Source organism: Pseudomonas izuensis (assembly GCF_009861505.1).
GTDB lineage: Bacteria > Pseudomonadota > Gammaproteobacteria > Pseudomonadales > Pseudomonadaceae > Aquipseudomonas > Aquipseudomonas izuensis.
Map to the genome: position 1 here is coordinate 113,899 of NZ_WTFT01000011.1, position 57,671 is coordinate 171,569.

Sequence of the window (57,671 nt, forward strand, 5' to 3'; positions counted from 1 at the left end):
GAGCAGGCTCGCTCCCACAGGGCAGACATGGGATCCTTGCCGCTTTTGAGTCAAAGGTCTTCTGTTCATGTCGATGTCCATCCCTGCACTTATCCACATCGCCGCCGCCCTGCTGGTCGGTCCTGACGGCCGAACCCTGCTGGTGCGCAAGCGCGGCACCGAGGCTTTCATGCAACCGGGTGGCAAGATCGAAGCTGATGAACAACCGGTCAACGCATTGGCCCGGGAGCTGGAGGAAGAGCTGGGGCTGGTCATCGATCCGGCACACGCCACCTTCCTCGGCCAATTCTCGGCGCCCGCCGCCAACGAGCCGGGGTTTGTCGTAAAGGCCGAGATTTTTCTGCTGACCATCAACTCAGACGTCACCCCCGCAGCCGAGATCGAAGAGGTGATCTGGATCGACCCGACCACGGACGGCGATCTGGTCCTGGCGCCATTGACACGGGACCTGATCCTGCCGTTTTATCGGGATTCGCTGACCGCAACCGCCTGATCATTTACGCAAAGGACTCGCCATGATCCCGCTTCAAGACTTGCTGATATTCGCCGCCGCCGCGTTGCTGATGGTCCTGACGCCGGGACCGAACATGATCTACCTGATCTCCCGTTCGATCTGCCAGGGCCGCAAGGCCGGCGTCACCTCGTTGCTGGGGGTGGTCGCCGGGTTTTTCGTTCACCTGTTCGCCGCCGCTGCCGGTTTGACCGCAGTGTTCCTGGCGGTGCCGATGGCCTATGAAGTGCTGAAGTGGGTTGGCGCGCTCTACCTGTTGTGGTTGGCCTGGCAGGCGGTCAAGCCGGGTGCGCGGTCGCCGTTCGAGGCCCAGCAATTGCCGCCGGACTCGTCGCGCAAGCTGATCACCATGGGGTTTCTCACCAGCGCCCTGAACCCCAAGATTGCGGTGTTCTACTTGTCGGTGTTTCCGCAGTTCATCACGCCCGAGCACGGTTCGGTGTTCACCCAAAGCATCGTGCTGGGCCTGACCCAGATCAGCGTCAGTTTCAGCGTCAATCTGCTGATCGCGCTATTTGCCGCGGGCATTGCCTCATGGTTCGTCAATAACCCGACCTGGCTGGCGCTGCAGCGCTATTTCATGGGCTTCGTGCTGTCGGCGCTGGCGCTGCGGCTGATGCTTGAACAACGCCGGATGGCCTGAACATGTGGATCGAGCGGCTGGATGCCAGCCATGCACTGGACTATCGGGCGCTGATGCTCGATGCCTATGACCGGCATCCGCAGGCGTTCACCTCCAGCGTACGCGAGCGCGCGTCCATGCCGCTCCACTGGTGGGAGTCGCGCCTGAGCGGCAAGCTCGATGTGGTGTTCGGCGCGTTCGAGGAAGGCCGTTTGGCGGGCATTGCCGGGCTGGCCTTCGAGCCCCGGGAAAAGGCCCGGCACAAGGCGACGCTTTTTGGCATGTACGTGTCCGCCCACGTGCGCCAGCGGGGCCTCGGTCATCAACTGGTGCAGGCAGTGCTGGCGGAGGCGCGGACGCATACGGAGTTGCGGCTGATCAAATTGACCGTCACTGCCGGCAACGATGCCGCGTTCAACCTGTACCGGCGTTGCGGCTTCATCCAGTTCGGCCTGGAGCCGATGGCAGTGCGGGTGGGCGAGGAGTATTTCGACAAAATCCACATGTGGCGCGAGATCTAAGAGACGTCCAAAGTCCCCTGTGGGAGCAAGGCTTGCCCGCGATGAACGATAACGCGACCTGTGTGAAAGACCGCGGTGCGCCCATCGCGAGCAAGCTTTGCTCCCACAGGAGAGGTGTGTGGCTAGCGAACCGCGCTAACTCCATCCAGCGTCGAAAACGATGTGTCCTTGGCTGTCAGCAGAAAGTCGCGCATGTACGGCGCATCCAGCATGTCGGCCCGGATCGCCGCATACAGCGTCGCGAACAATCCTTTCTCACCCAGGCGCTTGGCCTTCACATAGCCCCGTGAACTGTATTCATGCAGCGCCCAATGGGGCATGCCGCACACGCCGCGGCCGCTGGCCACCAGTTGCATCATCATCACCGTCAGTTCCGAGGTGCGCACCTGGGCCGGTTCGACGTCGGCGGGCTCAAGGAAGCGAGTGAAGATATCCAGCCGGTCACGTTCCACCGGGTAGGTAATCAGCGTCTCTGTGAGCAAGTCTTCCGGCACGATGTAGGCCTTGCCCGCCAACCGGTGCTGGTTGGCCACGGCGAGCATCGCTTCATAGGTAAATAGCGGTACATAGGTGATCCCCACTAGATCTACCGGATCGGAGGTCACCACCAGGTCCAGATCACCACGGGCCAGGGCCGGCAACGGCGCGAAAGAGAAACCCGAGGCCAGGTCCAGTTCGACTTCCGGCCAGGCATCGCGGAACTGGTCGATGGTCGGCATCAGCCACTGGAAGCAACTGTGGCATTCGATGGCCATGTGCAAACGCCCGGCGGTGCCACCGGCCAGGCGACCGATGTCGCGCTCGGCGGCGCGCAACAGCGGCAGGGTGGCGTCGGCCAGTTGCAGCAGGCGCAACCCGGCGCTGGTGAAGCGCACCGGTTTGGTCTTGCGTACGAACAGCGGCATCCCCATCCGTTCCTCAAGCTCCTTGAACTGATGGGACAGCGCCGATTGGGTCAGATGCAGGCGGTCGGCTGCATCCACCAGACTGTCGGCTTCGCGCAAGGCGTGCAGGGTCTTCAAGTGACGGATTTCAAGCACCGTAGGGGCTCCATGAGGAAAACTTGTGATCAACACGAAAAGGTTGAGTTTGTCTCATGTTGGGTTGGCTGTCGACAATAGCGCCATCTTTTACACAGGAGCACATTCGACATGGCCGTGGCCCACACCTTAGGTTTCCCGCGCATCGGCGCCGACCGCGAACTGAAAAAAGCCCTGGAATCCTACTGGAAGGGCGACCTCGACCAGAGCGCATTGGAAAGCGTCGGCCGCCAGTTGCGCGCCACCCACTGGCAATTGCAGAAAGATGCCGGCATCGACCTGCTGCCGGTCGGTGATTTCGCCTGGTACGACCAGGTGCTGACCCATTCCCTGACGTTCGGTGTGATCCCGGAGCGTTTCGACAATACCAAGGACGAACGCGGCCTGCCGACCCTCGACACCTTGTTCGCCATGGCCCGTGGCGCCACTGCAAGCTGCTGCGGCGGTGAACATGGCCAGGCGCAATACGCCCAGGAACTGACCAAGTGGTTCGACACCAACTACCACTACCTGGTCCCGGAATTCTCGGTTGATCAACAGTTCAAGCTGAGCTGGGAACAGCTGTTCGACGAGGTCGAAGAAGCCAAGGCCCTCGGTCACACCATCAAACCGGTGATCATCGGTCCGCTGACGTACCTGTGGCTGGGCAAGGCAAAAGGCAACGATTTCGACAAGCTCGACCTGCTGGAACGCCTGCTGCCGGTCTACGGCGAAATCCTCGGTCGCCTGGCCGCCCAAGGTGTGGAATGGGTGCAGATTGACGAACCGATCCTGACGCTCGACCTGCCTCAGGAATGGAAAAACGCCTTCGAGCGCGCTTACCACATCCTGCAGTACTCGCCACTGAAAAAACTGGTGGCCACTTACTTCAGCGGCCTGCAGGACAACCTCGGCCTGGCCGTCGGCTTGCCGGTACAAGGCCTGCACATCGACGCCGTGCGGGCGCCGGATCAACTGCTGCACGTGCTCGATCGTCTGCCGATCTACAAGATTCTCTCGGTGGGGCTGGTCAATGGTCGTAACGTCTGGCGCTGTGAGCTGGAGCCGGTGCTCGAACAGCTGCGATTTGCCCAGGAGCGGTTTGGCGACAACCTGTGGGTCAGCAGTTCCTGCTCGCTGCTGCACAGTCCGGTGGACCTGGAGCGCGAAGACAAACTCGATCCCGAGCTGAAAAGCTGGTTGGCGTTTGCCGTGCAAAAATGTGGCGAAATCGCCGTGCTGCGTGATGCACTCAACGATCCGCAAGCGCCGAAAGTGCAAGCCGCGCTGGCCGAAAGCCGCGCCATCGCCGCCAACCGCGCCGAGTCGCCGCGTATTCATAAGGCCGAGGTGCAGGCACGTATCAATGCCATCGACGCAACCGACAGCCAGCGCCGTTCGCCGTTTGCCAAACGCATCGAGCAACAACGTGCACGCTTGAAACTGCCGGCGTTCCCGACCACCACCATCGGCTCGTTCCCGCAAACCGGATCGATTCGTCTGGCGCGCCAGGCCTTCAAGCAAGGCAAGCTGTCGGCCAACGATTACACCGACGCCATGCACCACGAAATTCGCCACGCAGTGACGGTTCAGGAGCGTCTGGGGCTGGATGTACTGGTGCACGGTGAAGCCGAGCGCAACGACATGGTCGAGTACTTCGCCGAGCAGTTGGACGGTTATCTGTTTACCCGTTTCGGCTGGGTGCAGAGCTACGGCTCGCGCTGTGTGAAACCGGCGATCATTTACGGCGACCTGAGCCGTCCGAACGCCATGACCGTCGACTGGATCACCTATGCGCAGAGCCAGACCGACAAGGTCATGAAAGGCATGCTCACCGGTCCCGTGACCATGCTGATGTGGTCATTTCCCCGCGAAGACGTGTCGCGCAAAGTCCAGGCGCAACAACTGGCGTTGGCCCTGCGTGACGAAGTGGTGGACCTGGAAGCCGCCGGCATCAAGATCGTGCAGATCGACGAAGCCGCGTTCCGTGAAGGTCTACCGCTACGACGGGAGCAATGGCGGGAATACCTGGACTGGGCCGTGGAAGCGTTCCGCCTGAGCGCCAGCGGTGTGCGCGACGAAACCCAGATCCATACCCACATGTGCTACAGCGAATTCAACGACGTGATCGAAGCCATCGCGGCGATGGACGCCGACGTGATCACCATCGAAACCTCACGCTCGGACATGGAACTGCTGGAGGCTTTCAAGGCGTTCGATTACCCGAATGACATCGGTCCGGGTGTCTACGACATCCATTCGCCGCGGGTGCCGGACACCGCTGAGATGGTCAAGTTGATGAGCAAAGCCGTGCAGCGAATCCCCGCCGAACGGCTGTGGGTCAACCCCGATTGTGGTTTGAAAACCCGGGCGTGGCCGGAGACCGAGGCCGCATTGGTCAATATGGTGGCGGCGGCGCGGCAGTTGCGTAGTCAGTTGGCTTAAGGACGCCTTCGCGAGCAGGCTCGCTCCCACAGTGGATAGGTGTCGTACACAAAATCTGTGAACCACACAAAACTGTGGGAGCGAGCCTGCTCGCGATTAAACGATAACGCGGTGTGGAAAATGACCGCTCGGCACTCTTCATCAAACTGTCACACAAGTGTGGCAGCGCGCTTGAACAAACTTCATCAGACTCGCGCTCTACTGGGGTTCTGCGTTTTGGTGTTTTTTCATGCGTGCTTTGTTTTTATCGGCGGCCATTTTTCTGGCCTCATTGTTCAGCCTGCCGTCCCTGGCAGCGTCTCGTTGTGATGTCAATGTTCCGACCGAACACGTCGATCTGGCGCAGGTGAGCCTGGCGTACCAGAGCATCGGTCGTGCATCGGACCCGGCGTTGCTGTTGGTGATGGGGTTGGGCGGGCAGTTGATTCACTGGCCCGACGAGGTGGTGGTTGCGTTGTGTCAGCAAGGGTTCCGGGTGATTCGCTATGACAATCGCGATGTCGGTCTGTCGACCTGGCGGCAGGCGCCTGTCGAGGCCAACCTGACTTTCGAGGTGTTGCGCTACAAGCTGGGTTTGCCGGTGTCGGCCCCGTACTCGCTGACCGACATGGCGGACGACGGCCTGGGGCTGATGGATGCGTTGCACATCGAGCAGTTCCACGTGCTGGGCGCCAGCATGGGCGGGATGATCGCGCAGCATATGGCGGCCATGGCGCCGCAGCGGGTCGAGAGCCTGACGCTGATCATGACTACATCCGGGGCCGAAGGCTTACCGGCGCCGAGTGCGGCATTGGTGCAACTTCTCTCGCGCCGTGGCGCGCCCAATCGCGAAGTTGCCCTGGAGCAGCAGGCCGATCTGCTGGCCGCGCTGGGCAGCCCGACGGTCAGCGATGATCGCCAGGCGTTGCTGCACCAGGCGGCGTTGTCCTATGACCGGGCCTTCAACCCCGAAGGCGTGAAACGCCAGATCATGGCGATCCTGGCCGAGCCGAGCCGGGTGGCGCTGCTCAATCAATTGCGGGTGCCGGCGCTGGTGGTGCATGGCACCGCCGATCCGTTGTTGCCGGTGATGCATGGCGTGCACCTGGCGGCGCACTTGCGTGGCAGCCAGTTGAAGCTGATTCCAGGCCTGGCCCACCGATTCCAGGAAGCGTTCAAGGCGCCGTTGCTGGCGGCGGTGTTGCCGTACCTGCGGGCTCATCGTGAAGACACCTCGCATTGGGCGCAGATCGAACCGGTGGCCGAACCCAACCTCCTCTAACACCAAAATCCCCTGTAGGAGCTGGCTTGCCAGCGAAGACGGCCTGACAGAATTCGCCGGCAAGCCGGCTCCTACAAGATCGTGCCTGTCAGGTGTATCGTCTGGATTTTCCGGGCCCGCGAGGTGTGCAATGAGTTCCCCATTGAAAATCGATTTCGTCAGCGACGTGTCCTGCCCCTGGTGCGTCGTCGGTCTATACGGCCTGACCAAGGCCCTGGACATCCTGCGCGACGAGGTCCGTGCCGAGATCCGTTTCCAGCCGTTCGAATTGAACCCGAAGATGGGCCCCGAAGGGCAGAACATCACCGAGCACATCACCGAGAAGTACGGCTCGACGCCGGAACAGTCGCAAAAAAATCGCGAGATGATCCGCGCGCGTGGCGCCGAAGTCGGGTTTGCGTTTCGTACCGATGGCAACAGCCGCATCTACAACACCTTCGATGCCCATCGTTTGCTGCACTGGGCGGGTCTGGAAGGGCTGCAACTGCCACTGAAGGAAGCGTTGTTCAAGGCGTATTTCACTGACGGCGGCAACCCCTCCGACACCACTCAACTGGCGCGGATTGCCGAAAACGTCGGGCTGGATCGCCAGCGTGCCGAGGCGATTCTGGCGTCGGATGAATTCGCCACAGAGGTCCGCCAGGAAGAACAGTTGTGGCTGTCGCGCGGGGTCAGTTCGGTGCCGACCGTAGTGTTCAACGGTCAGTACGCCGTCACGGGTGGACAACCGGTGGAAAGCTTTGTCGGAGCGATTCGCCAGATCATGAGTGAGGCGAAGGGCGGAACCGTCAACGGCTAAGATCCGTGACCTGTAGGAGCTGGCTTGCCAGCGAAGGCGGTGGTGGCCGTGATGACGTCTTCGCTGGCAAGCCAGCTCCTACAGGGTTGTGGGTTTTCAGCGGATTATCTTGTCCACATGAATCCCCAGTTTTTTCAGCCGGTACCAGAAGCTGCGCTCGGAGATTCCGATCAACTGCGCGGCGGCTGCCTGCACGCCATTGCTCTGGGCCAGGGCGGCGAGGATGTAGGCCTTTTCGACTTCGGCCAGCGCGGCTTCCAGGTCCGGTGGCACGCGGGTGCCTTCGCCGAGAATGGCATGGCTGGCGGCCGGCGCTGAAGCAAACAGGTACGCCGGCAAATCATGGTCTTCAATCACCGCTTCTGAGGCGACGATGGTCGCGCGTTCCACGCAGTTCTGCAGTTCGCGGATGTTGCCCGGCCACGAATAACGGGCCATGGCCTGCAACGCCTCCGGGCTGAACCCCGTGATGCGTTTGCCTGCGGTGGCGCCCAGGGTGTGGGCGAAGTGGCGGGCCAATGGGGCGATATCCTCGACCCGCTCGCGCAGGGCGGGCAGGGGAATCGGGAACACATTGAGGCGGTAGTAGAGGTCTTCGCGAAACTCCTTGTTGGCCACGGCCTCCAGCAGGTTTTTGTTGGTGGCGGCGATGACCCGCACATCCACCTTGCGTTCGCGGGGATCGCCCACCGGTTCGATGATGCGTTCTTGCAGGGCGCGAAGGATCTTCGCCTGCAACGGCAGCGGCATTTCACCGATTTCATCGAGAAACAGCGTGCCCTTGTCGGCCTGCATGAAGCGCCCGACCCGGTCGGCCACGGCCCCGGTGAAAGCGCCTTTGCGGTGGCCGAACATTTCGCTTTCCAGCAATCCTTCAGGGATGGCCGCGCAGTTCACCGCGACGAAGGGTTTGTCCGCGCGATTGCCATGTTTGTGGATCGCCCGGGCGACCATTTCCTTGCCGGTGCCGCTCTCGCCGGTCAGCAGGATCGTCGCATTGCTTTCGCGTACCGAGTCGATGGCGTGCAGCACACGCCGGAAACTCGGGCTGTCACCGATCAGGCTGTCGATTTGCTGGTGTTCGTCGAGTTCGGCGCGCATGCGCTGGTTGTCTTTGAGGATGTCGCGAAATTGCAGGGCCTTGCTGACGGTGATGTCCAGCTCATCAATGTCGAACGGTTTGGCGATGTAGTCGAAGGCGCCGTTGCGCATCGACTGCACGGCGTTTTTCACCGTGCTGTAGGCGGTCATGACGATGACCGGCAACTGCGGAAAACGGTTTTTTATTTCCGCCAGCAATTGCGGGCCGTCCATGCCGGGCATGCGCCAGTCGCTGATCACCAGGTCGATGTCTTCGACCTCCAGCACCTTGAGGGCATGCAGGCCATTGCCGGCGGTGAACACGGTGATGCCGTTCTGGCTCAAGGCCGAGGCCAGCAGGTCGCAGAGTTTTGGCTCGTCATCGACCACCAGTACGTTATGTGTCATCGCTGCCCTCGTCGAAGTCTTCGCCATTGGCCGGAATGTACAGGCTGAACGTGGCCCCGGCATCTTTTTCACTGGCGCATTCGATGCGTCCGTCATGACTTTCCATGATCGAGAACACCTTCGCCAGACCCAGGCCGGTGCCGGAGGCCTTGGTGGTGACGAACGGCGTGAAGATGCGTTCGAGCATGTCCGGTTCGATGCCCTGGCCGGTGTCGGCGATGCTGATCACGGTGTACGGCCCATCGCTGCTGATGCCCAGGGTCAGGCGGCCCCCGCCGGGCATGGCGTCGATGGCGTTGACGATCAGGTTCAGCCCGGCCTGCTTGAGCTGCCGGGCGTCGGTGTAAAGCGTAGCGCCGGGAGCCTGATCGTCGATCTGCACATCGATGTTGTGGCTGGCCAGTTCCGGGGCGCAAAAGCCCGCCAGCTCATCCACCAATGGCCGCGCCGGTTGCGTCGAGCGCATCGGTGCGCTGGGCTTGGCGAAGTCGAGGAATTCGGTGATCAGGTCGTTGATGCGGCTGACTTCGCTGACCACGTATTCCAGATGTCGTTTGTCGCTCTCGGGCAGATCGGCGCGCCGATGCAACAGCTGCGTGGCGGTTTTGATGATCCCCAGCGGGTTGCGGATTTCATGGGCCAGGCCCATGGCGACTTCCCCCAGCGCATGCAAGCGGTCGCGGCGGCGCAGTTGCGACTCCAGATGCTGCAACTCGCCCAGGCGTTCGCTCATGTGGTTGAACGTGCTGCTCAATTCGGCCAGTTCGTCACCGCCGGTCACCGGCAAGCGCTGGCGATAGTCCCCGGCGATCACCGCTTGAACGCCCTGCGCGAGGCCGCGCAAGGGCTTGGTCAGGCGCTGGGAAACCAGCCAGCCGACGGTCAGGGAGGCCGCCGAGCTGAGCAGGAAAATCAGAATGAACAGGTTGCTCTGGTTGACCAGTCCCAACAGGCTACTGTGACGCAGCAGGCCGCTGAAAATCACGCCTTGCAGTTCACCGTTTTCATTGAGAATCGGTCGGTAGATGCCGCTGTAGCGGTTGGTGAATTGCTCGATCGGCTGCTTGGTGCTGCGCAGGAGTTGTTCGATGTCTTCCGGCACCGCTGCGGGGTGATCCTCAAAGCGTTGAGTGGAAAAAATCTCCGAGAAGTCATCGGCCTTCGCCAGGTACAGCCGCAGATCGAGGGAGTGCACATCGGCCACGCTGGTGAGGAAGCTGCTGTCCAGGTAAGTGGCGATCACCAGCTTGTAGCCGACACCCTCCTGTTCGGTTTCGAAGGTCGAGATCACCGTGCCGGTTGCCACGCCACCGACTTGCAGGGTTTGCAGCACGGCCTTGGGGGCGATGCTGATCTGCCGGACGATGTCGTCGGCGACCGTACTGAACATCACCTTGTTATCACTGTTGCGCACCAGCGCCACCACGTCGATGCCCATGGACTCGGCAATGTCGCTGGTCAGCCTGTCGTTTCGTGTTGACTGTCGATCGGTGGGTGGGCGCGTGTAACGCAGGAACAATTGCGCGACCCGGGCATTGTCCCGCAGGATTTCGGTGATCTCGTCTTCGACGATCTTGGTCGATTCCTGCAGCCAGATGCGGACGTTACTGTCGAAAATCTGTGACAGCGTGGTCGCCGCCAGTTCGGCGGCAATCATGGTCGGGATCACGCTGACCAGCCAGAACGCCAGCACCAGTTTGCGTTGCAGGCTCCAGCCGGAGAGGGCGAAAGGTCGGGGGGCAGGGCGTTGGTGTTTGATCATCATGCTTCGCTTATTGCAGCTCGCTTATCGCAGCCGCCATGGCAGGGTCGGATCGGTCCGGACGGATAAACATTTTCACCAGCCGCAACAGGCTGTCGAGCAGGCGGTTGCGATGGCGGAAAAACACGGTGTTGCCGGTAAACGAGCAACCCAGGCGCCGCTTGTTGGCATAACCGGCCTGGCCACACGCATAGATCGTAACGCCGTGCTCAATACAGTAGTCGACATTGGCCAGCCAGCTGCGCACGTACAGGTTGTGCTCACGGGTCTGGCTCAGATCGTGGGCAAAGAACTTGTCCACCAGGCGCTGTTCGTCCAGCAGCACCAGATTGAACGCCACCAGATCCTCGCCGAGCCAATAGAGCACACAAGCGGCACGTTTATCGAGGTGTTCCAGCACTTGACGGAAATAACCCGGTGGCAGGCGTTCGAAGGTCAGGTCGCTGCGCTCGAGCGTGGCTTCGTAAAGCTGCATCATTCGCGGGAGCAGGTCATCCACCGAGCGCCGCCATTCGATGCGCGGGCCCTGGCCACGCAGGGTGCGGCGCAAGTCCTTGCGGGTGGACTTGCCGAGCGTACCAAGGTAGGCGTCGACGGAACCGAAGGTAATCGGCAGTTCGGCACTGGGTAGACCGGGCATGCAGTGCAAGCCCGCATCATGGCAGGCCTGCAACCATTGTGGGTCGCGGTGCGAGGCGTCCTTGACCGCCAATAGACCGATGCCGGACTGATCGGCATCCTTGCGCGCCAGATGCAATAGTTGTTCGAGCAGGGCCGGGCGCCGGCTCACGGTTATATGCCGGGCCGTGCCGACATGGCACTGCTCGGCCACCGGTGAGCCGAGGGCGTAGAGGCGCACCTCGAACAGCCCCGGCCAGCATCGCTGCAGCCATTGGCTGATGCGTTTGCCCCGACCCTGAAGCGTAGTGTCCAGCGAGTAAGCGGTGGTGAACGCCACCGCAGCCGCAATCAATACATCGTCTTCGAACAATGCCAGATAGCGCCACTGAAAATCGGCAATGTCCGAGCGTTCAACGGCCCGGTAGTAATCCCAATCCTCCAGTTCGTCGGGGAAGCAGTCATTCCAGGCACCGCGTTCAATGGCTTCGATCGTTGAAAAGGCGAGGGCAGTAATCACTTGGTTTCCTTAACATTTACCCACGTTGGGCCTCACCCGATCCCTTGTAGGAGCGAGCCTGCTCGCGATGGACTCCAGAGCGCCGCGTTTATCCTGTTACCCCGCGTTATCGTTAACGACTTTCGCGAGCAGGCTCGCTCCTACAGGGGGGCGTGCATAGGTTCGTCGATGTGTTCAGGCCAGCTGCCGATAGTCCTGGCGCGGGGGGTGAGCAGTGGTTCCTTGTTGCGTGAAACGGTGCTGGATAAAGTCCGCGCTCAGCTCCACCACGCGACGGTATTGCAGATCGACAGTGATCATGTGGTAGCAGTCGTCCAGCAGGATTTTCACCACGGGCCCACCGAGCTTGCGTTCTACATAGTCGGCGTTCCAGCGGCTGGTGATGTCGTCCTCTCGTGAATGCAGCACCAACGCCTGGGTGGTGATCTGTGGCATGCGTTTTTTTGCCGCCGCCACCAACCGGTGCAACTCCCGAACGCTGACCCCGGACATGGTCAGCAGCCCGGCATTGCCGCTTTCGCCGGCCTTCATCTGTCGCTCGACGATCGCTCGCAGGCGTTCGTCCTTGATGCCATACGGCGGTTTTTCGTTGAACCGGCACAGGTGCACGCCAAACGGAATGGACATCGCCAGACTGCTCAACTTGGCGATCCAGGGCATGTTCCAGCCGTCGTAGCGCAGTGTCGTCGAGTACAGCAACAGCCCTTCGATCTGCCCCGGATGCTCGGCCGCCAGATACATCGACAGCACCGCCCCCATGGACAAACCACCGACGAACACATGCTCGTGTTTGCGCCGTACACCGACGAAGGTGTTCCGCGCGCTCTCGTACCAGTCGCGCCAACCCGTGGCTTGCAGGTCGGCGTTGTCACCGCAGTGGCCGGCCAGGGTCGGCACGTAGACCGTATACCCGGCCTTGGCCAGCCCCATGGCGACCCGGCGCAGTTCCGTCGGGGTGCCGGTGAGGCCGTGGATCAACAACACCGCGACCTCTCCGCTGCCGAGAACGAAACCGGCGCTGCCTTCGCCCATGTCTATCGCGTCGGGTGAGAGCGCGGCGTTCATCGTTGCATCGCCCGGTGCAGCAGACGATCGAGCAGGGCGATGCCGAGGTCGATTTCCGGGTAGCTGATCTCCAGCGATGGCGCCAGGGTGATCACGTTCTTGTAGTAACCGCCGACATCAAGGATCAGGCCCAGGCGCTTGCCGTCGATTTCGATGTCGCCCTTCATGCCTTCTTCGACCATGAAATCCAGGGTCGCCTTGTCCGGTGTGAACCCGTCCGGGCCGCAGATTTCGCAACGCAGGGCCAGGCCCAGACCGTCGACATCGCCGATGATCGGGTAGCGCTTCTGCAAGTCTTTCAGGCCATCAAGGAAGTATTTGCCCTTGTTCATGACCATTGCGCCGTAATCGACTTCGCTGGTCATCTTGAACATTTCAAGGCCCACCGCCGTGCCCAGCGGGTTGGAGGCGAAGGTCGAGTGGGTCGAACCCGGCGGGAAGACGGTGGGGTTGATCAGCTCTTCCCGGGCCCAGATGCCGCCCAGTGGATTGAGGCCGTTGGTCAAGGCCTTGCCGAAGACGATCACGTCCGGCTTGACGTCGAAGTGCTCGATCGACCACAGCTTGCCGGTGCGATAGAAGCCCATCTGGATTTCGTCGACCACCATCAGGATGCCGTGCTGGTCCAGCACATGCTTGAGTTCGCTGTAGAAGTTCATCGGCGGAATCACATAGCCGCCGGTGCCCTGGATCGGCTCAACGTAGAACGCGGCGTATTCGCTCTGGCCGACTTTCGGGTCCCAGACACCGTTGTATTCGGTCTCGAACAAGCGGGCGAACTGCTGCACGCAATGGCTGCCGTACTCTTCCTTGGTCATGCCTTTGGGGCCGCGGAAGTGATACGGGAACGGGATGAAGTTGGCACGCTCGCCGAAGTGGCCGTAGCGGCGGCGATAGCGGTAGCTGGAGGTGATCGACGACGCACCCAGGGTGCGCCCGTGGTAGCCACCCTCGAAGGCGAACATCAGGCTCTTGCCGTTGCTGGCGTTACGCACCACTTTCAGCGAGTCCTCGATGGACTGCGAACCGCCGACGTTGAAGTGCACGCGACCGTCGAGGCCGAATTTATTCTTCGCGTCCACGGCGATCATTTCCGAGAGCTCGATCTTGCCCTTGTGCAGGTACTGGCTGGCGATTTGGGGCAGGGTGTCGATCTGCTGTTTCAGCGCGTTGTTCAGGCGCGGGTTGGCGTAGCCGAAGTTGACGGCCGAGTACCACATTTGCAGGTCGAGGTAGGCCTGGTCCTCGGTGTCCCAGACGTAGGAGCCTTCGCAGCGGCTGAAGATACGCGGCGGCTCGATGTAGTGAACGGTGTCGCCGTAGGAGCAGTACTTGGCTTCTTTTTCCAGAAGGATCTGGTCTTCCAGGGTAGCGATTCGAATATCAGACATGATGGAAGAGTTCCTGTGTTTCCGAGTTGAACGTTTCGGCGTTGAAAGAGGTGGCGTTGGCGGCGCTGGCTTTTGGCAGCAGAGCCAGCAGAGCCGGGAGTTCGGCGAAGCTGTCGAAGCGGGCGTGAGGGATCGCGTTGCGTTCGCAGTATTCGGCGAGGCGCCCCTTGGCGAAGACGAAGTCGGCGGTGGACGCCACGCACATGTCGGACTGGCCGTCGCCGATCACCAGCACCCGTTTGTTGCCGGGCGTGGATTTGCATTTGCAGTTGCCGGATGCCGCGCGGCAGGCGTCGCTGGAATGCGGAAAGTCGATGCGCCAGCTTTCGTGATCCCGCTGTCGCAGGCGGTTGGCGAGGATCGGCAACAGGGTCACGTAGTTGCGCGCCAGAATTCGCGCGATGCCTTGTTCGATGCCGTCGCTGACCACTTCGAACGAAGCGCCCAGGCCGATGGCGTGGTCGACGAAGTCGGGGAAGTCCGGATCGATCTCGATGCTGTCGAAGAACTCCAGCAATTGGCCGGGCGTGGCCTTGACCAGCGAGAGCTGGCGGCTGAGGCATTCACGGGAACCGATATCACCGGCCAGCCACTGGTTTTCGATCACTTCCCAACTCGGGTCGGCGAAGCGTTCGAGGATGCTGTCGATCACGTCGGTGCGGGTGATGGTCCCGTCGAAATCACACACGATATGCCAGTCAATCATCTGCATTACCTATTGGTCAGAGCGCGCTGTGTGCGCTTGCCGAGGGGTAGAGCAGGGACTGTGCCAAGTGCCGGGAGCCCTGTTTTACCGGGCTGATGAGGGCTTTTTGTAAACTGAAGCTACAATTTTTGTAGCTTGCTACAAACAACATGAGTGCTTGCGCGGTGGGTGGCATCCGGGGGTTGATGCGCGCATGTTCAGACAAGGAATGGCCTCATGAAGAGGAAGACACTGCTTTTACTGGCGGCGCTGGCGGGCTTTTCGGCGAACGCTATGGCGGACGGCATCACCGGGGAGGCGGGTGTGGGCCTGGGTTATCAGCCTCACGATCCCAGCGGCAGCCGTTATGAAACCCAACCGTTGCCGTATCTCGATCTGGAATGGGGCGATGTCAGCCTCAGTACCGACGACGGCCTGACCTGGAGCGCCTTGAAAACCAACGGTTTCAGCGCCGGGCCCTATGTGAATTACCTGCCAGGCCGCACCTCGAACGGTGAATTGCGGGGGTTACGCGATGTGCCTGACATGGCGGAGGCCGGTGGTTTCGTGCAGTACGCTCCGGCCGATTTCTGGCGGGTGTTCGCGTCTGTCGGCCAAGCCATCGGCGGTGGCGGCGGACAGGGCGGCGTGCTCGGCCGGGTCGGTGGCGAGATCGGTTATCCACTGGGCGGGGGCGTGATCGGCAGCAGCAATCTGACCGCGCATTTCGCCAATGCCCGACAGAACAACACCTTCTTCGGTGTCAGCGACAAGGAGGCCCAGGCGTCCGGTTTCCGTGCATACAACGCCGGCGGCGGTTTGCAGAACATTGCGCTGACCCAGAGTTTCGAGTTCCCCCTTGGGCCGCAGTGGTCGCTGGTGACCAGCGCCAGCTGGATTCACCTGACAGGCTCGGCGGCCGATAGCAGCATTGTCAAAAGCGTCGGCGATACCAATCAGGGCGAGGTGCAGATGGCGATCGCCTATAAATTCAAGTGAGCCTGGCGGGAACTGGTCTGGCCTTTGCAGACAGTCGTGTCGAACCCATTATTTCAGGATGTTCTTCATGGCTCGCCCTGTTTATCGTCTGCTGGCCCACTCGCTGTGGGACTTGATTCCCATCGCCCTCGGCGTGGCCCATTTCGCATTTGTCGTGTGGCTGGTCACAGCCTTTCATGCGCTGTCCTGGTGGGCGTTGGTGCCCTTGGCGCTGGGCTATGCGGTGAGCCTGTCGTGGAGCATCAACAGCATTTCCCACAACCAGATCCACAACGCCTACTTCACGCCGGCGTGGCTCAACCGCGTCTTTGACCTGCTGCTGTCGGTCACCATCGGTTTCTCCCAGACCCTCTACCGCGACATCCACAACCGGCATCACCGGGGCAACTCGGACCGGCCGGGGGCGGATGGCAAGACCATTGATCCGCTGTCGATTTACCAGCGGGGCAAGGACGGGCAGCCCGAGAGCCCCTGGGCTTATACCTTCCTGAGTTTCTTTCGCGACGACCCCAAGCCGATCTACGACGAGATGCGACGCAAGCGTCCCGGCGATGCGCGCTGGGTCAAAGTGGAGATCGGCGTGACGCTGGCGTTCTATCTGGGGCTGGCGATCTACGACTGGCGGGCGGTGTTGGTGTTGCTGCCGTTCTGGTATCTGGGCCAGGCGCTTTCATCGCTCAACGGCTACTACGAGCATTTTGGCGGTAATCCGGATTCGCCCATCGCTTGGGGCGTCAGCGCCTACAGCCCGCTCTACAACCTGTTGTGGATGAACAACGGTTATCACGCCGAACATCACTATCGGCCGAAAATGCACTGGACCCGGGTCAAGGCCTTTCACCGGGAGATCGCCGGGCAGCAGCGGGAGGCGGGCGTGAAGGACATTCCGGTGGCCCATGGCCTCGGGTTTCTGGTGGCTCATCGCAAGGATTGAACCGTACAAAACGTGGGAGCCAGCAGGCTCCCACAGTCGATTTCCTCAGTTGTCCTCGCCCTCGGCCAGCAGCGCAATGCCGCCCATGATCACGGCCACGCCCACCCAGTGCAGCACGCTGATCTGCTCTCCCAGCCCCAGCCACGACCCTAGCAGCACACCGACGAACACCAGCGAACTGAGCGGGAACGCGAGGGACAGGCTGCTGCGCCGCAGAATCAGCATCCAGACAAAGAACGCGCCGATGTAGCAGGCAATCGCGACCAACACGCCCGGCGCCTGGATGACGTTGAGCAGCCATTGCAGGCTGAAGTCCATTTGCCCCAGTTGATCGCCGCCGACCTTGGTCGCGATCTGCCCGCCACTTTCCAGAATAATCAGCAACGCCCAAAGCACTACGGTGCCCAGGCGGCCGTGAAGCCAATCCATCGAGCCATTCCTTTTGAGTGTCAGTTGAGAATCAGGCATGGCCGACACACACGAGCATCACGCCCGCCGTAATCACCAGTGTGCCCAGCCAGCGACGGCGGCTGACGGTTTCGCCGAGGAACAGCTTGCCGGCCAGCACCACGCCGCAATACGCCAGCGCGGCGGCGGGAAACAACAGGCTAAGCGGCGCCCGGGACAGGGCTTCGAGCCAGACGAAAAACTCGATCACATAAGCGCCGATCCCGCACCACAACAGCGGCGCGTTGAACACCTGGCCCCAGAACGCATTCAGGCGAAACCCGCCTTCCAGTTCCGGCAAACGGTCCAGGCCGAGCTTGAAACAGAGCTGGCCGATGACGTCGAGCACAATGGAAAACGCCACCAGGAGAATCACGGTCAAGGTCATGGGAACAGTTCCTCGAACAACTCGATCAGGGCCTGATTGGTCGTGGCGTTGCGCAGCAGATCGGCTTCGCTCCAGCGCTCTGCCGGAGGCTGGTCGGACCGGGCTTCCCAGCGTTTGAAGGCGTTGCTGAATGCCGGGCGGGCGTACTCGCCACAGATGTCGATACCCAGGATGCGTTTACTGGCCGCCAGCACACGAATCGCCTGCAACAGATGACTCAAGCGCATACCGCCCTGATCCCAATTGGTCGCGGCGTCTTCGCTGGCCAGCACATCCTTGTCGATGGTGATCCACACCGCTTCGGTGGGCAGGCTGGCGACCAGTTGCTGGAGAAATTGCGGCCAGTCCAGGCCGGACAGGTTGCGCCAGTGCAGCAGGTTTTCCTGTTGTCGATGCCCGGCCCCGTCACCGATCATGCCCCAGATTTTCGAAGGCGGGCGCTCCCAGGGGTACATCTCCAGGACACCGCGTTTGAGCGCGCGCAGATTGCCGCCCTTGAACTGCGGATTTTGCAGGTCATCGCTGCACGGGCCGAGGGTGACGATGCGCCGGATGTTCGGCAGTTTCAGTGCCTGATTGACCCACGAGCCGCAATGTCGACGGGGAGCGAATCGGACCCAGTCGGGATGATTGTCGAAGTGGATCAGGCTGGTCGGCTCCGGCAAGTCAGCCAGGAAGGCCGGCGTCAAATGGTGGTAGTCGCCGGAACCGACGAAAAAAATTTCCGGCTGCGGGCCTGTGTGCCGGGGCCGTTGTTGCAGGCGTTCGGTAAAGCGACGCCAGGTGCGTTCGCTGGACCACAGCCGCAGTTTCGGCCCGAGATCGAGCAGGTCAAGGCGTTTGGCGCGGCCGCTGTCGAGTAACTGCGCGATGGGGGCCTGGGCAGTCAGGCTGTGGTCGAGATCTAAAATGTTCAAGGTCAGGATTCACCCTTGGCAGACCCGCCCAGACACCGGCCTCATCGATCATGAAGGCCAGCCGGGGGGCTTTTGGGGGTAAATGCAAGGGATGGGCCAGCCATCAATAAACCAAACACCGCAGACCTGTGGGAGCAAGGCTTGCCCGCGATTGAGTCACCGCGCAGCACCTGTCAGACCGCGTTATCGTTCATCGCGGGCAAGCCTTGCTCCCACAGGGGGATTGGGGGGCTCAGGTATGCAGGCGAACCCAGATGCTGACGAGTGCGGTAGCAGCCATTAACCACGCCACCGCCGCCACGGCCAACGATGCTTCCAGGCGCATCTTGTCGACCATCACGTACAAAGTCGCCAGGTAGACGAAATACGGAATGATCGACCACATGCCAAACACGATGGTGGTCTTGAGGTCATCGATTGAACGCCCCTTGCCGACGATGTAATGGGCGATCAGCGCAAAGGTGGGAAACAGCGGCACGAGACCGGCGATGTAATAGTTTCGGGTCTTGGCCAGGGCGGCGAGGATCACCACCACCGCCGCGCCCAGGGTTGCCTTGAGAATCAGGTCCATCAGTGGTTCAGCCCGTACTTCTTCACTTTGTCGAACAGGGTGGTTTTGGCCATGCCCAGTTCCTGGCTGGCCTGGGTCAGGTTGCCACCGCTGCGTTGCAGGGCATCGCGCAGCAGATTGCGTTCGAAGGCTTCCACTGCTTCGGCGAAGGCCAGGCCCTGGGTGCTGCCGCCCGCGCCGGGTTTCTTGAACGCCGGCAGGCCCAGGGCAAAGCGTTCGGCGACGTTGCGCAGTTCGCGCACGTTGCCCGGCCAGTCGTGGCTCATCAGGTGCGACACCGTCTGGTTATCCAGTTCCGGCGCGGCGCGGTCGAAGCGCAGGGAGGACTGCTGCAGGAAGTATTCGAACAATTGCAGGATGTCTTCGCGGCGTTCGCGCAGTGGCGGCAGTTCCAGGGTCACCACGTTGAGGCGGTAATACAGGTCACTGCGGAATTCGCCGGCCTTGCTCGATTCGTCCAGATCGGATTTGGTCGCGGCGATCACCCGGCAATCCACCGCCACGCTCTGGTTCGAGCCGAGGCGTTCAAGGGTGCGCTCCTGCAACACCCGCAGCAGTTTGATTTGCAGGGGCAGGGGCATGCTTTCCACTTCATCGAGAAACAGCGTGCCGCCGTCGGCATGCTCGATCTTGCCGATCCGCCGTTTGCCGGCACCGGTGAAGGCGTTGGCTTCGTGGCCGAAGATTTCGCTTTCGAACAGGTTTTCCGGCAGGCCACCGCAGTTCAGCGCCACGAATTGCTTGGTGTGTCGGCGACTGAAGTCATGCAGGCAGCGGGCGACCAGTTCCTTGCCGGTGCCGGTTTCGCCTTCGATCAACACGTTGGCCGAGGTATCGGCGACGTTGGCAATCAGTTCGCGCAATTTCTGCATCGCCGGCGAACGGCCGATGATCCGGCCCTCGAGGGAATCCCGCTCCGCCAGTTGCCGGCGCAACGACGAGACTTCCCGCGCCAGGCTGCGTTGCTCCAGGGCACGCCGGGCCACGTCCACCAGGCGTTCGGGGGAGAAGGGTTTCTCCATGAAGTCATAGGCGCCTTTCTGCATCGCGCCCACGGCCATGGAAATGTCGCCGTGACCGGTAATCAGCACCACCGGCAAGCTGCGGTCACGGGCCTTGAGCCGCGTCAGCAGTTCCAGGCCATCGATGCCCGGCAGGCGAATGTCGCTGACGACGATGCCCGCGAAGTTGTCGCCGACCCGCTCCAGGGCTTCTTCGGCACTGCCAACGCCGATGCAGGGAATGTCTTCCAGGGTCAGCGCCTGCTGGCAACCGAGCAGCACATGGGGGTCGTCTTCGACGATCAATACACTAAGGTCGTTGTTCATATTGGCTCGGCGGGAGTGGGGCTTACCAACGGTAAACTGAGGACGAATGCGGTACCACCGCTGGCCGGGTGCTCGACACCCAGGTGACCGCCGGTGGCGGCGGCCAGGCTCGCGGAAAGGGTCAGGCCAAGGCCCAGGCCCTGTTCGCCGGGTTTGGTGGTGAAAAACGGTTCGAACAGGTGTTTGCGCGCTTCGGCGTCGATGCCATGGCCGTTGTCCCGAACCCGCAGCCGGTACTTGCCATCGATCACATCGCCTTCGAGCCACAACGCTGGCTGCGGTTGCGCCTGCATGGCATCGAGGGCGTTACCGACGAGGTTGACCAGGATCTGCTCCAGGCGAGTCTGGTCGATTTGCACCTGCACCGATTCGAAATGGCGGTGCAGTTGCAGATGGGCGTTTTCCACTCGTGCGCCGAGCAACTGCAAGGCCGCGTCCACGGCTTTGCCAAGGCAGGCCTGGCCCTTGTCGTCACCGCGTCGGGCGAAGGAGCGCAAGCTGGCGGTGATCCGACCCATGCGGTCGATCAATTCGTTGATGGTCTTGAGGTTGGTGCTGGCCACGTCCAGTTGCCCGCGCTCGAGAAAGCGCACGGTATTACCGGACAGGGTGCGCAGCGCGGCCAGCGGCTGGTTCAATTCGTGGGCAATGCTGGTGGACATCTGGCCGATGGCCGCCAGTTTTCCGGCCTGCACCAGTTCATCCTGGGCGCGGCGCAAGGTCTCTTCGGCGTGACGCCGTTCGCGGATCTGGCCCTTGAGCCGTTCGTTGCTGGCGCGCAGGTCGACGGTGCGTTCGGTAATCCGACGCTCCAGTTGATTGTTGGCTTCCTGCAAGGCTTCCCGGGCAGCGAGGCGGGTGGCGATCACTTTGCGCCGCTCGTTCCAGGCAATCAGCAGGAACGCCACGAGGGCGAATGCCACCGCCACCAGGATGCCCTGATTGATCGCTTCGCGGCGCAGATCCTGCAACGGCGTGAGCAGGGTGAAATTCCACGGCGTATCGCTCAAGGGCCGGGTTTGTGACAGGTAACTGATGTTTTCTTCGTCGGAAACCAGCTCGCTGTTGGCCGGAAAGGTCAGCTTTTCCACACCCTCGGACAGGGTTTCCCGGGCCAGCGGTTGCAGTTCGTTGAGCGGGAACCAGTAGTACTGAAGGCTGCGGGCGAGTTTTTCCTTGGTCTCGTCGCTCAGGGGTATCACGGACTTCAAGCGCCGCGCCGGATCGCTGGACAGAATGATGATGCCGTTTTCGTCGCTGACGAAGGCCTCCAGGCGCGCGCGCTGCCAGCGTTCTTCCATGGCTTCGAGGCGCACCTTGACCACCGCGACGCCAATGATCTTGCCGTGTTCTTCCAGGCCATGGGCCAGGTAGTAACCGGGTTCGCCGTTGGTACTGCCGATGCCGTAGAACCGCCCCGGCTGACCGCGCACGGCGTTCTGGAAATAGGCGCGGAAGGACAGGTCTTCACCCAGGTAACTGTCGACATCGCGCCAGTTGCTGGTGGCCATGACCCGACCGGTGGTGTCCATCACGTAAATGGCCCGACTGCGGCTGCGTCGGTTCAGGCCTTCGAGGTAATCGTTGACCGTTTGCCGGTGTTCCGGGGTCGGGTCGGCCAGCAGTTGCGAAACGCTGGTTTCGAGTTCCAGCAGACTGGGCAGGTAGGTGTATTTGCTGATTTCGCTTTCGACGGCGCGCGCGTGCAGTTCCAGCTGGCGCTGGCCGCTTTCGCCGAGGCTGCGGATGCCGTAGTGCTCACTGACCCAGAAGCCGATATAACCCAGTCCGATCATCAGGGCGATGATCAGCGGCGGCAGGAACAGATGGCGAATTAGACGGGGTTTCACGGCGAGTGATGGCGACGTGGCGCGATAAAGATTGGGGTCGCATTTCATCACAGATGCCTTGGGTCAACCACAACACAAATCTTCATACCTCCGCCGGCCCCCGTAGGAGCCGGCTTGCTGGCGAAGCAGGCGACACGGTGTGTCTGACAGATTGCTTTCGCTGGCAAGCCAGCTCCTACAGGGGCGGCTGGTATCAGTGCTGCAGAATCTTGTTGAGGAAGTGCTGCGTGCGGTCGGCGCGATGGGTGATATCGCCGAAGAACTCTTCTTTCTTGCAGTCTTCGATGATTTTGCCGGCATCCATGAAGATCACGCGGTCGGCCACTTTACGGGCGAAGCCCATTTCGTGGGTCACGCACATCATGGTCATGCCTTCGTGGGCCAGCTGCACCATCACGTCCAGCACTTCGTTGACCATTTCCGGGTCCAGCGCCGAGGTCGGTTCGTCGAACAGCATGACGATCGGGTCCATCGCCAGCGCGCGGGCAATCGCCACACGCTGCTGCTGGCCACCGGACAGTTGGCCCGGGTGCTTGTGGGCATGGGCCGAAAGGCCGACGCGCTCCAGCAGTTGCAGGCCTTTCTTGGTGGCTTCGGCCTTGCTGCGGCCCAGCACCTTGATCTGCGCGATGGTCAGGTTCTCGGTGATGGTCAGGTGCGGGAACAGTTCGAAATGCTGGAACACCATGCCCACCCGCGAGCGCAGCTTGGGCAGGTTGGTCTTTGGATCGGCGATGGACGTGCCGTCGACCACGATGTCACCTTTCTGGAACGGTTCCAGGGCGTTGACGCATTTGATCAGGGTCGACTTGCCGGAACCGGACGGCCCGCATACCACGATCACTTCGCCTTTTTTGACCTCGGTGCTGCAATCAGTCAGCACCTGGAAGTCCCCATACCACTTGTTGATGTTTTTGATAGAGATCATACGGCGAACCTTTTTTGCAGACGCTTGACCAGCTGCGAGGCGGCAAAGCTGATGATGAAGTACACGAGACCTGCGAAGACCAGGAACTCATTGGAGCGGCCAATGATGTCGCCACTGGCGCGCGAAGCATTGAGGAAATCCACCAGGCCGACAGCGTAGACCAGCGAGGTGTCCTGAAACAGAATTATGCTCTGTTGCAGCAACAGCGGGGTCATCTTGCGAAACGCCTGCGGCAGGATGATCAGGCGCATCATCTGGCCATAGGACATGCCCAGTGCTTGTGCGGCACCCATCTGGCCCTTGGGGATCGACTGCACGCCGGCCCGGACGATTTCGCAGAAGTACGCCGCTTCGAACATCATGAAAGCCACGATGCACGAGGTGAACGCACCGATCGGGGTGTCTTCGCCGGTGATCCAGCGCAGCACGAATGGCACCGCCAGGTAGAACCAGGTGATGACCAGCAGCAACGGAATCGAACGGAAATAGTTAACGTAGGCGCCGGCGAGGTTCGACAGCAGTTTGCTGTGGGACAGACGGCACAGCGCCAGGATGGTGCCGAGAATGATCCCGCCGGTCACGCCCAGGGCCATCAGCTTGAGGGTCATGACCATGCCGTTCCACAAGCCCGGCAGGGACGGGATGATGCCCGAGAAGTCGAATTCCATCATTTACCCCCTACGGAAATCAGGCCCGGCACGGCAACTTTCTTCTCGACCATGCGCATCAGCAACATCAGGCTCATGTTCAGGGTGAAGTAGATCAGCGTGGCCAAGGTGAACGCTTCGAACAGGTTGGCGGAGAACTCGGCGGTCTGTTTGGTCTGCGCGAGCAGCTCCATCAGGCCGATCAACGAGGCCACGGACGAGTTCTTGAAGACGTTGAGAAACTCCGAGGTAAGCGGCGGAATGATGATCCGGTACGCCTGGGGCAGCAGCACGTTCCAGTAGATCTGCGGCAGCTTGAAACCCATGGCGCGGGCAGCGGATTCCTGGCCTTTGGGCAGCGCCTGGATACCGGTACGCACTTGTTCGCAAACGCGGGCGGTGGTGAACAGGCCCAGGCACACGACAACGCTGAGGAACGCCGAGGTGGTCGGGTTCAGGTCCTGCTTGTACCACTCTTGCAGGTCCGGCGGCAGCAGGTCGGGCACCAGGAAGTACCAGATGAACAGCTGAACCAGCAGCGGCACGTTACGGAAGAGTTCGACGTAGCAGGTGGCGATACCCGACACGATACGGTTCGGCACGGTGCGCATGACGCCCAGGATCGAACCCAGTGTCAGGGCGATGATCCAGGCCGCGACGGCAATGCCAATGGTCCAGCCCAGACCGGAGATGAACCAGTCGAGATACGTCTCGCTGCCCACACCGGTGGACTTGAAGAACACGCCCCAGTCCCAGTTGTAATTCATTAGGGTCTCCCCTCAGATCAATCGATGTACAAGTACCCGCTTGGGGAAGCTCCGTTCCCGCCTGCTCTTGAAGGGCAGGCACACGCGATCGGCTCGACAGCCACCGGTTCGAGTGCTTCCAGAAATGCCAGCAGGGAGTGACTATCTCCTGAAAGGGCAGCGCCCTGTCAGGAGATAAGGTTAGTCAGAAATCAGGACTTCTTGTCGTCAGCCGCTTTATCGGTCGGTTTGGCGATCAGGGCCTTGAGCTCGTCGCTCATCGGGAAGTTCAGGTTCAGGCCTTTTGGCGGGATTGGCTGCATGAACCATTTGTCGTAGATCTTGTTGATCTCGCCCGACGCGTAGGTGGCCTTGATGGCGTCATCCACAGCCTTTTTGAACGGCTCGTCGCCTTTGCGCACCATGCAGCCGTAGATTTCGTAGGACTGTGGAGTGCCGGTCACAGCCCAGTCTTTCGCGTTCTTGGCCTTGGCCGCTTCACCCGCCAGCAGGGCGTCATCCATCATGAACGCGACGGCACGGCCGGTTTCCAGCATCTGGAAGGACTCGCCATGGTCCTTGGCGGAGATGACGTTCATGTTCATCTGCTTGTCGGCATTCATCGACTTCAGGATGCGCTCGGACGTGGTGCCAGCGGTGGTCACGACGTTTTTACCGGCCAGATCCGGGAAGTCCTTGTACTTGGAGTCTGCCTTGGTCAGCAGGCGAGTACCGATTTCGAAGATGCCGACGGAGAAGTCAACCTGCTGCTGACGCTCGACGTTGTTGGTGGTGGAACCACACTCGAGGTCCACGGTGCCGTTCTGCACCAGCGGGATACGGGTTTGCGAGGTGACCAGGTTGTACTTGACCTGCAGGTTCGGCAGGTCCAGGTCTTTTTTCAGGGCTTCGACGACTTTCAGCTGGATGTCGTGGGAGTAGCCGACCGGTTTGCCGGTAGCGTCCGCAATGTAGGAGAACGGGATGGAAGCGTCACGGTGGCCCAGGGTGATGACGCCGGACTCTTTGATTTTCTTCAGGGTGCCGGTGAGTTCGGCGGCGAAAACTGGCGTGCTGATCAGAGCGGCAGCAATGGCTGCGCCCAGGATATGGGGAACGATGCGCATCAAATTTTCCTCGACATTGTTTTTTTTATGGAGCCAGTTCATCGGCCCTTTTGTGCTTCGAATGCCTGACGGCTCCTGAAGTGTTGGCGCAACAGGCATTCGTCGAAGAAGTGTAGAGCATGACCCGTGCCAGGCCAGGCTGAATGAGTCAAAGTATTGATTTGTAAGGGAATTAAATATTTAAGACGGGTTTTTTAGCAGGAAATGATCCGGTTATCCGAACCGACCGGCAGGTCGCGTTCGGAAAACCGAATGGGGGGTGGGGCGCAACCCCGGCTCAGGTGTATTTGCGCTTGTCCGGTGCCGGCGGGAAATACTGGTACAACCAGGTTTCACTCAGCGTACGGTCATTGGTCCGAATGAACAGACGCAATTCGACCGGATCTACACTGTCGTTGGTCGGGTACCAGTCGAACAGGATCCGATAGCCCTTGATGTCATCGAGCACCAGCACGCTGAAATCCTTGACCTGCCCGTTCGAGCACGTCACCACCGGTTCGATGCCGGCACCCTCGGGCAGGCGATCCAGACCGCCGCCGGTGAAATCCACGGCGAAGCGACGGGCCCAGACTTCCGGGTAGTGCTCACCCGGTGCCCAGCCTTCGGTGAAGCCGCCCATCCCGGAACGGGTCGCATGGACCCGCGCCAGCGGTGTGCCGACCGGCGGCAGCGCGCTCCAGTACAGTTTGTAGCCGTAGTTCAGCGAGTCGCCGGCCGCCACCGGTTTCTTCGGTGTCCAGAACGCGACGATGTTATCGAGGGTCTCGCCGGTCGTAGGAATTTCCAGCAGATCGACAGAGCCTTCGCCCCACGCCGTTGTAGGTTCGACCCACAGGCTCGGGCGTCGGCTGTACCAATCGACGGTGTCCTGATAATTGGCAAATTCGTGGTCGGTCTGCACCAGGCCGAACCCTTTCGGATCCGTGTCGGCGAAGGCATTGAATTGCAGGGTCGCGGGGTTATTCAGCGGGCGGCAGATCCACTCGCCGTTGCCACGCCACATGGCCAGGCGATCGGAGTCGTGGATCTGCGGATGAATGGTGTCGCACATCCGACGTTCGTGTTTGCCGCAGCTGAACATGCTGGTCATCGGTGCGATGCCCAGTTGTTCGATGGCGGTGCGGGCGTTGACGTGGGCGTCGACCTCCATCACCACGCGCTCGGCCTGGCAATCGATGTCAAAACGATAGGCACCGGTGGCGCTCGGGGAGTCGAGCAAGGCGTAGACCACGAAGCGGGTGCTGTCCTTGTCCGGGGTTTCGAACCAGAACTTGGTGAAATCGGGGAATTCCTCGCGCTTCTTGGCGTAGGTGTCGATCGCCAGACCGCGGGCCGACAAGCCGTACTGGCCGGTGGCGTCTACCGCGCGGAAGTAGCTGGCGCCGAGGAAGGACACCACGTCGTGCTTGTCCAGTTCCGGCGCCTTGAACAGCTTGAAGCCGGAAAACCCCAGGTCGCCGGTGAGCTGTTTAGTGTCGACGGTGGTTTTTTCATAGTTGAACAGCGACGGGCGGAAATGCACCTCGCGGGCCATGCGCGTCTTGGGATCGACGCTGTACATGCGCACCGGCTGCTTGAACCCCATGCCGACGTGGAAAAACTGCACATCCAGTTGACCCTTGTTTTCTTTCCACAACGAATGATCGCCGTCGTAGCGAATCGCGTTGAAATTCTGCGGCGTCATGGTCGCCAGGGTGGGCGGCAACACTTGCTTGGTGTCCTGATAGCGATTGCTGGCGAGTTGTTTGGCCTGGATTTTCAAGGCTTCGAAGTCGAAGGGTTGGGCTTCGCCATCGGCGGTCCCGGGAGCGGCCCAGGCACGAGCAGCGAGCAGGCCGGTGGCGGACAAGCCGCTGTAGGCAGCGATAGCCATGGAGGCTTTGAGCAAATTCCTGCGGTGCATAAGTACAACCTGTCGTGAACAATCCCGCGCCGTTCCTGGCACGTGCTGGATCAGAAATAACGGTTCGGACATGCCTTCGGCCAAACGCATCGGTCTTTAAACAGATGCCCGATAGCATAAACCGTTCGATGGAAGCGCAAAAATGATTGATGGCATCGCGATGGCGGGCGAGTGAAACAAGACATGTCGGGAAACATTTCCGACAGGGACTTCTGATTTAGAGGGCATTTCTGCTTTTTTCGACTAATTACTCTAAAAACCGCTTTTCAGCGCCGGGAATATTTCTATTCTGTGCTCATGACCGGTTTATGCCCTTCGGGCCGGTGCGGTTCCGTTGGCACAAGGAGCTGCTGAAAAAGGAATAGGGCGATGCGGTTTCTGAAGTTTTCTTTGACGTAGAGAAGGACATCGTCCATGTCGAAAGTACAAGGCATCACCGAAATGTTGGGAATCTTTCCGTGCCTGGGCAGCGGGCGGCGAAGGCGCCGGCTCAATAGCGAGGAGATGAAGCTGGTGGAGCGCTATCGCGAGCTGTCGGAGAGTGACCGGATAGCCATGAGGTATCTGGTGGATGCGATGAGGAGTGTTTCGCGGTTTTGAGTAGCCCTGGCTACCGTGAAAGCCATTTGGCTTTTACGGTGGCCAGGCTGGTCAAGAGAACGAACTATTCGAATGTGGTCCTTTGTAGGAGCGAGCCTGCTCGCGATGGTCGTCAACGATTACGCGTGTTTTCTGGCTGGACGCGGTGTTCTTGAGTCCATCGCGAGCAGGCTCGCTCCTACAGGTTATCTCTTTAGTTGCAAGTGCCAACAACAGGGAACGGTCGCTGTACCTGCATCAAATCAGGCATGTCCCGCCACTTGATCCATGCGTGCTGGTGGTAATGCAGCAAAGGCACCGTGATGCCGGCCCAATTCAACGAACTCAGGCTTGGCAAGTTTTCCAACGCCGCTGTCTGCGTATTTCGCAGCATCGGAACAACCTCGTGACTCAGCCATTGCCTCAAATTGCGGTTTTCCGGGATGAAGTGGTGAACCAGCAATGCGTATACCCCCGATTCGCTGACCATCAGCGATTCGAGGGTTTTGCCGTCTTTCAACAGCCAGACATGGCGACGCTGATCGGGATCGAGCTTTTGGATGAGCCGTTCGTTCAGCGGTTTGCCCATCAGGCGGCCAAGATCCTGGACGCAGAACCAGGCTTGATGGTCCTGCATGAAGGCGTGGAGGAAGCGGTTGTGGCGGGTGAAGACGGTGGGGGTGAAGTGCGGAAGTGGCGAGTTTTGAGCAAGCGTTGGCATGACGTGATTTCCGTTTTGAGAAAGAACGTCGCCATCAATCCTTCGACAGATTGGGTGGCGAACCGAGTGGCGTTCGAAGTCGGGACACTTCCAGTCAAAACGGAAGCCGAAAGGCCCGCGCCACACGGCCCGCCATGAAGCAGAACTGAAGGCATAAAATAGCCACAGCTCTATGGGGGCACGTAAGCACCGTTCTGACATATCCCGGCTTCGACTCCGGATCGCTGATTTGGCAGCGACGGGACAAAGCCTATCGGTCAGGCGCTCGCGGCGCCAAGTCTACTCCGGCGACGCTTGTTGTAGGAATCGGGGCCTTGCTTGGAAAGGAATTTCTGTAAGACTGCTATCAGTAGCCAACTGCAAAAAAACTGCATGAATCATGCGAATTGGCTATATTCAGTGAAATTCTTCGCACGAAATACAGGTTTTTTACATGTTGATCGAATTTTCAGTTTCAAATTATCGCTCCTTTCGTGAGAAGCAGACCCTTTCAATGGTTGCGACTCCTCGGCTCAGCAAAAAACGGAATGTATTCAAGCCCAAAGTAAATGGTGAAAAACTGCCTGATCTTCTTAAAGTAGCAGCTATATATGGCCCAAATGCCTCTGGGAAGTCTTCGCTTATTCAGGCGATGGGAGTTGTCAATACACTTTTGATGCTGAAGCCAACTGTTGACGGGGCACTACCTGTAAAAGCATTTAGGTTTGATCCTGATCTGCGAGAAAAGGCAAGTGTGTTTGAATATCACTTTGTTGCGAGTGAAGTGAGATATCAGTTCGTGGTTGGAATGACAGAGCAGCGAATTACAGAGGAAAAGCTTATAGCTTATCCTAAAGGTAAGGAAACGTTGCTGTATGATCGTTTTCTAACAAACTCGGGTGAAAACTATGTTTTTGGTGAGGCACTTGAAGGTGGTAGTGGAGTTCATAAAGCGTGGAGGAATTTAACAAGTCCTCAACATATGTTTTTATCTCAGGCGGTATTGAATAGTAGTGAGGATTTGAATCAACTAAGAATAGTTCTCGGCTGGTTTAAGACAAGTCTCTGGGTTATTGAGCAAAATGCCATGCCGAACTGGGCGTTGGCCTCTCGAAGCTTTATTAAAAGAAATCCAAAGTATTCTGCAAGTCTTGAAACTTTCTTGCGGGAAATTGATGTTCCAGTATCCAGTGTGCGACTAGTGTCGGAGAATAAAAATATCTCTCTTTTTAAGGGGGTTGATATTACTTTGGAAGATGTTCCAAATTTGGAGCAGGAATGCAAAACAACTTTGACCCATTCTAGTAATCTAGGAGAGGCCGATTTTGATTTTTCTGAAGAGTCTGGAGGTACTAAGAATTTAATTGGATTTTGGTTGCCGTGGGTGAAGATGAATTTAAAGTTGGATGACGGTGGGATTGGTGGGATGCTGGCCATTGACGAATTTGACAGTAGCCTTCACCCTGAAATTGTGGCTGATTTAGTAGATAAGCATCTCGATAGTGGATTGATAGCACAGCTTATTTTTACTACTCATGATACTCATCTAATGAATGCTAAAATTTTGCGAAGAGATCAGTTTTGGATTACAGAGCGAGATGCTAATGGCGCAACTAATTTATTCTCAGTTCACGACTTTGTGGGGCGTGAGGGGGAGGATGTTGAAAAGCGTTACTTTGAAGGTCGCTATCGCGGCTTGCCCCTGATTCATAGGAGGTGATTATGGGGCGTTCAGCAAAGTCTTTCGATCGTAAAGGCGCACGGTTCAAGCCGCAGCCAAAGGTTCTTATCCTCTGTGAGGATAGTAAGTCAGGTAAACGATATCTCGAGGATGCATCACATTATTTTCGTGCTAATACCCAGGTTGAAATTGCTCATTGTGGAGTTACTCATCCAAGTGGGATTGTTCAAGAAGCCATAAAAAGGCAGAGGAATTTTGATAAGGTCTTCTGTGCGCTAGATCGGGATACGCATATTTGCTTCGATAAGGCTGTTGATATTGCCAAGCCCCATCCAAAAATAAAAATTATAGCTTCGTACCCATGCTTTGAATTTTGGTTATTGCTGCATTTTGGTTACAGCAGGAAGCCGTTTACGGTTACGGGGAAATTTTCTCCGGGTGATCTTGTGGCTAAAGAGTTGAGGGGCAAATCAAATATGGAGAACTACGAGAAAGGGAAAGACTGTAGCTATTTTCGGCAATTACTCGGAGAGCCTTTTCAGAAAGCCAGAGTTTTTGGTGCAAAATCACTTAAAGACGCTATCAAAGATGGCGAGCCCAACCCCAGTACCGAAATCCATCTACTCATGGACGAATTCGAAACCTTGTCCAAACCGCAGCTGATCTAGAACCCTGCCCGCATCTCTGCGGGCAGGGTGTTTGAGTTAAGGGCGAAAACTTTACCGACTAACCTTCCACGCATCCCCCGCAGGCGCCGTGCCGTGGTCATACGGCTTGCCAATCCACATGTAGAGCAGGCCCAAACCAATGACGATGGCGGTGCTCAGGACCATGGCGTAGTTGATGTACCACGCGGCATCCGGCGTACGCGGCCAGGCCATGTTGATGATGGCGCCGATGCCGTAGGCCAGCGCGCCGATGTTCACCAGCCAGCCCCAGGCACCGAGGGTGAATTTGCCGCTCGGTTTCCAGCCTTTCATGCGTGCATACAGTGCGCCGAGCACGATCATCTGGAACGCCAGGTAGATGCCGATGGCGGCGAAGCTGACGATGGTGGCGACCGCGTCCTGCAGAAAGAAGCCGAGGATGATGATCAGCGCCGGCAGGACGCCGGACACGAACAGTGCGGCAACCGGAACCTGGGTCGCAGGAGAAATCTTTTTCAGCAGTCGGCTGCCGATGACCATTTCATCCCGTGCGTAGGAGTACAGCAGACGGCTCGCCGCCGCTTGCAGGCTGATGACGCAGGAGATGAAGGAAATCATCACCACGCCCATCACCACTTTCGAGCCTACCGGGCCGAAGGCGTTGTTGAGGATGGTCGTGACCGGGTCCTTGTCGGTGCCGTTGATCACCGCTTGCATGTCCGGCACAGCGAGGATCAGGGCCAGGCACGCGAACATCGCCGCGATGCCGCCGATGTAGATGGTCATGCGCATGGCCACCGGGATTTTCTTGCTCGGGTTCGGGGTTTCTTCGGCCACATCGCCGCAGGCCTCGAAGCCGTAGTACAGGAACATCCCCGCCAGCGAGGCGGTGAGGAAGGCCGGCAGGTATGAGCCGTCGACGCTGATGTCGAAGGTGTTGAACAGCACGCTGATCGGCTGATGGCGCTCGAAAACCAGCAGGTAAACGCCCACGATCACCGCACCCACCAGCTCGCAGAGGAAGCCGAACATGGCGATGCGCGCCAGCACCTTGGTGCCGCTGAGGTTGACCAGGGTGGCGAACAGGGTCAGCACCAGGGCGATGACGATGTTGGTGTTGTTGCTCGGTTCAAAACCCAGCATCGCCGCGAGGTAGGGACCGGCGCCGACCGCAACGGCGGCGATGGTCACGCACAGGGCGATGGAGTAGATCCAGCCGACCATCCACGCCCAGCGCTTGCCCACCAAACGACGGGCCCACGGGTAGACGCCACCGGAAATCGGGAACTGCGAAACCACTTCACCAAAGATCAGGCACACCAGCAATTGGCCGCAACCGACCAGCAGATAGGCCCAGAACATTGGTGGACCGCCAGCGGCGAGGCACAGGCCGAAGAGGGTATAAACCCCTACGACCGGGGAAAGATAAGTGAAGCCCAGTGCGAAGTTTTCCCACAGGCTCATGCTGCGGTTGAAGTTGGAGGTGTACCCCAGTTTGCGGAGTTGCTCGGCATCGCTGTCGGCAACGGCAACAGAGAGATCGGGTGATGCACTCATATGTATTTGCTCCGGAAAATCGGCAGATTTCGGATGTCCGACACCGTGACGGGGCCTTGGGGGCGCCGCCCGGATCGGTGGTTATTGTTGTGTTTGAAACCTGGTGGTGCGTAATGCCGGTTTCTGCCTTGAAACCGCGGTGACGCCATCGCGGGCAAGCCTTGCTCCCACAGGTCTTGTAGCGCGAAAAAAAACCTGTGGGAGCAAAGCTTGCTCGCGATGCTTTTAAAGCTGTTAGTGCTTGAACATCACATGCCGCACGACGGTGTAGTCCTCCAACCCGTACATCGACATGTCCTTCCCGTACCCGGACAGTTTCTGACCGCCATGGGGCATTTCGCTGACCAGCATGAAGTGGGTGTTGACCCAGGTGCAGCCATACTGCAATCGGGCCGACAGGCGATGGGCGCGGCCGACATCGGCAGTCCACACCGACGAAGCCAGGCCGTAGTCCGAATCGTTGGCCCAACCCAGTACCTGCGCTTCATCGGTGAATTGGGTCACCGACACCACCGGCCCGAACACTTCGCGGCGGACGATTTCGTCATCCTGGCGGGCGTCGGCCAATACTGTCGGCTCGAAGAAGAAACCGTTGCCTTCCACGGCTTTGCCACCCGTGATCAAGCGGATGTGCGGCTGGGCCACGGCGCGCTCGACGAAGCCGGCCACGCGGTCGCGGTGTTGCGCCGTGATCAGCGGGCCGAGCTCGGTGGACGGATCATCCTGCAAGCCGTACTTGATGCTGCTGACCGCAGCGCCGAGTTTCTCGACGAACTTCTCGTAGATGCCTTCTTGCGCATAGATACGGCAGGCGGCGGTGCAGTCCTGACCGGCGTTGTAGAAGCCGAAGGTGCGGATGCCTTCGACGGCGGCGTCGATGTCGGCGTCGTCGAAGATGATCACCGGGGCCTTGCCGCCCAGTTCCATGTGCATGCGTTTGACGCTGTCGGCGGTGCTGGAAATGATGTTCGAACCGGTGGCGATCGAGCCGGTCAGCGACACCATGCGCACTTTCGGGTGAGTGACCAGCGGACTGCCCACGGTAGGGCCACGGCCGAACACCAGGTTGAGCACGCCGGCCGGGAAAATCTCCGACGCCAGTTGCGCCAGTCGCAGGGCCGTCAGCGGCGTTTGTTCCGACGGCTTGAGCACCACGGTATTACCGGCGGCGAGGGCCGGGGCGATTTTCCAGGCGACCATCATCAGCGGGTAGTTCCACGGCGCGATGGAGGCGATCACGCCCACCGGGTCGCGGCGGATCATCGAGGTGTGGCCGGGCAGGTATTCGCCACCGGCCGAACCGCTCATGCAGCGGCTGGCGCCGGCGAAGAAGCGGAACACGTCGGCAATCGCCGGGATTTCATCGTTCAGCGCGGCGCTGTAGGGCTTGCCGCAGTTGTCCGACTCGAGTTTGGCCAGCTCTTCGCCATGGGCTTCGATGGCGTCGGCGAGCTTGAGCAGCAGTAGCGAGCGTTCTTTTGGCGGAGTGTGCGACCAACTGTCGAACGCGGCATCGGCGGCGCGCACGGCGGCATCGACCTGGGCTTCGCTGGCTTCATTGATTTCCACCAGAACGCGGCCCAACGCCGGGTTGAACACCGGTTGGGCGGGGCCTTCGCCGTCGAGCAGTTGGCCGTTGATCAAGAGTTGGGTTTGCATGGCTATGTCCTCTTCAGAACTGTTGTTATTTCCCCCCTGAGGGAACCGGGTCCCTGTGGGAGCAAGGCTTGCCCGCGATGAGGCCATCACATTCAATATGGATGTCGACTGACACACCGCCATCGCGGGCAAGCCTTGCTCCCACAGGATTCGGTTCCTTCAGTGGGTATTGAGTTGTTCGTTACTTCCCGCCACTTCCCGCCACGCTTTCACCGCCACGGGTCAGGTAATAGGCGCCGAGAATCGGCAGCATGGTCACGATCATCACCAGCATCGCGACGACGTTGGTCACCGGCACGTCTCTAGGGCGGCTGAGCTGGTTGAGCAGCCACAGCGGGAGGGTGCGTTCATGGCCGGCGGTGAAGGTGGTGACGATGATTTCGTCGAACGACAGGGCGAACGCGAGCATGCCGCCAGCCAGTAATGCCGAGGCGAGGTTCGGCATGATGATGTAGCGGAAGGTCTGCCAGCCGTCGGCGCCCAGGTCCATCGACGCCTCGATCAGGCTGTGGGAGGTGCGGCGCAGCCGGGCGATGACGTTGTTGTAGACGATCACTACGCAGAAGGTCGCGTGGCCGACGATGATGGTGAACATCCCCGGCTCGATGCCCAGCGTCTTGAATGTCGCCAGCAGCGCGATCCCGGTGATGATGCCTGGGAGGGCGATCGGCAGGATCAGCATCAGCGAGATGCCTTGCTTGCCGAAGAAATCCCGCCGGTACAGCGCCGCCGAGGCCAGGGTGCCAAGCACCAGCGCGATCAACGTGGCAATCGAAGCGATCTGCAGCGACAGCTTGATCGCTTCCAGCACGTCCGGCCGCGAGAACGCCACGCTGATCCACTTGAGGGTGAAGCCCTTGGGCGGAAAGCTGAACGCCGCGTCTTCGGTGTTGAAGGCGTACATGAAGATGATCAGGATCGGGAAGTGCAGGAATACCAACCCGCCCCAGGCCGCGATTTTAAGGCCTAAAGAAGCTTTCTCAGAGTGCATCGAAGGCCCCCAGTCGTTTGACGATGGACAGGTAAATGGCGATCAGCACGATCGGCACCAGCGTGAAAGCCGCGGCCATCGGCATGTTGCCGATCGCACCTTGTTGCGCGTAGACCATGCTGCCCACGAAGTAGCCCGGCGGACCCACCAATTGCGGCACGATGAAGTCGCCCAGGGTCAGCGAGAAGGTGAAGATGGAGCCTGCGGCAATGCCCGGCACCGACAGCGGCAGGATCACTTGCATGAAGGTCTGGCTCGGTCTGGCCCCGAGGTCGGCCGAGGCTTGCAGCAGTGACGGCGGCAGACGCTCCAGCGAGGCCTGGATCGGCAGGATCATGAACGGCAGCCAGATGTAGACGAACACCATGAAGCGGCCCAGGTGCGAGGTCGACAAGGTACTGCCACCCACGCCCGGAATGCCCAGCACGACTTGCAGCAGCGGTTCCAGCCCCAGGTGCTGGACGAACCACTGCGCGACGCCGCCCTTGGCCAGCAGCAAGGTCCAGGCATAGGCCTTGACGATGTAGCTGGCCCACATCGGCATCATCACCGCGATGTAGAAAAACGCCTTGGTCTTGCCTGTGGTGTAGCGCGCCATGTAGTAGGCAATGGGGAACGCGACGATGGCACTGGCGATGGACACGACAATCGCCATGCTCAGGGTGCGCAGGATGATGTCGAAGTTCGACGACTGGAACAGCGCGGCGAAATTCGCCAGGGTCAGTTCGGGCGTGACCGTCATGGTGAAGTCGTCGAAGGTGTAGAAACCTTGCCACAACAACGTCAACAGCGAGCCCAGGTAGATCGCACCGAACCACAGCAGTGGCGGTACCAGCAGCATCGACAGGTACAGGTTCGGCCGGCGATACAACAGGTTGGAAAACCTGCGCAGCGGCGAGCCGCCGGCCGGGGTTTGAGAGATAGCCAAGGTGCTCATTTCACACCCCGCTCACAAGGGTGTCGTGCAACGGGATCATGGCTTCCCGGGCCCAACGCGCGTTCAGGCGTTGCCCGGTCTGGTGCTGGGCGCTGGTATCGAGCCATTGATTGTTGGCCTGGCTGATGTTCAGGGTCTGGCCGTTTTCCAGCTTCAACTCATAGCGAGTGGCGCTGCCCTGGTACTGGATGTCGTGCAGCAGGCCGCTGACTTCGATTTCATGGCTGGCCAGCGGACCTTCAGCAAAACGCACGTGTTCCGGACGAATCGAAAAGGGTTGTGGATTGCCGCTCAACTGCTTCGCCAGGTCGCCGCGAATCACGTTGGAGGTGCCGACGAATTCGGCGACGAAGGTGGTTGCCGGTTTCATGTACAGGTTGCGCGGCGAATCGACCTGTTCGATGCGCCCCTTGTTGAACACGGCGACGCGATCGGACATCGACAGCGCTTCGGTCTGGTCGTGGGTGACAAAAATAAAGGTGATGCCGAGCTGGCGTTGCAGCTTCTTCAATTCGCCTTGCATCTGCTCGCGCAGTTTCAGGTCCAGCGCGCCCAGGGGTTCGTCGAGCAGCAACACCCGCGGCCGGTTGACCAAGGCGCGGGCCAGGGCCACACGCTGGCGCTGGCCGCCGGAGAGCTGGACCGGCTTGCGCTCGCCATAGCCGCCGAGGGCAACCATGTCGAGGGCTTCCTCGGCGCGTTTCAAGCGTTCGGCTTTGCCGACGCCTTTGACTTTCAAGCCGTAGGCGACGTTGTCGCGAACGTTCATGTGCGGGAACAGCGCGTAATCCTGGAATACGGTGTTCACGTCACGCTGATACGGCGGCAGCCCGGCGGCTTCCTCGCCATGAATACGGATCGAACCCGCGCTCGGTTGTTCGAAACCGGCGATCAGGCGCAGACAAGTGGTTTTGCCCGAGCCGGAAGGCCCCAGCATGGAGAAAAACTCGCCGTCCTGGATGTCGATGGAAACCCGGTCAACGGCTTTCACTTCGCCGAACTGACGGGAAACGTTGGTGAACTGGACTGCAAGCGTCATGGTGCGGTGCTCCAAAAAGGCGAGGGCCGTCGCAGCGGCCCTGCCTGGACTTCTGAAAAAACGAACAGCTTTTATCGGTGGGCCGAGCACGGTAGTGGCAACGGCGCTGATTAACTGTAGGAGTGAGCCTGCTCGCGATGAGGGCAGAACAGTCAGTATCTCTGTCGACTGACACACCGCCATCGCGAGCAGGCTCGCTCCTACAGGGTGGGGCGGGTTAGCGGCCGCCCATGATCGCGATGTAGTCCTGGGTCCAGCGGCTGTACGGCACGAACTTGCCGCCTTCGGCCTGCGGGGTTTTCCAGAAGGCGATCTTGTCGAAGTTGTCGAAACCGTTGGTCTTGCAGCCTTCGGCGCCAAGCAATTCGCTCTCTTTGCATGCAGCCGGAACCGCCGGCAGCGAACCGAACCAAGCCGCTACGTCACCCTGGACTTTCGGTTGCAGCGACCAGTCCATCCACTTGTAGGCGCAGTTCGGGTGTTTGGCATCGGTGTGCATCATGGTGGTGTCGGCCCAACCGGTGGCGCCTTCTTTCGGGATGGTCGAGGCGATCGGCTGCTTGTCTGTTACCAGGCCGTTGACCTGATAGGGCCAGGAGCTGCCTGCGACCACGCCTTCGTTCTTGAAGTCGCTCATTTGCACAGTGGTGTCATGCCAGTAGCGGTGGATCAGCGGCTGCTGGGCGCGCAACAGGTCGAGCACGGCCTTGTACTGGGCTTCGGTCAGTTCATAGGGGTTCTGGATGCCCAGTTCCGGCTTGGCGGTTTTCAGGTACAGCGCGGCGTCGGCGATGTAGATCGGGCCGTCATAGGCCTGCACGCGGCCCTTGTTCGATTTGCCGTCCGGCAGGTCTTGTGCGTTGAACAACACGCCCCAACTGGTCGGCGGGGTCTTGAATACGTTGGTGTTGTACATCAGCACGTTCGGGCCCCACTGATACGGGGTGCCGTAGGTTTGTTTGTTGACGACGTACCACGGGCCATCCTTGAGGCGTGGGTCGAGGTTCTTCCAGTTCGGGATCAGCGCGGTGTTGATCGGCTGCACACGCTTGCCGACGATCAGGCGCAGGGACGCATCGCCGGATGCCGTGACCAGATCGTAACCACCCTTGGCCATCAGGCTGACCATCTCATCGGAGGTGGCGGCGGTTTTCACATTGACCTTGCAACCGGTTTCTTTCTCGAAACCGGTGACCCAGTCGTAGGCCTTGTCGCTTTCGCCACGTTCGATGTAGCCGGGCCAGGCCACGATATCCAGTTGCCCTTCGCCGGCGCCGACAGCCTTCAGCGGCTCGGCGGCCTGGACACTGGCACTGGCCAGCAGCGCGGTGGTGATTGCACTGAGCAGTGCGGTCTTGTGCACGAACATGGGGTTTCCCTCTTCTTTAAATTATGGTCGGGGCAGTTTTGAACGTGGTTTCAACGTTTCAAACACTGTCCTGTAGGAGCCGGCTTGCTGGCGAAGAGGCCTTCAAGCCTTGCGGTGTCATTTCGGACGTCTTCGCTGGCGAGCCAGCTCCTACAAAGGGTGCGGTGTTCTGACGTTTCAGTGCCTTTACGGCTAATTATTAGCGTAGTGCTCTTTTATAAATGTTGTCCGTGGCGCGCCATGATGTGGCGCACCACGCTGTAATCCTGGAGCGAGTCGCTGGACAGGTCCTTGCCGTAGCCCGAACGCTTGAGGCCACCGTGCGGCATTTCGCTGACCAGCATGAAATGGCTGTTGATCCAGGTGCAGCCGTACTGCAACCGCGCGGCGACCTGCATCGCCTTGTCCAGGTTCTGGGTCCAGACCGATGACGCCAGGCCGTATTCCGAGTCGTTGGCCCAGTCCACCGCTTGCTCCAGTTCATCGAAACGAGTCACGGTCACCACCGGTCCGAACACTTCGCGCTGGACGATTTCGTCGCTCTGTTTGCAACCGGCCAGCAGCGTCGGCTGGTAGAAGAAGCCTGCGCCGGAATGCACTGCTGCGCCGGTCACCCGTTCGATGTGCGGTTGGCCGAGGGCGCGTTCGACAAAACTGGCCACGCGGTCGCGCTGGCGGGTGCTGATCAGCGGGCCGATTTCATTGTCGGCATCGCGCTTGCCGGCGAAGCGCAGACTGCTGACTGCTGCACCGAGCTCCGCCACCAGACGGTCGTGAATCCCGGCCTGGGCATACACCCGGCACGCCGCCGTGCAATCCTGGCCTGCGTTGTAGTAGCCGTAGGTGCGCACGCCTTCGACCACGGCCTGGATGTCGGCATCATTGCAGACGATCACCGGGGCTTTGCCGCCCAGTTCAAGGTGCGTGCGCTTGAGGGTTTTGGCGGCGGCCTGAAGGATTTTCTGGCCGGTGACGATATCGCCGGTCAGCGACACCATGCGTACTTTTGGATGGCTGACCAGGTGGCTGCCGACGCCTTCGCCGCCACCGCAGACAATGTTGATCACGCCGCGCGGAAGGATCTCGGCCAATGCCGGCGCCAGGGCCAGGATCGACAACGGTGTGTGTTCCGATGGCTTGAACACCAGGGTGTTGCCGGCAGCCAGGGCCGGGGCGATTTTCCACGCGGCCATCATGATCGGGTAGTTCCAGGGCGCAATCGATGCCACCACGCCAATCGGATCGCGGCGCACCATGCTGGTGTAGCCCGGCAGGTATTCGCCGCTGAGCTGGCCGGTCTGGCAGCGCACGGCACCGGCGAAGAAACGGAACACATCGACCGTGGCGCTCAGGTCGTCCTGGCGAGCCAAATGCAACGGCTTGCCGCAGTTCAGGGCTTCGAGGCGGGCGAGCAGGTCGGCGTTTTTTTCGATGGCGTTGGCGATGTCCAGCAGCAGGTTCGAGCGTTGCTGCGGCGTGGTCCGCGACCAACTGGCGAAGGCGCGGTGAGCGGCGAGGATGGCGGCTTCGACTTGTTCGCTGCTGGCTTCGGCGATCTGCGTCAGCACTTCGCCGGTGGCCGGGTTGAGAATGGGTTCGACAAAACCCTGGCCCGCGACCAATTCGCCATCGATCAACAACGCGGTGAACAGCGGGGTCTGCGCGCCAGCCATTTTTCGGGTTCTCTTTTCTTGTGTGGCCATGCTGCTCCCTGTGACTGGGGGCCGGCCGTCTTTATTAGTTGAACCAAGACTAGTGCGCGGACCCGAGGTCGACAAATACTAAATACTGAAGGTGGCGTTCGATTAAATAGATGGCTTGCGCCCGCCGTGGGGTTGCTCGCGGGCGACTGTCAGGAAGGGGTCCACCAAGGCCGGGCGCGCGGTGCCGCGACGCCAGGCCAGGCCGACGTCAAGGGTCTGGCTCAGGTCCGCAATCGGTCGCGCTTCAATGATGTCGCCCTCCAGTGACCATGGGCGGTAGGTCATGTCGGGCTGGATCGACACCCCAAGTCCCGCGGCCACCAGGCTTCGCACCGCTTCGGTCGAGGCGGTGCGCAAGGTGATGCGCGGTTGCAGGGAGGCCGCCGTCCACATGCGCTGGGCGTTGCGGTCCATTTCATCGACGTTCAACTGAATCAACGGCTCGCGGGCCACGTCGGCGAGGTTGATGCTGTCGTGTTCCAGCAGCGGGTGCTGGGCCGGCAGCCACAGCCGATGGGGCGAGTGGGTCAGCACCTCAGTCTGCAAGGCGTGGCGGTCTTCCAGGTTGGAGAGGATCAGCACGCCGACATCGATTTCGCCGCTGACCAGCAAATGCTCGATATACGGACGCTCATCTTCCATCACGCGGATTTCGACGTTGGGGTAGGCGCGTTGGAAACGGGTGAGCAAGTCCGCCAGGTAGTAACCGGCCACCAGGCTGGTCACCCCGACGATCAACTGCCCGGCGACCTGATCGGTGCTCTGTTGCAGGCTGCGTTTGGCGTTGTCGACGGTGGCGAGAATCAAGTGTGCCTGGCGCAGGAACTGATGCCCCTGGTGAGTCAGGGTCATACCCTTGGCATGGCGGTTGAACAGGCCGACGCCGATTTCCTGCTCCAGTTGCTGGATCGCCAGGGTCAGGGTGGACTGGGAAATGAACGCGGCTTGGGCGGCAGCGGAGATCGATCCGGTCTCGGCCACAGCGATGAAGTGACGGATCTGACGCAAGGTCATCATGGGAAGCGTACCCGGTGGGCTGTTTTTATCGATTTATCCGAGTGTATATCTAATTTTCTGAATGCGGTCGAAAGCCGCGTCGGCCAGATAAACGTTCTCCATAATCCGCAACGCCCCCCCCGAAGAGGGAGGACAGCAATGGATAGCCAGCCGGTATTTTGAAAAAAACCAGCCTGCACAACACAGGCGCCAAGGCTGTCGAAGCCATTTGACTGAGGATTTCCAATGAGCGTGCGAGTCATTCACACGGAGTCGCCATGAGCGAGAAGACCTACCGCCCGCGCCGCGAGGACTTCCGGCGCTTCTACACTATCGGCACGCGGTGGGGGGACCACGACTCCTATGGCCATGTGCAGAACGTTGTCTACTATTCGTTCTTCGATTCGGCGATCAGCCATTTCCTGGTGGAGCAGGGCACCCTGGATATCGACAGCAGTCCGGTCATCGGATTGATTGTCGAGTCGAGTTGCACCTTCTTCTCGCCCATCACCTTTCCCGATCAGGTGACGGTCGGTTTGCGTATCGCGCACCTGGGCACCAGCAGTGCCCGTTATGAACTGGGCATCTTTTGCAATGACGAGCCCACGGTTTCCGCGCTGGGTTACGTTGTTTACGTCTACGTGGACCGGGCCAGCAACAAGTCGGTCGCCATCCCCCGGTTGGTGCGCGACGAGCTGCTGACCCTGACGGACTGAGCCCTGTGGAACACAGAGACCGTCCAACATTTGGGGGGGAAGTTCACATTGCAGGAGCCGGCTTGCTGGCGAAAGCGGTGTTTCAGGCGCCACATCCCGGCTTTTAATGGGCGGGATGAGAAGTGGTGCGCACCCGTCTTATAAATGAAACACCGCCCTCGGCTATACTCCCCGCATTTCGAAACAGCCCCCGAGGACAGCCTGTGAAGAACTGGACGTTGCGCCAACGCATTTTGGCGAGTTTTGCAGTCATCATCGCCATCATGTTGCTGATGGTGGTCGTCTCGTATTCGCGGCTGCTGAAGATCGAAACCAGCGAGGCCAGCGTTCGTGAGGATGCGCTGCCGGGGCTGTATTACAGCTCGATGATTCGCGGCGCCTGGTCCGACAGTTACCTGCGGATGCTGGACATGCTGGGCCTCGAAGAAGGGCAAGACTTCAGTGCTGAAGACGTCGCGGACTTCAAGGGCTATGCGGCGCGCCTGCAAGAGCAGATGGAGCTGTATAAAGGGACGGTCACGACTGACGAAGACAAGGTCGAGTACGCCGCGTTCGAGAAAGCCCATGCCGATTACCACCGGATCCTCGGTGCCGTGATCGAATTGTATAAGCGCAAACAGAACGCCGATGCCATCAAGCTGTTCAAGGAAGAGTTGACCCCGGCCTGGACGGCGGGGCGCATGAAGCTCAATGACATCCTGCGCGAGAACAAAGTCGTTGCCGACAACGATATTGCCGCCATCGATGATGCGGTGCTCACCGCCAAAGTCATCATGGGCATTTCCCTGGTGGTCGCGGTACTGGCCGCCGGGCTCTGCGGCCTGTTGCTGATGCGCGCCATCATGGCGCCGATGAACCGCATCGTGAACATTCTCGAAATCATGCGCACCGGCGACCTCAGCAGTCGCCTGAATCTGGAGCGCAAGGATGAATTCGGCGCCGTGGAAACCGGCTTCAACGACATGATGACCGAGCTGACCTCGCTGGTGTCCCAGGCCCAGCGCTCGTCCGTGCAGGTCACCACGTCGGTCACCGAGATTGCGGCCACCTCCAAGCAACAACAGGCCACCGCCACCGAAACCGCCGCCACCACCACCGAAATCGGTGCGACGTCCCGGGAAATCGCGGCCACCTCGCGGGATCTGGTGCGCACCATGACTGAGGTGTCCACCGCCGCCGATCAGGCCTCGGTCGCCGCCGGTTCCGGGCAACAAGGCCTGGCCCGCATGGAAGAAACCATGCATTCGGTCATGGGCGCGGCCGATCTGGTCAACGCCAAGCTGGCGATCCTCAACGAGAAGGCCGGCAACATCAATCAGGTGGTGGTGACCATCGTCAAGGTCGCCGACCAGACCAACCTGCTCTCGCTCAATGCCGCCATCGAGGCCGAGAAGGCCGGTGAGTACGGTCGCGGATTTGCCGTGGTCGCCACCGAAGTCCGGCGTCTGGCGGACCAGACAGCCGTCGCCACCTACGACATCGAACAAATGGTGCGCGAGATCCAGTCGGCGGTGTCGGCCGGGGTGATGGGCATGGACAAGTTTTCCGAAGAAGTGCGCCGTGGCATGTCCGAGGTGCAGCAGGTCGGCGAGCAGTTGTCGCAGATCATCCATCAGGTTCAGGCGCTGGCGCCTCGGGTATTGATGGTCAACGAGGGCATGCAGGCCCAGGCCACTGGTGCCGAGCAGATCAACCATGCCCTGGTGCAATTGGGCGACGCCAGCAGCCAGACCGTCGAGTCCTTGCGCCAGGCCAGTTTCGCCATCGACGAACTGAGCCAGGTGGCCGTAGGGCTGCGCAGCGGCGTCTCGCGATTCAAAGTCTGATGAGCGAACTGACGGCCAAACGCACTGCCGTGAAGCAGGTGTTGCACGCGTTGTTTCTGGTGTTCCGCATCGGCAGCGAGCGTTACGCCTTGCAGGCACTCGAAGTGGCGGAAGTGCTGCCACGCTTGCCCCTGAAACCCATTGCCCACGCGCCGCACTGGGTGGCCGGGGTGTTCGCCTGGCGCGGCGCGGTGGTGCCGGTGATCGATCTCAGCGCGCTGACCTTTGGCACTCCGGCCCAGGCGCGTACCAGCACTCGACTGGTGCTGGTGCATTACCGGCCGGATGAACATGCACAGGCACAATTGCTCGGGCTGATTCTGGAACAGGCCACCGATACCCTGCGCTGCAATCCCGCGGAATTTAAGCCCTATGGCCTGGACAATCGCCAGGCGCCGTACCTGGGACCTGTCCGCGAAGATGCACAAGGCTTGCTGCAATGGGTACGGGTCGCCGACTTGCTGGATGAGCGGGTTCGCGCGCTGTTGTTTCCAACACCGCCGTTGGACCTGGCGCTGCTCGGGGAGCGGCCATGAGCAGCGATCAGCGGTTTTTCGATTTTCTCAAGGAGCGTATCGGCCTCGACGTGAACTCGGTGGGCCCGGCAATCATCGAGCGTGCAGTGCGTCAGCGCAGCGCGGTATCTCTGGCAGAGACAGCTGACGAATACTGGCGCACGTTGCAGGATTCAAGAGATGAACAACAGGCGTTGATCGAAGCGGTGGTCGTCCCGGAGACCTGGTTTTTCCGTTACCCGGAATCCTTCGCTGCCCTGGCGAAACTGGCGGCCAAACGCCTGGCCGATATCAACAACCTGCGCGCCCTGCGGATTCTCAGCTTGCCGTGTTCCACCGGCGAAGAGCCGTACTCGATCGCTATGTCGCTGCTGGATGCCGGGCTCAAGCCGCACCAGTTCAAGGTCGAAGGCATGGACGTCAGCCCGCTGTCGGTGGAAAAGGCCCGACATGCGCTGTACGGCAAGAATTCCTTTCGCGGGCAGGACCTGGCCTTCCGTGACCGCTATTTCACGGCTGAAAATGACGGCTATCGCCTCGACGGCCGGGTGCTGGAGCAAGTACGTCTGCAGGTCGGCAATCTGCTCGATCCGGCCTTGCTCGCCAACGAGCCACCCTATGACTTCGTGTTCTGCCGCAATCTGCTGATCTACTTCGACCAACCGACGCAAAAACAGGTGTTCGAAGTCCTCAAGCGCCTGACCCACGTCGATGGCGTGCTGTTTATCGGCCCGGCCGAAGGCAGTCTGCTGGGGCGTCTGGGCATGCGTTCGATCGGTATCGCGCAGTCCTTTGCCTTCAGCCGCCAGAGCGCTGTGGACCCTGAGCCGTCACCGACATTCGTGGCCACGCCGACGCCTATGTCCTTGCCGGTACCGCAACCGGTACGCAACATCGTGCCACCACCGGTCGCCAGGCGCCCGTTCACCAGCGTTGCGCGGCCAGCACTGCCAGTGAAACCGGACCACTGCGATGCCGCCACGCTGCTGGCGAACATCGCCGCGCTGGCCAACGAAGGCAAAAGCGCCGAGGCCCGTGCCGCTTGCGAAAGCTACTTGCGCAGCCATGAACCCGTGGCCCAGGTATTCTATTGGCTGGGGTTGCTCAGCGATGTCGCCGGCAGTGTCCTGGAAGCCCAGGGCTTTTATCGCAAGGCGTTGTACCTCGAACCGCAACATCCCGACGCGTTGATGCACCTGGCGGCGTTGCTGCAGTCCCAGGGCGACACCGTGGGTGCCAGACGATTGCAGGACCGTGCCGCCCGCAGCGAGCGCACTGCCGACAGTGAGCGTAAACGATGATCGCCTCCGACACCTTTAGCGTCACCCATGAAGATGCCCAGGCCATTGACGATTGCTGGAACCGCATCGGCGTCCATGGCGACAAGTCGTGCCCGCTGCTGATCGAGCACATTCATTGCCGCAATTGCGCAGTGTACTCGGCCGCCGCGACGCGCCTGCTGGATCGCTATGCGTTGCAGCAGGAAGATCGCGAACACGTGTCCGCCACGGTGCAGAGCGAGGTGAAAACCCGCTCGCTGTTGATGTTCCGCCTCGGCGAAGAATGGTTGGGCCTGACTACCCGCAGTTTGGTGGAAGTGGCGCCGCACCAAGCTATTCACTCACTGCCGCACCAGCGTTCCAGGGCCTTGCTCGGGGTGGCGAACGTACGCGGCGCGCTGGTGGCGTGCCTGTCACTGGTGGAATTGCTGGGGCTCGACAGCGTCAACCACGTGGCTGCAGGCGCCCGGGTCATGCCGCGCATGTTGATCATCGCTGCCCACGGCGGGCCGGTGGTGGTGCCGGTGGACGAGGTGGACGGCATTCACGCCATCGATGAACGCATCCTTGATGCGGCGTCGCGTTCCGGCACCCAGGCCAGTGCCAAATACACCCGCGGCGTGTTGCCATTCAAAGGTCGCAGCCTGCGCTGGCTGGATGAAGAACAGCTGTTGTCCGCCGTGACCCGGAGCCTTTCATGACCCCCGAGCAGATGCGCGACACCTCTTTGCTGGAACTGTTCAGCCTGGAAGCCGAAGCCCAGACCCAGATACTGAGTGCAGGGCTCCTGGCACTGGAACGCGACCCGACCCAGGCCGATCAACTCGAATCGTGCATGCGGGCGGCACACTCGCTCAAGGGCGCGGCACGGATTGTCGGTGTCGATGCCGGGGTCAGCGTTGCCCATGTCATGGAGGATTGCCTGGTCAGCGCCCAGGAAGGGCGGCTGTACCTGCGCGCCGAGCACATCGATGCGCTGTTGCAAGGCACCGACCTGCTGATGCGCATTGCAACGCCGAACAACATGCCGGGGTTTGCGGAAATCGAGGCGTATGTTGCCTTGATGACACGCTTGCTCGACCCTGGAGCCGTTGTTATTCCCGCCGTGGCACCTGCCGTGTCGGTGATGGCGGAGCTTCAACTCGAAGCGCTCGCACCCGGGGTCGAAGAACCGACCCCGGTCGTCGAACTGCCTGCCGAGTCGGTGGCCGCGCCTAAACAGACCCGGCGCACCCACGAAAATGGCGAGCGCGTGTTGCGGGTCACGGCCGAGCGCCTGAACAGCCTGCTCGATCTGTCGAGCAAATCCCTGGTGGAGACCCTGCGGCTCAAGCCGCACCTGGCCGCCATGCAGCGTCTCAAACGCACGCAGAGCAACGGGCTGCGGGCGCTGGAAAACCTCAACGTTCATCTCAAGGACCATGCCCTGAGCCTTGAAGCCCGGGAAGCCCTCGATGATGCGCGCCGTTTGTTGGCCGAGTCCCAGCAAATGCTGGTGGAGAAAAACGCCGAGCTGGACGAGTTCGCCTGGCAAGCCAGCCAGCGTGCGCAGGTGTTGTACGACACCGCCCTGGCCTGTCGCATGCGGCCGTTCGCCGATGTGTTGACCGGTCAGGTGCGCATGGTCCGTGACCTGGGCCGCAGTCTTGGCAAACAAGTGCGGCTGGAGATCGAGGGCGAGAAAACCCAGGTCGACCGCGATGTCCTGGAGAAGCTCGAAGCACCGCTGACGCACCTGCTGCGCAACGCGGTCGATCACGGTATCGAACCCCCGGAACAACGGTTGTTGGCCGGGAAACCGCAAGAAGGGGTGATTCGCTTGCGCGCCTCCCATCAGGCCGGATTGCTGGTGCTGGAACTCAGTGATGACGGCGACGGCGTCGATCTGGAAAAAGTCCGTCGCGGCATCATCGAGCGTCAGTTGTCGCCACCTGAAACGGCCGCGCAGTTGAGCGAAGAAGAACTGCTGACGTTCCTGTTCCTGCCGGGTTTCAGCCTGCGCGATAGCGTCACCGAAGTCTCCGGGCGTGGCGTCGGCCTGGACGCGGTGCAGCATATGGTCCGTCAGTTGCGCGGTGCGGTGGTTCTGGAACAGAAGGCGGGTGAGGGCAGTCGTTTCCACCTCGAAGTGCCGCTGACCCTGTCGGTGGTGCGCAGCCTGGTGGTGGAAGTCGGCGACGAGGCCTATGCCTTCCCGCTGGCCCATATCGAACGCATGTGCGATCTGGAGCCGGCGGACATCGTGCAGGTCGAAGGCCGGCAGCACTTCTGGCATGAAGGCCGGCACGTCGGGCTGGTCGCCGCCAGCCAGTTACTGCAACGCCCCGCGAGCCAGGGCAGCCAGCAGACCTTGAAAGTCGTGGTCATCCGCGAGCGCGATGCGATTTATGGGGTGGCGGTCGAGCGCTTTATCGGCGAGCGGACCCTGGTGGTGCTGCCGCTGGATGAGCGCCTGGGCAAGGTCCAGGACATTTCCGCCGGGGCCTTGCTCGACGACGGTTCGGTGGTGCTGATCGTCGACGTCGAGGACATGCTGCGTTCGGTGGACAAACTGCTCAATACCGGGCGTCTGGAGCGCATTGCCCGGCACAGCCATCAGGCCGCCGAAGCGGCGCGCAAGCGGATTCTGGTGGTGGACGACTCCCTGACCGTACGCGAGCTGCAACGCAAGCTGCTGATTAATCGCGGCTACGACGTGGCGGTGGCGGTCGACGGCATGGATGGCTGGAACGCCCTGCGTTCGGAGGATTTTGATCTGTTGATCACCGACATTGATATGCCGCGCATGGACGGTATCGAACTGGTGTCGCTGTTGCGCCGGGACAACCGCCTGCAATCGCTGCCGGTGATGGTGGTGTCCTACAAGGACCGTGAGGAGGACCGCCGTCGTGGACTGGACGCCGGAGCCGACTATTATCTAGCCAAAGCCAGTTTTCATGACGACGCCCTGCTCGATGCAGTCGTTGAGCTCATAGGAGGAGCAAGGGCATGAAAATCGCCATCGTCAATGACATGCCCATGGCCGTGGAGGCCTTGCGCCGCGCCCTGGCTTTCGAACCTGCGCACCAGGTGATCTGGGTGGCCGGCAATGGCAAGGAAGCCGTGCAAAAGTGCGCTGAACAGACGCCGGACCTGATCCTCATGGACTTGATCATGCCGGTGATGGACGGGGTGGAAGCGACCCGGCGGATCATGGCCGAAACGCCCTGCGCCATTGTCATCGTCACCGTGGATCGGCAACAAAACGTACACCGCGTATTCGAAGCCATGGGCCATGGCGCGCTGGATGTGGTCGACACCCCGGCCCTCGGTGCCGGCAATGCCCAGGAAGCCGCGGCGCCCTTACTGCGCAAGATCATGAACATCGGCTGGCTGATCGGCGAAAAAAGCAAGCCGGCGCCTGGCGCACCGAGCCCGCTGCGCAGTTCCGCCTCGCGTCAGCGCCTGATCGCCATCGGCTCCTCAGCGGGCGGGCCGGCGGCGCTGGAGGTGTTGCTCAAGGGTCTGCCACGGGATTTTTCCGCCGCCATTGTGCTGGTGCAGCATGTTGATCAGGTGTTTGCCGCCGGCATGGCCGAATGGCTCGGCAGCGCCAGTGGCCTGAACGTGCGCCTGGCCAGGGAGGGCGAGTCGCCACAACGCGGCACGGTGTTGCTGGCCGGCACCAATCACCATATTCGATTATTGAAAAACGGGACGCTGGCTTACACCGCCGAACCGGTCAATGAGATTTATCGGCCCTCAATCGATGTGTTTTTCGAGAGCGTGGCCAGTTACTGGAGCGGCGATGCGGTCGGTGTTTTGCTCACCGGCATGGGGCGTGATGGCGCGCAGGGGCTTAAACTCATGCGCCAGCAGGGCTACCTGACCATCGCACAAGACCAAAACAGCAGCGCGGTGTACGGTATGCCGAAAGCGGCCGCGGCCATCGACGCCGCCGTGGAAATACGCCCGCTGGAAAAGATAGCGCCACGATTGCTGGAGATCTTTCCAAAATGACTACTATTAGCAGCAATCCTGGCCGAGGCAGTTTTCAGGTGAACGCACATGAATGATTTACAGCTCGACGACTTCAAGACTGACGAATATGCCGCCATGGTGTTGTTGGTGGATGATCAGGCGATGATCGGCGAGGCAGTGCGACGTGGGCTGTCGAACGAAGAGAACATCGACTTTCATTTTTGCGCCGATCCGCACCAGGCCATTGCCCATGCGGTCCGCATCAAGCCGACGGTGATCCTGCAGGATCTGGTCATGCCCGGTCTGGACGGCCTGAGCCTGGTGCGTGAATACCGCAATCATCCGGCGACCAAGGACATTCCGATCATCGTCCTGTCGACCAAGGAAGACCCGCTGATCAAGAGTGCGGCGTTCGCGGCCGGGGCCAACGATTACTTGGTCAAACTGCCGGACAACATCGAACTGGTCGCGCGTATTCGCTATCACTCGCGCTCCTACATGACGCTGTTGCAGCGTGATGCGGCGTACCGCGCGTTGCGGGTCAGTCAGCAGCAGTTGCTCGATACCAACCTGGTGCTGCAGCGGCTGATGAACTCGGACGGCCTGACCGGGTTGTCGAACCGCCGGCATTTCGACGAGTACATGGAGCTTGAATGGCGCCGCTCACTGCGTGAGCAAAGCCAATTGTCGCTGCTGATGATCGACGTGGACTACTTCAAGACCTACAACGACACCTTTGGCCACCTGGAAGGCGACGAGGCCCTGCGCAAGGTCGCCACGGCGATCCGCGACGCCAGTGCCCGGCCTTCCGACCTGCCGGCCCGTTACGGCGGTGAAGAGTTTGCCCTGGTGCTGCCCAATACCTCCCAGGGCGGTGCGCGTCTGGTGGCGGAAAAACTGCGCATGACCGTGGAAGCCTTGAAGATCCCGCACAGTTCCCCGACCGAGGGATCGAACCTGACCATCAGCATCGGCCTGTCGACCATCACCCCGACGGCGGGCAGTCATTGCCGGGAATTGATCTCGGCGGCGGACAAGGGGCTGTACCTGGCGAAGAACAATGGGCGCAATCAGGTAGGCATCGGCTGATTCTAATCACCTGTAGGAGCTGGCTTGCCAGCGAAAGCGATCTGTCAGGCGACGAATACATCGACTGTCAGGCCCCCATCGCGGGCAAGCCCGGCTCCCACATTGATCTCCATCGTTGCAAAGATCGCCTGCGAGGCATGGCTTTTCGGCCAAGCGGACTGCCGTTTGCGGCCGTTTGCCGTTATACTCGCCGGCTTTCAAAAGTTCGCCAACGAGTGCTGCCCGCCATGGAAATCAACCCGATCCTGAACACCATCAAGGACCTGTCCGAGCGCTCCGAAACTATTCGGGGGTATCTTTGACTACGATCAAAAGCATGAGCGTCTGACCGAAGTCAACCGCGAGCTTGAAGATCCGAGTGTCTGGAACAAACCTGAATACGCCCAGGAGTTGGGTCGCGAGCGCGCTGCGCTGGCGCAAATCGTCGAAACCCTGGACGAGCTGAACACCGGTCTGGCCGATTGCCGTGACCTGCTGGACATGGCCGTCGAAGAAAACGACGAAGGCGCAGTGGGCGATGTCGTCGCCGAGCTGGCCCGTCTTGAGGAAAGTCTGGCCAAGCTGGAATTCCGCCGCATGTTCAGCCACGAAATGGACCCGAACAACGCCTACCTGGACATCCAGGCCGGCTCCGGCGGCACCGAAGCCCAGGACTGGGCCAACATCCTGCTGCGCATGTACCTGCGCTGGGCTGACAAACGCGGCTTCGACGCGACCATCATGGAGCTGTCGGCCGGTGAAGTCGCCGGGATCAAGGGTGCTACCGTGCACATCAAGGGCGAATACGCCTTTGGCTGGCTGCGTACCGAGATCGGCGTACACCGTCTGGTGCGCAAGAGCCCGTTCGACTCCGGCAACCGTCGCCACACGTCGTTCTCCGCCGTGTTCGTCTCGCCAGAGATCGATGACAAGGTGGAAATCGAGATCAACCCGGCGGACCTGCGGATCGACACCTATCGTTCCTCCGGTGCCGGTGGTCAGCACGTTAACACCACCGACTCGGCCGTACGTATCACCCACGTACCGACCAACACCGTGGTCAGCTGCCAGAACGAACGTTCCCAGCACGCCAACAAGGACACCGCCATGAAAATGCTGCGGGCCAAGTTGTACGAGCAGGAAATGCAGAAGCGCAACGCCGCTTCCCAGGCGCTGGAAGACACCAAGTCGGATATCGGCTGGGGTCACCAGATCCGTTCTTATGTGCTCGATGCGTCGCGGATCAAGGATCTGCGCACCAACATTGAACGCAGCGATTGCGACAAGGTGCTCGACGGCGATATCGACGAATACCTGATGGCCAGCCTGAAATCTGGCATTTAAGGCACGCAATACGGGATCGGCTTACCCCTGATCCCTGTAGGAGCTGGCTTGCCAGCGATCCCCGGCCGCAGGCCGGGGGCAACGAACCCGTGATGGAATATTTAAAGACATGAGCGACCTAGAACTCGACCCGCAAGCCCTGCAACAGGAAGAAAACTCCCTGATCGCCCTGCGCAAGGAAAAGCTTGCTGCCGAGCGCGCCAAGGGCAATGCCTTCCCCAACGACTTCCGCCGCGAAAACTACTGCGAGCAACTGCAGAAACAGTACGCGGACAAGACCAAGGAAGAGCTGGCAGAGGCTGCGATCCCGGTCAAGGTTGCCGGTCGCATCATGCTCAACCGTGGCTCGTTCATGGTGATCCAGGACATGACCGGGCGAATCCAGGTCTACGTCAACCGCAAGACCCTGTCCGAAGAAACCCTGGCCGCGGTGAAAACCTGGGACATGGGCGACATCATCGCCGCCGAAGGCACCCTGGCCCGTTCCGGCAAGGGCGACCTGTACGTTGAAATGACCAACGTGCGCCTGCTGACCAAATCCCTGCGCCCGTTGCCGGACAAGCACCACGGCCTGACTGACACCGAACAACGCTACCGCCAGCGCTACGTTGACCTGATCGTCAACGAAGACGTGCGCCAGACGTTCCGCGTGCGTTCGCAAGTCATCGCCCACATCCGCAGCTTCCTGATGAAGCGCGACTTCCTGGAAGTGGAAACGCCGATGCTGCAAACCATTCCGGGCGGCGCGGCAGCCAAGCCGTTCGAAACCCACCACAATGCGCTGGACATGGGCATGTTCCTGCGTATCGCCCCGGAGCTGTACCTGAAGCGGCTTGTTGTTGGCGGATTTGAAAAAGTGTTCGAGATCAACCGCAACTTCCGTAACGAAGGCGTTTCGACCCGTCACAACCCTGAATTCACCATGTTGGAGTTCTACCAGGCTTACGCCGACTACGAAGACAACATGGACCTGACCGAAGAACTGTTCCGTGAACTGGCGCAGTTGGTCCTGGGCAGCACCGACGTGCCGTACGGCGACAAGGTGTTCCACTTCGGCGAGCCGTTCGTGCGTCTGTCGGTGTTCGACTCGATCCTCAAGTACAACCCCGAGCTGACCGCTGACGACCTGAACGACATCGACAAGGCCCGTGACATCGCCAAGAAGGCCGGTGCCAAGGTGCTGGGCTTCGAAGGCCTGGGCAAACTGCAGGTGATGATTTTCGAAGAGCTGGTCGAGCACAAGCTGGAGCAGCCGCACTTCATCACCCAGTACCCGTTCGAAGTGTCGCCGCTGGCCCGTCGTAACGACGAGAACCCGAACGTCACCGACCGTTTCGAACTGTTCATTGGTGGTCGTGAAATCGCCAACGCCTATTCCGAGTTGAACGACGCGGAAGACCAGGCCGAGCGTTTCATGGCGCAGGTGGCCGACAAGGACGCCGGCGACGACGAAGCCATGCACTACGACGCCGACTTCGTTCGCGCGCTGGAGTACGGCATGCCGCCAACGGCGGGTGAGGGTATCGGCATCGACCGCCTGGTGATGTTGCTGACCAACTCACCGTCGATCCGCGACGTGATCCTGTTCCCGCACATGCGGCCGCAAGCGTAAGTGTTTCAACTAAAAAGCCGCCTGACATGGGCGGCTTTTTATTGCCTGTCTGGTACAAACGTATCAATTGGTTACTTTTGAAGTAGAGAGAGGAATTCCCGTCGTGAAGCATGCATTGGCTCAAGAAGGTGCAGCGGGTATCGCCACTGCGGTCGCTGAGAGTGTTCAGTACCAGGGTCGCAAGGCCAGCCGACAGGGCAGCGAGCAGCGGCGACAGGAGATTCTCGATGCCGCGATGCGCATTGTCGTACGCGATGGCGTGCGTGCCGTGCGCCATCGGGCAGTGGCTGCCGAGGCCAATGTGCCGCTGTCGGCGACCACCTACTACTTCAAGGACATCGATGACCTGCTCACCGATACCTTCGCCCAATATGTCGAACGCAGCGCGGCCTACATGGCCAAGCTGTGGGTGAACAACGAAGGTCTGTTGCGGGACATGATTGCCAGCGGCGACGGCAGCCCGCAGGCGCGCTCGCACCTGGCCGACCAGATTGCACGGCTGATGACCGACTATGTTCACCGGCAACTGGTCACCCGTCGCGAGCACTTGATGGCCGAGCAGGCATTCCGCCAGGAGGCGCTGCTGAATCCGCGCCTGGCCAGGCTGGTGCGTTCGCACCAGCAGATTCTCCTGCAGGGCTCCTGCCAGCTTTTTCAGGTATTGGGTTCCCGCGAGCCACAACAGGATGCCAAAGTGTTGACGGCTATAATCGGACGGATGGAATATCAGGGCCTGCTCAACGATACCGAGCCGGCGGCCGAAGAGGAAATGCTCGGCATACTCACGCGTTATATGCATTTGGTGCTGGCTTCGGTTTAATCCCTGTAGGAGCGAGCCTGCTTGCGATGGTCTGATATTCAACATTTATGTTGTCTGACACACCGCCATCGCGAGCAGGCTCGCTCCTACAGAGGACAGCGTTGTGTTCAAAAGGGAGTGTTGAATGAAAGCCTGGCGTGTCGTAGCGATCGCCTTGTCGATCCTGCTGCTCAGTGGCTGCCTGGTGACCTTCAAGGAGCCACTGCCCACCAGCGAGCCCGCGCCCAAGGGGTTGCTCGGCAAATGGACCAGCACCAACGCCTGGGGTGAGCCACTCAACCTGGAACTGACGCGCGTCGGCGACAATCGCTATCAGGCGGTCAGCTACTTCAGAGCCAAACCCAGGGAACGCGAGGCTTATCCGTTCACGGTGTCGCGCCACGGCAGCCGCTGGTATCTCTCGGCGAAAGTGCCGGCACAATTCGGCGGGCATTTCACCATTGCCGGGTTCGAGCTCACCGACAAGCATGAGCTGGTGGTGTACAACCTCGACCTCGAGCAGATCAAACAGGCACTTGGGCAGCAAGCGCTCAGCGGCCAAGGCTTCCAGACCGACGACGGCGAGGGCGTGTTGATCGACAGCCGGATTGACCAGGTGTCCGCTTATCTGGACGACCCGGCCAATTCCGATGTGTTCGTCGAAGCGGTACGCTATCAGCGCCAGGCCAAAGCCAAATAATCAGCATGTTTTTCAGGAGTTTCCGGTGGACGATTACCAGCAGTCGATACGCATTCTGTCTGATCGCATTGTGCTGGCGCAGACGCCGATCCGCGTCCTCGATGCGGTCAAATGGGACGACACCATCCGCAAAGGTTTCCTCAAGGCCAAAGGCAAGGAAATGCCGGCGGTGGACCGCGACTACTACCTCAACCGGCCGTTGACCTTCGACTCCAGCAAAGTGAAGCTGGAATTCCAGAATATCGAACGTGACATCACCCGCCAGCTCGGTCAGTTCAACCCGGTCGGCCAGATCATGCGCCGCATGTGCAAGGAATACCGGATGGTGGTGCGCATGCTTGAAGCGCGCGGCACCGAGGATTTCGGTCTGATTTCCCAGGAGCTGTACGGTGCCGCCTCCGACGCGTTCCATGCCGGTGACCCGACCCTGTCCGACCTGGGCATGATGTTGTCCGAATACCTGAACAACATCGACGGCCGTGGCGACCTGAAGGATGAACCGAAGACGCTGACCGCCAAGGAGGCCGTCGAGATGCTGCAGCATCGCTTGAACAAGGTGTTTGGCGAAGCCGAGGAAACCATCCGGGTGTTCGAGTCCGACGGGATCGTCGCCGATGCGGCGGCCGGCGCGGACTACATCAAGATCCGCACCGACGCGATGTTCAACCAGCGCGATGTGCGCGCGCTGGAGGTTCATGAAGGGTTGGTGCACGTCGGCACCACCCTCAATGGCCTGAACCAGCCGATCTGCACCTTCCTGGCCAAGGGCCCGCCCTCGTCGACGGTGACCCAGGAAGGCCTGGCGATCCTGATGGAGATCATCACCTTTGCCTCTTATCCCAGTCGTCTGCGCAAACTGACCAACCGCACCCGCGCCATTCACATGGTGGAGGAGGGTGCGGATTTCCTGCAGGTGTTCGAGTTCTTCCGCGAACAAGGCTTCGAGATGCCCGAGAGCTACAGCAACGCCAGCCGCGTGTTCCGCGGCTCGACGCCGACAGGTCTGCCCTTTACCAAAGACTTGTCCTACCTCAAGGGCTTCATCATGATTTACAACTACATTCAACTGGCTGTGCGCAAAGGCAAGCTGGAGCAGATTCCGCTACTGTTTTGCGGCAAGACGACGCTGGAAGACATGCGCACCTTGCGCCAGTTGGTGGACGAAGGAATGGTGGTGCCGCCCAAGTATTTGCCGGAACAGTTCCGCGACATGAACGCGCTGTCGGCATGGATGTGCTTCTCCAACTTCCTCAACCATTTGAGCCTGGACCGGATCGAGGCGGATTACTCCAACATCCTGTGAACAACGTCTCCTGTAGGAGCAAAGCTTGCTCGCGATGACGGCATTACATTCAACAGGTGTATTGCCTGACACACCGCTATCGCGAGCAAGCTTTGCTCCTACAGGTCTAGTGTTACCTCCCACTTTCGCGAGGTTTCAACGGATGAGAATCCTCGGCATCATCTGCCTTCTCCTGGCTTTGAGCGGCTGCAGCTCGCTGCTGTTCTACCCCGAGCCCGGCCAACTGTTCACCCCGGAAAAAGCCAAGCTTGAGTACCGCGACGTCACCCTGACCACCGCCGACGGCGTCAGGCTGCATGGCTGGTGGCTGCCGGCGAAAAAAGGTGTCGAGGTCAAGGGTACGGTGCTGCACCTGCACGGCAACGGCGGCAACTTGCCGATGCATCTGGGCGGTAGCTGGTGGCTGCCCAAGCAAGGCTATCAAGTGCTGCTGGTGGACTATCGCGGCTACGGTCTGTCCGAGGGGGAGCCGAGCCTGCCGGCGATCTACCAGGACATCGACGCGGCGTTCAAATGGCTCGACGAGGCACCCGAGGTCAAAGGCAAACCCTTGATTCTGCTCGGTCAGAGCCTCGGCGGCTCGATGGCCGTGCACTACCTCGTTCAACACCCCGAGCGACAGAAACAACTCAAGGCGCTGGTCCTCGATGGCGTGCCTGCCAGCTATCGCGATGTCGGACGTTTTGCGCTGAGCAATTCCTGGGTGTTCTGGGCGTTCCAGGTGCCCCTGTCGTGGCTGGTGCCGGACGGCGACAGTGCGATCAACTCCATCGCACAGCTCAACGGTGTGCCGAAACTGATCTACCACAGCATCGACGATCCGATCGTGCCCCTTTCCAACGGCATCCGTCTGTATCAAGCTGCGCCGCCGCCGCGTGTGCTGCAACTGACTCGTGGTGGTCACGTGCAGACGTTCGCCGACCCGGTCTGGCGCAAAGTCATGCTGCGTTTTCTCGAAGACCCGCAGCATTTCAACGGCCTGCGCCGCCTGGGTGAAATCCCCAATTACCCGGCACCCCAGAATTCAGAAGATGAACCACCAGAGAGTCCGCAATGAGTGAAGAACGTAACGCCATCCCGCTGATCATCACCGGTATCTGCAGCATCCTCGGCACCGTCGGTGCCCTGTGGTGGTACGGCTACCTGCACTTCGCAAAGCCCGAGGATGCGTTGCTGCTCAACGAATTCACCATGCTCA

General features: G+C 60.3%; 53 protein-coding genes (1 of these 53 running past the window's edge). 26 read left to right on the forward strand and 27 right to left on the reverse strand.

From position 1 onward, the window contains the following. Positions 1-67 precede the first annotated feature (67 nt). Genes GPL81_RS10955 through GPL81_RS10965 form a run of 3 tightly spaced genes read left to right on the forward strand, consistent with a single transcriptional unit; the run spans position 68 to position 1,654 of the window. The gene (locus GPL81_RS10955) at positions 68-493 is read left to right on the forward strand and encodes an NUDIX hydrolase (RefSeq protein ID WP_160106737.1); all 426 of its coding nucleotides are present in this window, start codon (positions 68-70) and stop codon (positions 491-493) included. Between the two features lie 22 nt (positions 494-515). After that, positions 516-1,154, forward strand: a complete 639-nt coding sequence (locus GPL81_RS10960) for a LysE family translocator (RefSeq protein ID WP_096513250.1) — start codon at positions 516-518, stop codon at positions 1,152-1,154. 2 nt (positions 1,155-1,156) lie between these two features. After that, the gene (locus tag GPL81_RS10965; protein ID WP_160106738.1) at positions 1,157-1,654 is read left to right on the forward strand and encodes a GNAT family N-acetyltransferase; all 498 of its coding nucleotides are present in this window, start codon (positions 1,157-1,159) and stop codon (positions 1,652-1,654) included. A 122-nt stretch (positions 1,655-1,776) separates the two neighbouring features. On the opposite strand, the gene metR is transcribed toward GPL81_RS10965, so the two are convergent. Then, a complete protein-coding gene (metR, locus tag GPL81_RS10970; protein ID WP_096513248.1) occupies positions 1,777-2,694 on the reverse strand; it encodes a transcriptional regulator MetR in 918 nt (305 codons plus the stop codon). Between the two features lie 111 nt (positions 2,695-2,805). Between metR and metE the strand changes: the two genes are divergently transcribed. The 3 genes from metE to GPL81_RS10985 all read left to right on the forward strand — a co-directional run bounded on the left by metE (position 2,806) and on the right by GPL81_RS10985 (position 7,178). Further along, positions 2,806-5,118 carry a 5-methyltetrahydropteroyltriglutamate--homocysteine S-methyltransferase gene (gene metE / locus GPL81_RS10975; protein WP_160106739.1) on the forward strand — a complete coding sequence of 771 codons (2,313 nt, stop codon included), beginning with the start codon at positions 2,806-2,808 and terminating at the stop codon, positions 5,116-5,118. 229 nt (positions 5,119-5,347) lie between these two features. After that, positions 5,348-6,379, forward strand: a complete 1,032-nt coding sequence (locus GPL81_RS10980; protein ID WP_160106740.1) for an alpha/beta fold hydrolase — start codon at positions 5,348-5,350, stop codon at positions 6,377-6,379. A 130-nt stretch (positions 6,380-6,509) separates the two neighbouring features. After that, a complete protein-coding gene (locus GPL81_RS10985; protein ID WP_160106741.1) occupies positions 6,510-7,178 on the forward strand; it encodes a DsbA family oxidoreductase in 669 nt (222 codons plus the stop codon). A 96-nt stretch (positions 7,179-7,274) separates the two neighbouring features. Here GPL81_RS10985 and GPL81_RS10990 read toward each other — a convergent pair whose 3' ends face one another. From GPL81_RS10990 to GPL81_RS11015, 6 genes are all read right to left on the reverse strand, one after another. After that, the gene (locus GPL81_RS10990) at positions 7,275-8,666 is read right to left on the reverse strand and encodes a sigma-54-dependent transcriptional regulator (protein WP_160106742.1); all 1,392 of its coding nucleotides are present in this window, start codon (positions 8,664-8,666) and stop codon (positions 7,275-7,277) included. After that, positions 8,656-10,428, reverse strand: a complete 1,773-nt coding sequence (locus tag GPL81_RS10995) for a sensor histidine kinase (protein ID WP_160106893.1) — start codon at positions 10,426-10,428, stop codon at positions 8,656-8,658. The genes GPL81_RS10990 and GPL81_RS10995 overlap by 11 nt, the downstream gene beginning before the upstream one ends. A gap of 10 nt (positions 10,429-10,438) precedes the next feature. Further along, positions 10,439-11,566: a GNAT family N-acetyltransferase gene (locus GPL81_RS11000; protein ID WP_160106743.1), complete on the reverse strand. Its 1,128-nt coding sequence runs from the start codon at positions 11,564-11,566 to the stop codon at positions 10,439-10,441. A gap of 174 nt (positions 11,567-11,740) precedes the next feature. Continuing rightward, positions 11,741-12,631: an alpha/beta hydrolase gene (locus GPL81_RS11005; protein ID WP_160106744.1), complete on the reverse strand. Its 891-nt coding sequence runs from the start codon at positions 12,629-12,631 to the stop codon at positions 11,741-11,743. Beyond that, positions 12,628-14,022: an aspartate aminotransferase family protein gene (locus tag GPL81_RS11010; protein ID WP_160106745.1), complete on the reverse strand. Its 1,395-nt coding sequence runs from the start codon at positions 14,020-14,022 to the stop codon at positions 12,628-12,630. The genes GPL81_RS11005 and GPL81_RS11010 overlap by 4 nt, the downstream gene beginning before the upstream one ends. Continuing rightward, positions 14,015-14,728, reverse strand: a complete 714-nt coding sequence (locus tag GPL81_RS11015; RefSeq protein ID WP_160106746.1) for an HAD-IB family phosphatase — start codon at positions 14,726-14,728, stop codon at positions 14,015-14,017. The genes GPL81_RS11010 and GPL81_RS11015 overlap by 8 nt, the downstream gene beginning before the upstream one ends. A gap of 216 nt (positions 14,729-14,944) precedes the next feature. Between GPL81_RS11015 and GPL81_RS11020 the strand changes: the two genes are divergently transcribed. Both GPL81_RS11020 and GPL81_RS11025 read left to right on the forward strand, forming a co-directional pair. Next, positions 14,945-15,706, forward strand: coding sequence for a MipA/OmpV family protein (locus GPL81_RS11020; RefSeq protein ID WP_160106747.1), 762 nt, complete (start codon positions 14,945-14,947; stop codon positions 15,704-15,706). A 67-nt stretch (positions 15,707-15,773) separates the two neighbouring features. After that, complete coding sequence (locus GPL81_RS11025; protein WP_160106748.1) at positions 15,774-16,640, forward strand: fatty acid desaturase family protein; 867 nt, start codon at positions 15,774-15,776, stop codon at positions 16,638-16,640. A 45-nt stretch (positions 16,641-16,685) separates the two neighbouring features. On the opposite strand, the gene GPL81_RS11030 is transcribed toward GPL81_RS11025, so the two are convergent. From GPL81_RS11030 to GPL81_RS11080, 11 genes are all read right to left on the reverse strand, one after another. Further along, entirely contained in the window at positions 16,686-17,069 is a 384-nt protein-coding gene (locus GPL81_RS11030) for a DMT family transporter (RefSeq protein WP_425502558.1), read from the reverse strand. Between the two features lie 31 nt (positions 17,070-17,100). Further along, positions 17,101-17,475, reverse strand: coding sequence for a DMT family transporter (locus GPL81_RS11035; protein ID WP_096513234.1), 375 nt, complete (start codon positions 17,473-17,475; stop codon positions 17,101-17,103). Further along, positions 17,472-18,392: an arginase family protein gene (locus GPL81_RS11040; RefSeq protein WP_160106750.1), complete on the reverse strand. Its 921-nt coding sequence runs from the start codon at positions 18,390-18,392 to the stop codon at positions 17,472-17,474. Before GPL81_RS11040 ends, GPL81_RS11035 begins: the two co-directional genes overlap by 4 nt. Positions 18,393-18,624: 232 nt before the next feature. Continuing rightward, positions 18,625-18,954 (reverse strand): GlpM family protein, encoded by a 330-nt coding sequence (locus GPL81_RS11045; RefSeq protein WP_178122585.1) that lies wholly within the window; start codon positions 18,952-18,954, stop codon positions 18,625-18,627. Between the two features lie 8 nt (positions 18,955-18,962). Continuing rightward, positions 18,963-20,291, reverse strand: coding sequence for a two-component response regulator AauR (aauR, locus tag GPL81_RS11050; protein ID WP_160106752.1), 1,329 nt, complete (start codon positions 20,289-20,291; stop codon positions 18,963-18,965). Further along, complete coding sequence (gene aauS / locus GPL81_RS11055) at positions 20,288-22,189, reverse strand: two-component sensor histidine kinase AauS (RefSeq protein WP_160106753.1); 1,902 nt, start codon at positions 22,187-22,189, stop codon at positions 20,288-20,290. Before aauS ends, aauR begins: the two co-directional genes overlap by 4 nt. A gap of 145 nt (positions 22,190-22,334) precedes the next feature. Next, on the reverse strand, positions 22,335-23,069 hold the full coding sequence (locus tag GPL81_RS11060) for an amino acid ABC transporter ATP-binding protein (protein ID WP_160106754.1): 735 nt from the start codon (positions 23,067-23,069) through the stop codon (positions 22,335-22,337). Then, positions 23,066-23,737 (reverse strand): amino acid ABC transporter permease, encoded by a 672-nt coding sequence (locus GPL81_RS11065; RefSeq protein WP_096513227.1) that lies wholly within the window; start codon positions 23,735-23,737, stop codon positions 23,066-23,068. Before GPL81_RS11065 ends, GPL81_RS11060 begins: the two co-directional genes overlap by 4 nt. Further along, positions 23,737-24,483, reverse strand: coding sequence for an amino acid ABC transporter permease (locus GPL81_RS11070; RefSeq protein ID WP_096513226.1), 747 nt, complete (start codon positions 24,481-24,483; stop codon positions 23,737-23,739). The genes GPL81_RS11065 and GPL81_RS11070 overlap by 1 nt, the downstream gene beginning before the upstream one ends. Positions 24,484-24,674: 191 nt before the next feature. Beyond that, complete coding sequence (locus tag GPL81_RS11075) at positions 24,675-25,589, reverse strand: glutamate/aspartate ABC transporter substrate-binding protein (RefSeq protein WP_160106755.1); 915 nt, start codon at positions 25,587-25,589, stop codon at positions 24,675-24,677. A gap of 277 nt (positions 25,590-25,866) precedes the next feature. After that, positions 25,867-27,492, reverse strand: coding sequence for a glucan biosynthesis protein D (locus GPL81_RS11080; RefSeq protein ID WP_160106756.1), 1,626 nt, complete (start codon positions 27,490-27,492; stop codon positions 25,867-25,869). Between the two features lie 414 nt (positions 27,493-27,906). Between GPL81_RS11080 and GPL81_RS11085 the strand changes: the two genes are divergently transcribed. Next, complete coding sequence (locus GPL81_RS11085) at positions 27,907-28,092, forward strand: hypothetical protein (protein WP_160106757.1); 186 nt, start codon at positions 27,907-27,909, stop codon at positions 28,090-28,092. A gap of 193 nt (positions 28,093-28,285) precedes the next feature. On the opposite strand, the gene GPL81_RS11090 is transcribed toward GPL81_RS11085, so the two are convergent. Continuing rightward, positions 28,286-28,792, reverse strand: coding sequence for a BRO-N domain-containing protein (locus tag GPL81_RS11090; protein WP_160106894.1), 507 nt, complete (start codon positions 28,790-28,792; stop codon positions 28,286-28,288). A 433-nt stretch (positions 28,793-29,225) separates the two neighbouring features. Between GPL81_RS11090 and GPL81_RS11095 the strand changes: the two genes are divergently transcribed. Both GPL81_RS11095 and GPL81_RS11100 read left to right on the forward strand, forming a co-directional pair. Then, entirely contained in the window at positions 29,226-30,491 is a 1,266-nt protein-coding gene (locus GPL81_RS11095) for an AAA family ATPase (RefSeq protein ID WP_160106758.1), read from the forward strand. Between the two features lie 2 nt (positions 30,492-30,493). Then, a complete protein-coding gene (locus tag GPL81_RS11100; RefSeq protein WP_160106759.1) occupies positions 30,494-31,120 on the forward strand; it encodes an RloB family protein in 627 nt (208 codons plus the stop codon). A gap of 51 nt (positions 31,121-31,171) precedes the next feature. On the opposite strand, the gene GPL81_RS11105 is transcribed toward GPL81_RS11100, so the two are convergent. From GPL81_RS11105 to GPL81_RS11140, 8 genes are all read right to left on the reverse strand, one after another. Beyond that, entirely contained in the window at positions 31,172-32,656 is a 1,485-nt protein-coding gene (locus tag GPL81_RS11105; RefSeq protein ID WP_160106760.1) for an APC family permease, read from the reverse strand. Positions 32,657-32,890: 234 nt separating this feature from the next. Beyond that, positions 32,891-34,315, reverse strand: a complete 1,425-nt coding sequence (locus GPL81_RS11110; protein WP_160106761.1) for a gamma-aminobutyraldehyde dehydrogenase — start codon at positions 34,313-34,315, stop codon at positions 32,891-32,893. Between the two features lie 181 nt (positions 34,316-34,496). Then, positions 34,497-35,306: an ABC transporter permease gene (locus tag GPL81_RS11115; RefSeq protein WP_096513217.1), complete on the reverse strand. Its 810-nt coding sequence runs from the start codon at positions 35,304-35,306 to the stop codon at positions 34,497-34,499. Beyond that, a complete protein-coding gene (locus GPL81_RS11120) occupies positions 35,296-36,243 on the reverse strand; it encodes an ABC transporter permease (protein WP_160106762.1) in 948 nt (315 codons plus the stop codon). The genes GPL81_RS11115 and GPL81_RS11120 overlap by 11 nt, the downstream gene beginning before the upstream one ends. A gap of 1 nt (position 36,244) precedes the next feature. Continuing rightward, positions 36,245-37,282: an ABC transporter ATP-binding protein gene (locus GPL81_RS11125; protein ID WP_160106763.1), complete on the reverse strand. Its 1,038-nt coding sequence runs from the start codon at positions 37,280-37,282 to the stop codon at positions 36,245-36,247. A gap of 217 nt (positions 37,283-37,499) precedes the next feature. After that, complete coding sequence (gene ydcS / locus GPL81_RS11130; RefSeq protein ID WP_096513214.1) at positions 37,500-38,651, reverse strand: putative ABC transporter substrate-binding protein YdcS; 1,152 nt, start codon at positions 38,649-38,651, stop codon at positions 37,500-37,502. Between the two features lie 215 nt (positions 38,652-38,866). After that, entirely contained in the window at positions 38,867-40,354 is a 1,488-nt protein-coding gene (locus GPL81_RS11135) for a gamma-aminobutyraldehyde dehydrogenase (protein WP_160106764.1), read from the reverse strand. Between the two features lie 102 nt (positions 40,355-40,456). Continuing rightward, the gene (locus GPL81_RS11140) at positions 40,457-41,371 is read right to left on the reverse strand and encodes a LysR family transcriptional regulator (RefSeq protein ID WP_096513212.1); all 915 of its coding nucleotides are present in this window, start codon (positions 41,369-41,371) and stop codon (positions 40,457-40,459) included. Positions 41,372-41,628: 257 nt separating this feature from the next. On the opposite strand from GPL81_RS11140, the gene GPL81_RS11145 reads away from it, so the two are divergent. The 15 genes from GPL81_RS11145 to GPL81_RS11215 all read left to right on the forward strand — a co-directional run. Next, positions 41,629-42,066: an acyl-CoA thioesterase gene (locus tag GPL81_RS11145; protein WP_160106765.1), complete on the forward strand. Its 438-nt coding sequence runs from the start codon at positions 41,629-41,631 to the stop codon at positions 42,064-42,066. A gap of 203 nt (positions 42,067-42,269) precedes the next feature. Continuing rightward, positions 42,270-43,892: a methyl-accepting chemotaxis protein gene (locus GPL81_RS11150; RefSeq protein ID WP_160106766.1), complete on the forward strand. Its 1,623-nt coding sequence runs from the start codon at positions 42,270-42,272 to the stop codon at positions 43,890-43,892. Further along, entirely contained in the window at positions 43,892-44,428 is a 537-nt protein-coding gene (locus GPL81_RS11155; RefSeq protein WP_160106767.1) for a chemotaxis protein CheW, read from the forward strand. The genes GPL81_RS11150 and GPL81_RS11155 overlap by 1 nt, the downstream gene beginning before the upstream one ends. Further along, the gene (locus tag GPL81_RS11160; protein ID WP_160106768.1) at positions 44,425-45,708 is read left to right on the forward strand and encodes a CheR family methyltransferase; all 1,284 of its coding nucleotides are present in this window, start codon (positions 44,425-44,427) and stop codon (positions 45,706-45,708) included. The genes GPL81_RS11155 and GPL81_RS11160 overlap by 4 nt, the downstream gene beginning before the upstream one ends. Continuing rightward, the gene (locus GPL81_RS11165; protein ID WP_160106769.1) at positions 45,705-46,388 is read left to right on the forward strand and encodes a chemotaxis protein CheW; all 684 of its coding nucleotides are present in this window, start codon (positions 45,705-45,707) and stop codon (positions 46,386-46,388) included. Before GPL81_RS11160 ends, GPL81_RS11165 begins: the two co-directional genes overlap by 4 nt. Beyond that, complete coding sequence (locus tag GPL81_RS11170; RefSeq protein ID WP_160106770.1) at positions 46,385-48,679, forward strand: hybrid sensor histidine kinase/response regulator; 2,295 nt, start codon at positions 46,385-46,387, stop codon at positions 48,677-48,679. Before GPL81_RS11165 ends, GPL81_RS11170 begins: the two co-directional genes overlap by 4 nt. Then, the gene (gene cheB / locus GPL81_RS11175) at positions 48,676-49,686 is read left to right on the forward strand and encodes a chemotaxis response regulator protein-glutamate methylesterase (protein WP_160106771.1); all 1,011 of its coding nucleotides are present in this window, start codon (positions 48,676-48,678) and stop codon (positions 49,684-49,686) included. Before GPL81_RS11170 ends, cheB begins: the two co-directional genes overlap by 4 nt. Before the next feature lie 48 nt (positions 49,687-49,734). Continuing rightward, positions 49,735-50,736 (forward strand): response regulator, encoded by a 1,002-nt coding sequence (locus GPL81_RS11180; RefSeq protein ID WP_160106772.1) that lies wholly within the window; start codon positions 49,735-49,737, stop codon positions 50,734-50,736. Positions 50,737-50,963: 227 nt separating this feature from the next. Further along, positions 50,964-52,059, forward strand: a protein-coding gene (gene prfB, locus GPL81_RS11185) for a peptide chain release factor 2 (protein ID WP_160106773.1) whose coding sequence is annotated in 2 segments (ribosomal slippage) — positions 50,964-51,035 and positions 51,037-52,059 — 1,095 coding nt in all. Because the reading frame shifts where the segments join, the coding sequence is not laid out codon by codon here. A gap of 109 nt (positions 52,060-52,168) precedes the next feature. Beyond that, the gene (lysS, locus tag GPL81_RS11190) at positions 52,169-53,671 is read left to right on the forward strand and encodes a lysine--tRNA ligase (protein ID WP_160106774.1); all 1,503 of its coding nucleotides are present in this window, start codon (positions 52,169-52,171) and stop codon (positions 53,669-53,671) included. Positions 53,672-53,786: 115 nt separating this feature from the next. Continuing rightward, the gene (locus GPL81_RS11195) at positions 53,787-54,491 is read left to right on the forward strand and encodes a TetR/AcrR family transcriptional regulator (protein ID WP_096515555.1); all 705 of its coding nucleotides are present in this window, start codon (positions 53,787-53,789) and stop codon (positions 54,489-54,491) included. A 124-nt stretch (positions 54,492-54,615) separates the two neighbouring features. Further along, complete coding sequence (locus tag GPL81_RS11200) at positions 54,616-55,170, forward strand: hypothetical protein (RefSeq protein WP_160106775.1); 555 nt, start codon at positions 54,616-54,618, stop codon at positions 55,168-55,170. A gap of 25 nt (positions 55,171-55,195) precedes the next feature. After that, complete coding sequence (locus GPL81_RS11205) at positions 55,196-56,473, forward strand: flavohemoglobin expression-modulating QEGLA motif protein (RefSeq protein ID WP_121103562.1); 1,278 nt, start codon at positions 55,196-55,198, stop codon at positions 56,471-56,473. 142 nt (positions 56,474-56,615) lie between these two features. Next, positions 56,616-57,530 carry an alpha/beta hydrolase gene (locus GPL81_RS11210; RefSeq protein WP_160106776.1) on the forward strand — a complete coding sequence of 305 codons (915 nt, stop codon included), beginning with the start codon at positions 56,616-56,618 and terminating at the stop codon, positions 57,528-57,530. Next, positions 57,527-57,671: the start of a PA3694 family proteiin gene (locus GPL81_RS11215; protein WP_056856280.1), read on the forward strand. Its footprint extends 185 nt past the window's final position; only the first 145 of its 330 coding nucleotides appear in the window; its start codon is at positions 57,527-57,529; its stop codon lies beyond the right edge, outside the window. Before GPL81_RS11210 ends, GPL81_RS11215 begins: the two co-directional genes overlap by 4 nt.

Coding starts and splice junctions, on each gene's coding strand:
- GPL81_RS11030 (WP_425502558.1), bottom strand. CDS start 17,069: ATGGATTGGCTTCACGGCCGCCTGGGCACCGTAGTGCTTTGGGCGTTG.
- GPL81_RS11105 (WP_160106760.1), bottom strand. CDS start 32,656: ATGAGTGCATCACCCGATCTCTCTGTTGCCGTTGCCGACAGCGATGCC.
- GPL81_RS10990 (WP_160106742.1), bottom strand. CDS start 8,666: ATGACACATAACGTACTGGTGGTCGATGACGAGCCAAAACTCTGCGAC.
- lysS (WP_160106774.1), top strand. CDS start 52,169: ATGAGCGACCTAGAACTCGACCCGCAAGCCCTGCAACAGGAAGAAAAC.
- aauR (WP_160106752.1), bottom strand. CDS start 20,291: ATGAACAACGACCTTAGTGTATTGATCGTCGAAGACGACCCCCATGTG.
- GPL81_RS11015 (WP_160106746.1), bottom strand. CDS start 14,728: ATGATTGACTGGCATATCGTGTGTGATTTCGACGGGACCATCACCCGC.
- GPL81_RS11075 (WP_160106755.1), bottom strand. CDS start 25,589: ATGCGCATCGTTCCCCATATCCTGGGCGCAGCCATTGCTGCCGCTCTG.
- GPL81_RS11090 (WP_160106894.1), bottom strand. CDS start 28,792: ATGCCAACGCTTGCTCAAAACTCGCCACTTCCGCACTTCACCCCCACC.
- GPL81_RS11060 (WP_160106754.1), bottom strand. CDS start 23,069: ATGATCTCTATCAAAAACATCAACAAGTGGTATGGGGACTTCCAGGTG.
- ydcS (WP_096513214.1), bottom strand. CDS start 38,651: ATGTTCGTGCACAAGACCGCACTGCTCAGTGCAATCACCACCGCGCTG.
- GPL81_RS11010 (WP_160106745.1), bottom strand. CDS start 14,022: ATGTCTGATATTCGAATCGCTACCCTGGAAGACCAGATCCTTCTGGAA.
- GPL81_RS11200 (WP_160106775.1), top strand. CDS start 54,616: ATGAAAGCCTGGCGTGTCGTAGCGATCGCCTTGTCGATCCTGCTGCTC.
- GPL81_RS11140 (WP_096513212.1), bottom strand. CDS start 41,371: ATGATGACCTTGCGTCAGATCCGTCACTTCATCGCTGTGGCCGAGACC.
- GPL81_RS11115 (WP_096513217.1), bottom strand. CDS start 35,306: ATGCACTCTGAGAAAGCTTCTTTAGGCCTTAAAATCGCGGCCTGGGGC.
- GPL81_RS11020 (WP_160106747.1), top strand. CDS start 14,945: ATGAAGAGGAAGACACTGCTTTTACTGGCGGCGCTGGCGGGCTTTTCG.
- GPL81_RS10960 (WP_096513250.1), top strand. CDS start 516: ATGATCCCGCTTCAAGACTTGCTGATATTCGCCGCCGCCGCGTTGCTG.
- GPL81_RS10955 (WP_160106737.1), top strand. CDS start 68: ATGTCGATGTCCATCCCTGCACTTATCCACATCGCCGCCGCCCTGCTG.
- GPL81_RS11110 (WP_160106761.1), bottom strand. CDS start 34,315: ATGCAAACCCAACTCTTGATCAACGGCCAACTGCTCGACGGCGAAGGC.
- GPL81_RS11100 (WP_160106759.1), top strand. CDS start 30,494: ATGGGGCGTTCAGCAAAGTCTTTCGATCGTAAAGGCGCACGGTTCAAG.
- GPL81_RS11080 (WP_160106756.1), bottom strand. CDS start 27,492: ATGCACCGCAGGAATTTGCTCAAAGCCTCCATGGCTATCGCTGCCTAC.
- GPL81_RS11005 (WP_160106744.1), bottom strand. CDS start 12,631: ATGAACGCCGCGCTCTCACCCGACGCGATAGACATGGGCGAAGGCAGC.
- GPL81_RS11170 (WP_160106770.1), top strand. CDS start 46,385: ATGACCCCCGAGCAGATGCGCGACACCTCTTTGCTGGAACTGTTCAGC.
- GPL81_RS11145 (WP_160106765.1), top strand. CDS start 41,629: ATGAGCGAGAAGACCTACCGCCCGCGCCGCGAGGACTTCCGGCGCTTC.
- GPL81_RS11155 (WP_160106767.1), top strand. CDS start 43,892: ATGAGCGAACTGACGGCCAAACGCACTGCCGTGAAGCAGGTGTTGCAC.
- metE (WP_160106739.1), top strand. CDS start 2,806: ATGGCCGTGGCCCACACCTTAGGTTTCCCGCGCATCGGCGCCGACCGC.
- GPL81_RS10965 (WP_160106738.1), top strand. CDS start 1,157: ATGTGGATCGAGCGGCTGGATGCCAGCCATGCACTGGACTATCGGGCG.
- GPL81_RS10980 (WP_160106740.1), top strand. CDS start 5,348: ATGCGTGCTTTGTTTTTATCGGCGGCCATTTTTCTGGCCTCATTGTTC.
- GPL81_RS11095 (WP_160106758.1), top strand. CDS start 29,226: ATGTTGATCGAATTTTCAGTTTCAAATTATCGCTCCTTTCGTGAGAAG.
- GPL81_RS11085 (WP_160106757.1), top strand. CDS start 27,907: ATGTCGAAAGTACAAGGCATCACCGAAATGTTGGGAATCTTTCCGTGC.
- aauS (WP_160106753.1), bottom strand. CDS start 22,189: ATGAAATGCGACCCCAATCTTTATCGCGCCACGTCGCCATCACTCGCC.
- GPL81_RS11070 (WP_096513226.1), bottom strand. CDS start 24,483: ATGAATTACAACTGGGACTGGGGCGTGTTCTTCAAGTCCACCGGTGTG.
- cheB (WP_160106771.1), top strand. CDS start 48,676: ATGAAAATCGCCATCGTCAATGACATGCCCATGGCCGTGGAGGCCTTG.
- GPL81_RS11135 (WP_160106764.1), bottom strand. CDS start 40,354: ATGGCCACACAAGAAAAGAGAACCCGAAAAATGGCTGGCGCGCAGACC.
- GPL81_RS11210 (WP_160106776.1), top strand. CDS start 56,616: ATGAGAATCCTCGGCATCATCTGCCTTCTCCTGGCTTTGAGCGGCTGC.
- GPL81_RS11035 (WP_096513234.1), bottom strand. CDS start 17,475: ATGACCTTGACCGTGATTCTCCTGGTGGCGTTTTCCATTGTGCTCGAC.
- GPL81_RS11125 (WP_160106763.1), bottom strand. CDS start 37,282: ATGACGCTTGCAGTCCAGTTCACCAACGTTTCCCGTCAGTTCGGCGAA.
- GPL81_RS10985 (WP_160106741.1), top strand. CDS start 6,510: ATGAGTTCCCCATTGAAAATCGATTTCGTCAGCGACGTGTCCTGCCCC.
- GPL81_RS11025 (WP_160106748.1), top strand. CDS start 15,774: ATGGCTCGCCCTGTTTATCGTCTGCTGGCCCACTCGCTGTGGGACTTG.
- GPL81_RS11160 (WP_160106768.1), top strand. CDS start 44,425: ATGAGCAGCGATCAGCGGTTTTTCGATTTTCTCAAGGAGCGTATCGGC.
- GPL81_RS11065 (WP_096513227.1), bottom strand. CDS start 23,737: ATGGAATTCGACTTCTCGGGCATCATCCCGTCCCTGCCGGGCTTGTGG.
- GPL81_RS10995 (WP_160106893.1), bottom strand. CDS start 10,428: ATGATCAAACACCAACGCCCTGCCCCCCGACCTTTCGCCCTCTCCGGC.
- GPL81_RS11165 (WP_160106769.1), top strand. CDS start 45,705: ATGATCGCCTCCGACACCTTTAGCGTCACCCATGAAGATGCCCAGGCC.
- GPL81_RS11120 (WP_160106762.1), bottom strand. CDS start 36,243: ATGAGCACCTTGGCTATCTCTCAAACCCCGGCCGGCGGCTCGCCGCTG.
- GPL81_RS11180 (WP_160106772.1), top strand. CDS start 49,735: ATGAATGATTTACAGCTCGACGACTTCAAGACTGACGAATATGCCGCC.